Source organism: Pseudomonas sp. PSPC3-2, assembly GCF_049897085.1.
GTDB lineage: Bacteria > Pseudomonadota > Gammaproteobacteria > Pseudomonadales > Pseudomonadaceae > Aquipseudomonas > Aquipseudomonas paraveronii.
Genome location: NZ_JAFCVO010000002.1, coordinates 226203 through 282845, shown reverse-complemented (window position 1 = coordinate 282845; position 56643 = coordinate 226203). Strand labels below are relative to the sequence as shown.

Here is a 56643-nt window from a genome sequence, read left to right as displayed (position 1 = left end):
GAAACAGCTATGAACATAATAATTAACACAATAGGTGCATCATGTCGGTCCCACTGCGTACCGTTCAGCTCAACGAAGCCAACGCCTTTCTGAAGAAACACCCTGAGGTCCTGTACGTCGATCTGCTGATTGCAGACATGAACGGCGTGGTGCGCGGCAAGCGCATCGAACGCACGGCGCTGCACAAGGTGTATGAAAAAGGCATCAACCTCCCGGCGTCCTTGTTCGCCCTGGACATCAACGGCTCGACCGTGGAAAGCACCGGCCTGGGCCTGGATATCGGCGACTCCGACCGCATCTGCTACCCGATCCCCGACACCCTGTGCATCGAGCCCTGGCAGAAGCGCCCCACCGCGCAACTGCTGATGACCATGCATGAACTCGAAGGCCAGCCGTTCTTCGCTGACCCGCGCGAAGTGCTGCGCCAGGTGGTGAGTAAGTTCGACGACCTGGGCCTGACCATTTGCGCCGCGTTCGAGCTGGAGTTCTACCTGATCGACCAGGACAACGTGAACGGCCGCCCGCAAGCACCGCGCTCGCCAATCTCGGGCAAGCGCCCGCATTCGACCCAGGTCTACCTGATTGATGACCTCGACGAATACGTCGACTGCCTGCAAGACATCCTTGAAGGCGCGAAAGAGCAGGGCATCCCCGCTGACGCCATCGTCAAGGAAAGTGCCCCGGCGCAGTTCGAAGTCAACCTGCACCACGTCAGCGACCCGATCAAAGCCTGCGACTACGCGGTGTTGCTCAAGCGCCTGGTGAAAAACATCGCCTACGACCACGAGATGGACACCACCTTTATGGCCAAGCCCTATCCGGGCCAGGCGGGTAATGGTTTGCACGTGCACATCTCGATCCTCGACAAAACGGGCACTAACATCTTTGCCAGCGAAGACCCCGAGACCAACGACGCCCTGCGTCACGCTATCGGCGGCGTGCTGGAAACCCTGCCGGCGCAGATGGCGTTCCTCTGCCCGAACGTCAACTCCTACCGCCGCTTCGGCGCGCAGTTCTATGTGCCGAACTCGCCGAGCTGGGGCATCGACAACCGCACCGTCGCCGTGCGCGTGCCGACCGGTTCGTCAGATGCCGTGCGCATCGAGCACCGGGTGGCAGGCGCCGACGCCAACCCTTATCTGCTGATGGCCTCGGTACTCGCCGGTATACACCACGGCCTGACCAACAAGATCGAGCCGGGGGCGCCGGTCGAAGGCAACTCCTACGAGCAGAACGAACAGAGCCTGCCCAACAACCTGCGCGACGCCCTGCGTGAGCTGGACGACAGCGAGGTCATGGCCCGGTACATCGACCCGCTGTACATCGACGTGTTTGTGGCGTGCAAGGAAAGCGAGCTGGCCGAGTTCGAGAACTCGATCTCCGACCTTGAGTACAACTGGTACCTGCACACGGTCTGACGGCCCTCCCACTTTTTGCGTTGAGCACACCCTATGACCAAGCATCGCAATGACTGGGAGCAGTACTTCCAGTCCCTGAACCTCGAAGGCCGGGCCTTTATCGACGGCGAGTACCGTTGGGCCGCCAGCGGCGAGACCTTTGACAGCATCAGCCCGGTGGACGGGCGTTTTCTGGCCAAGGTCGCCAGCACCGATGAGGCCGACGCCGACGCGGCGGTGCTCGCCGCGCGCCGGGCGTTTGAGTCTGGGACCTGGCGACTGCAAGCCCCGGCGGCGCGCAAGCGCGTGCTGATCCGCTTCGCCGATCTGATCCTCGAGCACCAGGAAGAGCTGGCACTCCTGGAAACCCTGGACATGGGCAAGCCGATCGGCGACTCCATGGCCATCGACGTGCCCGCCACGGCTAACGCGATCCGCTGGAACGCCGAGGCCATCGACAAGCTCTACGACGAAGTGGCGCCCACGCCCCACGACCAGTTGGGCCTGATCACACGCGAACCCTGCGGCGTGGTCGCGGCCATCGTGCCGTGGAACTTCCCGATGATCATGGCCAGTTGGAAGTTCGCTCCGGCCCTGGCGGCGGGTAACTCGTTCATCCTCAAGCCTTCGGAAAAGTCGCCGCTGACCGCCATTCGCCTGGCCCAGTTGGCACTCGAAGCCGGCATTCCCCCGGGCGTATTCAACGTACTGCCGGGTTACGGCCACACCGTCGGCAAGGCGCTGGCCCTGCACATGGATGTGGACGTGCTGGCCTTTACCGGCTCCACCGGCGTGGCCAAGCAACTGCTGGTGTATTCCGGCCAGAGCAATATGAAACGGGTATGGCTGGAGGCGGGTGGCAAGAGCCCCAACGTGGTATTCGCCGATGCCCCGGACCTGCGCGCTGCCGCCGAAGCGGCGGCGGCCGGGATTGCCTTCAACCAGGGCGAGGTCTGCGTGGCTGGTTCGCGGCTGCTGGTGCAGCGTTCGATCCGCGAGCCCTTCATTGCGCTGCTGCTGGAGGCGCTCCAGGCCTGGAAACCAGGGCACCCCCTGGACCCGGCGACCAAGGTCGGCGCGGTGGTCGATCAGCGGCAACTGGACAACGTGCTGCGCTACATCGAGATCGGCAAGGAGCAGGGCGCCCAACTGCTGGTTGGCGGCCGGCGCACCCTGCAAGACACCGGTGGCCAGTACGTGGAGCCGACGATTTTCGACGGCGTGACCAATGCCATGACCATTGCCCGCGAAGAAATCTTCGGCCCAGTGTTGTCGCTGATCAGCTTCGACACCGAAGAAGAAGCGCTGGCGATCGCCAACGACAGCATCTTCGGTCTGGCGGCTGCGGTGTGGACCGCCAACCTCAGTCGCGCCCATCGCTTTGCTCGGGGTCTGCGCGCCGGCAGCGTGTGGGTCAACCAGTACGACGGTGGCGACATGACCGCGCCGTTCGGCGGGTTTAAACAGTCGGGCAATGGCCGCGACAAGTCGCTGCACGCCTTCGACAAGTACACCGAGCTCAAAGCCACCTGGGTGAAGCTCTAAGCCCAACTAACAACGGCGATTGCCAGCCCGCGCTGGCCAATCGCCAGGGAGTCCTAACCATGCAACCCCATGTAAACAGCTACTACGCCGCAACCCGCAACCACACCGGCGACTTCCCTGTGCTTGAAGAGTCGGTCGAGTGCGATGTCTGTGTCATTGGCGCCGGCTACACCGGCCTGTCGTCGGCGCTGTTCCTGGCTGAAGCCGGCTACAGCGTCACCGTGCTCGAAGCGGCCAAGGTCGGCTTTGGTGCCAGCGGGCGCAACGGCGGGCAACTGGTCAACTCCTACAGCCGTGACGTGGATGTTATCGAGCAGCGCTACGGCGAAAAGAGCGCCGAAATCCTCGGCAGCATGATGTTCGAAGGCGCCGAGATCATTCGCCAGCGCATCCAGCACTATGACATCCAATGCGACTACCGCCCGGGCGGGATCTTCGCCGCGCTGAACAAAAAGCAACTCAAAGGCCTGGTCGAACAGAAAAACAGTTGGGAGCGCTATGGCAACCGCAACCTGCAACTGCTCGACGCCAAGGACATCGCCAGCGAAGTGGGCTGTGAAAATTACATCGGCGGCCTGCTGGACAAGCAGGGTGGCCACGTCCATCCGCTGAACCTGGCCCTGGGCGAAGCCAGCGCCATTATTGGCCTGGGCGGCAAGATCTTCGAACAATCGGCGGCCGTGGACATCACCTACGGCGAACCCAACGTGGTGCGCACGGCCAAGGGTGTGGTTCGCGCCAAGTACCTGCTGATCGCCGGCAACGCCTACCTGCAGCAAGATCTCGACCCAAGGGTGACCCGCAAAAGCATGCCCTGCGGCTCGCAGATCGTGGTCACTGAGCCGCTGTCGGAGAAAGTCGCGCGCAGCCTGATTACCCACAATTACTGCGTCGAAGACTGCAACTACCTGCTCGACTATTACCGCCTGACCGCTGACAACCGCCTGCTATACGGCGGTGGCGTGGTCTATGGCGCCCGCGAGCCGGACGACATCGAACAACTGATCCGACCGAAGATCCTCAAGACCTTCCCGCAGTTGAAAGACGTCAAGATCGACTACCGCTGGACCGGCAACTTCCTGCTGACCATGTCGCGTATGCCGCAATTTGGCCGTATCGAAAAGAACGCCTACTACATGCAGGGCTATAGCGGCCACGGTGTCACCTGTTCGCATTTGGCGGGCAAGCTGATCAGCGAAGTGATCCGCGGTGACGCCGAACGCTTCGACGCCTTCGCCTCCCTGCCACACATGCCGATGTTCGGCGGCCGCACTTTCCAGGCCCCGCTGACGGCCATGGGCGCCGCCTACTACGCCCTGCGCGACCGATTCGGTATTTGACCGGTCAGGTACATAAGCGCTGCGAGCCCCGGTCCATGCCGTCTTAGGCAGTGGCTGCGGGCTTGCTTTTTTTCTTGCGCTCGGGCGTATTCAGCGCGGCTACAGCTCTACCCACAAACGTGATTTAATAGCCGCCTTTCAGGTATCTGGGCCAGGCAGTCGGCGAACTTCGCAACATTGCCTGCCCGCACCCGCCTCGGCTCCTGCAGAGCTATCGCAACCGATAAACGCCGCTTCAGTCACCCTTATATAAGGCAGCTATGGACACGGGCACCCGACTCAAACTCGTTCGCGAAAGCTACAAACTCTCCCAGCGCGAGCTGGCCCGGCGTAGCGGCGTGACCAACGCCACCATTTCCCTGATCGAACAGAATCGCGTCAGTCCCTCCGTCAGCTCCCTGAAAAAGCTGCTGGAAAGCATCCCCATGTCCCTGGCGGACTTCTTCACCTTTGACCAGCCACCACGCGAACACCAATACGTCTTCCGCGCCAACGAACAGCCTGACCTGGGCCGCGATGGCCTGCGCCTGCTGCTGGTTGGCGCACCGATCCCCAGTCGCCAGATGCGCTTTTTGCGCGAGCAATATGCCCCGGGCGCCAGCTCTGGCGAAGAGCCGATCGTGCATGTCGAAGGGGAGGAGTGCGGCCTTGTCACCCGTGGCACCGTCGAACTCACTGTCGATGGCCAGGTCAGCATCTTGAACCCTGGGGATGGGTATTACTTCCCCACCACCTTGCCCCACAGGTTTCGCAATATCGGGCAGGATGAGGCGGAAATCATCAGCGCGAATACGCCGGCGAACTTCTAGGTCGGGGGGCGGCGTAAAGCGCCGGAACTGCTCGGGGGGGAGCAAGGCGCTGTTTACAAAAAAGCTCCCGTAGCGGCCCCCAAAATAGGAAAAGCCTCGTGGCTTTTTGGCACCGTGCTACCATCGACGCCATGACTCGTTGCAACATAATGTTGCAGTGAACACCAATACTCTGCCTTTCGCGGACTCATGACTCCCCCATTCGACTCGCAATCCGACTTGCCCATGATCCTGGTAGTGGACGATGAGCTACGTTCGCGCGAATCGTTGCGCCGGGTACTCGATCAGGAATTCCAGGTGCTGCTGGCCGAGTCAGCCGCGCAAGCACGTGAACTTCTTGAACAGCATGTGGTGGCGGTGATCCTCTGCGACCAGCGCATGCCCCATGTCAGTGGTATCGAATTTCTCAAGGAAGTGCGCGAGCGCTGGCCGGGGGTGGTGCGCATCGTGCTATCGGGCTACACCGACTCGGAAGACATCATTGCGGGCGTCAATCAGGCCGGCATCTATCAGTACCTGCTCAAACCCTGGCTGCCTGAAAACCTGCTCAACACTGTGCGCAATGCGGTAGAGAGCCAATCGTTGCAAAACCATATGCAGCGACTGGACCTGGAACTGCGCGCCGGCACGCCAGCGCTGCGCCGCCGCAGCCGGGAAACGCTGGAGCGGGTGCGCGACACCTTCGATTTCTCGCGCATCGTGCGCAGCCCCGGGGGGCCGCTGGATGCCGTCTGTGAGTTGGCCGCACGGGTCGCCCGCTATGATTTGTCGGTGCTGCTGTTGGGCGAATCGGGCACGGGCAAAGAGTTGCTGGCCCGCGCCATCCATTACGCCAGCCCACGCGCGGGCAATGCCTTCGTCATGGAGAACTGCGCCGCGCTGCCCGACACCTTGCTGGAGTCCGAGCTGTTCGGGCACAAGCGCGGTGCCTTCACCGGCGCGCATCAGGATCACATCGGGCTGTTCCAGCGTGCCAATGGCGGCACCTTGCTGCTCGACGAAATCGGCGACACCTCGCCGGCCTTTCAGGTCAAGTTGTTGCGCGTCTTGCAAGAAGGCGAGCTACGCCCGGTCGGCGCCTCCAGCACGGTACGGGTCGATGTGCGGGTGATTGCGGCGACCCATCGCGATCTGGAACAGGATGTCGCCACTGGACGTTTTCGCAGCGACCTGTATTACCGGCTGTCCACGGTCAGCCTGGGTTTGCCGCCGTTGCGCGAGCGAACCGCCGACCTGATGCCCATCGCCAAAAAGCTGCTCGACGATGCCCGCCTGGAGCTGGACCTGCCAGACCTGCACTTTGCCGATGACGCCCTGGCGAGCCTGATCGGTTACCCATGGCCCGGTAATATTCGCGAGTTGCGCAACGAAATCTACCGCGCTGCCGCGTTGTCGGAAGGCGCGCAAATCGCTGCGCATTCGTTTTCCTGGCGCGTCATGCAAGGCCAGGGCCAGGGGCGCAACACCAACGACATACGCCTCTCGCCACCCACGGGCACGTTGCAAGAACAACTGGACGCTATCGAAGCGACCATACTCAAGGAATCGCTGCTGCGTCACCGCTGGAACAAAACCCATGCTGCCCGTGAACTGGGCTTGTCGCGCGTGGGCCTGCGCCAGAAATTGCGCCGTCTTGGCCTGGAGGAGGCCCGATGAATAGCCCATTCAGAGTGCTGTGGTTGCAATCGGGCGGTTGCGGCGGCTGCAACATGTCCTTGCTGTGCGCCGACACCCAGGACTTTTCCGCGATGTGGCGCAGTGCGGGGATCGAGTTGCTTTGGCATCCGTCGCTGTCCCTTGAAAGCGGTGATCAGGTGCTGGATATCCTCGATGACTGCCTGCAAGGTCGCACCCGCCTCGATGCCTTGTGCATAGAAGGCTCATTGCTGCGCGGTCCGAACGGCACCGGGCGTTTTCACATGCTGGCCGGGACCGATGCGCCGATGATCGACTGGGTGCGCAAGCTCGCCGCGGTGGCCCAATACACCTTGGGTATCGGCACCTGCGCTGCTTACGGCGGCATCACCGCTGCGGGCAGCAACCCGACCGACGCCTGCGGCCTGCAATTTGACGGTGAGCATCGCGGCGGCCTGCTGGGCGCCGATTATCGCTCGTTGCGCGGCTTGCCGGTGATCAACGTGGCCGGTTGCCCAACGCACCCTGGCTGGGTGACCGACACCTTGATGGCGCTGGCCGCCGGGTTGTTCGAGGCGGCCGATCTGGACATCCTCGGGCGTCCGCGTTTCTACGCCGACCAACTGGTGCATCAGGGCTGCACGCGCAACGAGTTCTACGAATACAAAGCCAGTGCGGAAAAACCCTCGGACCTGGGCTGCATGATGGAAAACCTCGGCTGCAAAGGCACCCAGGCTCACGGCGACTGCAATACCCGCCTGTGGAATGGCGAAGGCTCTTGCACCCGTGGTGGATTTGCCTGCATCAACTGCACCGCCCCGGGCTTCGAAGAGCCTGGCCACGCTTTTCAGCGCACGCCGAAACTGGCGGGCATTCCCATCGGGCTGCCCATCGACATGCCCAAGGCATGGTTCGTCGCTCTGTCGGCGCTGTCCAAATCAGCCACCCCCAAGCGCGTCAAGCAGAATGCGACTTCCGATCACCCGCTGATCGCGCCGTCGGTACGCACCCCACGCCGTTAGGAGTTTGCATGTCACGTTTGGTGGTCGGCCCGTTCAATCGGGTTGAAGGCGATCTGGAAGTACAACTGGAAGTGGAAGAGGGTCGTGTGCGGTCGGCGCGGGTCAACGCCACCATGTACCGTGGCTTCGAGCAAATCCTGCTGCAACACGCGCCGCTCGATGCCCTGACCTACGCGCCACGCATCTGCGGCATCTGCTCGGTGTCGCAATCGATCGCCGCCGCCCGCGCCTTGGCCGGGCTGGCCGGCGTACAGCCGCCGGACAACGGTCTGCTGGCACTCAACCTGATGGCCGCCACCGAAAACCTTGCCGATCACCTGAGCCATTTCTACCTGTTTTTCATGCCGGATTTCGTGCGCCCGGTGTACGCCGACCGACCTTGGTATCCAGAGGCGGTGGCGCGCTTTACCCCGCTGCAGGGCAGCCAGCAGCGCCTGGCGATTTCCGCGCGCAAACGCTGGCTGGATTTGATTGGCACACTCGGCGGCAAGTGGCCGCACACCGGCTCGATCCAACCGGGTGGTTCGACGCGCGCCATTGATGCTGCCGAGCGCCTGCGCCTGCTGACCCGCGTTCGCGAGTTTCGGCAGTTTCTTGAAGCCGAGCTGTTCGCCGCGCCGCTGGAGCGCATCAACGCGTTCACCAGCGAGGACCAACTCTGGGCCTGGCATGCCGAAGCGCCGGGGCAGGGCGATTTTCGGCAGTTTCTGCACATCGCCCTGGATACCGGGCTTGAGCATCTAGGGCCGGGGCCGGGGCTGTATCTGTCCTACGGGGCGTATCCGCGAGCCGATGGCTCGAGCGTGTTCCCGCGCGGCCTGTGGGATGGCGTCACCCAGTGTGCGCAACCGCTGGATCTGGACGCCATCCGTGAAGACAGTGCGCATGCCTGGCTCGACGACGCTGGCGGCCCGCGCCACCCGGCCGATGGGCAAACCCAGCCGTTGCTGGAAAAAACCGACGCGTATACCTGGAACAAAGCCCCTCGCCTGGCCGGCGCGGTGCTCGAAACCGGCGCCATTGCGCGTCAGTTGATTGCCGGCCAACCGCTGCTGCGCGATGCCGTGGCGCGCTGTTCGGCAACCGTTTATACCCGCCTGCTCGCGCGTTTGTTGGAACTGGCGCAGGTGGTGCCGCTGATGGAAAGCTGGCTGATCGCTCTGCGCCCCGGCGAGCCGTATTACCGCGCCGCCGCACTGCCCGACAAAGGCCGCGCGGTCGGCCTGACCGAGGCGGCCCGTGGCGCGCTGGGGCATTGGCTGGAAGTGGAACACGGGAAAATCTCGCGTTACCAGATCATCGCCCCGACCACCTGGAACTTCTCGCCACGCGATACCCAAGGCCAACCCGGTGCATTGGAACAAGCCTTGCAGGGTGCTCCAGTGTTACCCGGCGAAAAAAGCCCGGTAGCGGTGCAACATATTGTTCGCTCTTTTGACCCGTGCATGGTTTGCACGGTGCATTGAAAAGGAAATCCCATGGAACGCCTGACCATTTCCCTGGACCGTGGCCTCGCTGAGGATCTGGACGCACTGATTCGCGATCAGGGTTACCACAACCGTTCCGAGGCCATGCGCGACATTTTGCGGCGGCATATCGAACAGGCGCGTCTGGAGCAGGGCCAGGCGCCGCATTGCGTGGCCAACCTGAGCTTCGTTTACGATCACCATTCACGCACCCTTACCGAACGGGTGATGGACCTGCAACACGCGCATCATCACCTGACCATTGCCAGCCAGCATGTGCATCTGGATCACGACAACTGCCTGGAAAGCCTGATGCTCAAAGGCTCGTCCGATGAAGTGCGCGATTTCGCCCATCGTGTGTGCGCCGAGCGCGGCGTGCGTCATGGCTCGCTGAACCTGATCCCGGTGGAGCCGGATGCGACCCACGAGCAGGCCCACAGTCACCTGCATCTGCACCCTAAAAGCTGACGACCATGGCCCGTAAACCGCCACCCGGCAGCCTCGACGAAGACGCCTGGATCGAAGTCATCGCCAGGATGGACGAGGTCTATTCCAAGCTGGTGCAAGACGAAATCGCCCTGGAAGAGAAGAACGTCGAACTGGAGCAGTCGCAACAGTTCATCGCCGGGCTGCTGTCGTCGATGTCCGACGTGTTGCTGGCCTGCGACCCCGAAGGGCGCATTGAAGAGAGCAACAGCGCGCTGCGCACGCTGGTTGGCCTCGATGAGCAGTCATTGTCCGGTAGCCCGGCCTATGCATTGTTGGCCGACCCGCACAGTGAAACCCAATTGCGCCAGACCCTCGCCAGCTTGCGCCATCCCAACGCCAGCGCCTCGCTGGAGGTCAACTTCAGGGATGCAAGCGGCGCGCCGGTGCCCGTGGACGTCAGTTGCACCGTGCGCAGCGCTGGCAACGGGCGCTTTATCGGGCATGTGCTGGTGGGGCGACCGCTGGGCGAACTCAAGCACGCGTATCGCCAACTGCACGAGGCCCACGAAGCGCTCAAGCGCACCCAACAACAACTGTTGCACGCGGAAAAAATGGCCTCGCTGGGGCGCCTGGTGGCCGGTGTCGCCCACGAACTGAACAACCCGATCAGCTTTGTGCTGGCCAACGCGCATGTACTCGACAGCTATGGCAAGCGCCTGCAGCAGTACTTACAAGCGGTCCACGACGGCGAGTCGCAAACCGGCCTTCAAGCCTTGCGCCGACAACTGCGCATCGATCCTCTGCTGAGCGATTTGCCGTCGTTGATCGAGGGCAGCATGGAAGGCGCGCAACGCACTGCCGATATCGTCAGTGCCCTGAAGCGCTTCTCGGCCGTGGACCGTGAAGCACTGGGCGAGGTCGACCTCAATGACGTCATTGAGCGCGCCATCCACTGGGTTTGTCGCGGCGTCGCGCCTGATCTGCAGGTGCATTGGCAGGCCGTTGACACGCCAGCGGTGCGCGGTAACGCCGGGCAACTGCTGCAAGTGCTGATGAACCTGATGCAGAACGCCTACGATGCTGCGCAAGCGGCCAACCAGGCCTTGCCGACGGTCTGGATCGATGTGACCCAGGCGCCGGGGTGGGTAACGCTGCGTTTGCGCGACAATGGGGCGGGCATCGCAGAAAAACACCTGAGCCAGGTGTTCGATCCGTTCTTCAGCACCAAGCCCGTGGGCAAGGGCACGGGCCTGGGGCTATCGATCAGCTACGGCATCATTGAGCGCTGCGGCGGTCGGATGGTGGCCGCCAATCACCCCGAGGGTGGTGCGCAGTTCACCGTGACACTGCCCGAAGCCGGGCCCGCCTGAGCCGATAAGCCGACACACAGGCTGGAAGCTCACTGTCCACTTATCTGTTCGGGTGGACAGTCATTGTCCAGTCGCATGTGCTGCGAGCGTCAGGCGGTCGATCAGCTACGCGCTTGTCTCTTCAAAAACCGCCTACGCGGCACCCGGCATGCAAACTGGCACAAGGCTTGTATGAAGTTTTTTAGTTTCTTCATACTTGAACCCATCGTTCTGGAGTTCGCATGCCCTTGCATCCTGTTTCACCGGCTCCTGCGCCTATGACGTTCAAGCGTCGCGTCCTGGCGATTTTCGCCGGCCTGATCGCTGCCAACCTGCTGGCCTGGGCCTGGGCTTTCACGGCCTTCCATGACTACCCGTTGCTGCTGGGCACCGCTTTTCTGGCCTACAGTTTCGGCCTGCGCCATGCCGTGGATGCCGATCACATCGCCGCCATCGACAACGCGACCCGCAAGCTGATCCAGGAAGGCCGACAAACCGCGAGTGTCGGCCTGTTCTTCTCGCTCGGGCACAGCACCGTGGTGATCCTTGCCTCGCTCGGCATCGCCCTCACGGCCACGGCGTTCAAAAGTGAAATCGAAGCCTTTCACGGTATCGGCGGGCTGATTGGCACTTCGGTGTCTGCCGCGTTCCTGTTGCTGGTGGCGCTGATCAACCTGCTCATCCTGCGCTCGGTGTACCAGGCGTTTAACCGAGTACGCCGCGGCGAGCGAATCGGCGAACAAGAAATGAGCGCGATACTCACCGGCGGCGGCCCGATTGCTCGGCTATTGCGCCCGCTGTTCCGGCTGATCAGCCGTCCCTGGCACCTCTATCCGCTGGGCCTGCTGTTCGGCCTGGGTTTTGATACGGCCACTGAAATCGGCCTGCTGGGGATTGCGGCGGTGCAAGCCTCGCAGAGCCTGCCGATCTGGTCGATTCTGGTGTTCCCGGCGCTTTTCACGGCGGGCATGGCGCTGGTCGATACCGCCGACAGCGTGATGATGACCGGCGCTTACCACTGGGCACTGGTCAACCCGGCCCGCAAGCTCTATTACAACCTGACTATCACCTCCATGTCGGTGTTGGTGGCCTTGCTGGTGGGCGGGGTGGAGGTGCTCGGGCTGGTCGCTGCGCGTTGGGATCTGCACGGTGGCGTGTGGGACTTCATCACCGCGCTGACCGACAACTTCGGCATGATCGGCTACCTGATCGTCGGGATATTCATCCTGACCTGGACCGTTTCCGTGTTGTTCTACCGCTTCAAAGGCTACGACCGCCTGGACGTGACGCCCGCCTGAGCCTTCTCTTCCTTTCAATGGCTGGCGAGGTTCTCTCGCCAGTCACTTTCCCCGCCGGATACATAGTTTCCAGGCTGCATAAATAGTGGAAACAAACATTCCATTTCAGCTTTGTTACAGCGTGTATCGGTGCACTCGGTAAACAATAAAAAATTCTTTAAAAACATATGGATAAGTTAATTGGTAAGCAATTTATCCACGCCGCGGCGAAATGGCACAGGTCTTGTACTTACCAGATAACTGAACGTCATGGGTTATCCGCATGTTTCCAGCCGCCGTCGCAATCATGACCCAGGCTGCAGCCTCAACACCCCATAGAACTGATGGCCTTTGTAGCCGACGGCATGGCGCCTGATTCACCTGGTCAGGCACAGATTTCCAACACACCGAGTGCAGCCCCCGTTGAAGAACATTCGCGGGGAGGAGAAATAAAGTAATGGAAACGTTTTACGAGGTGATGCGCAGACAAGGCATCTCGCGCCGCAGCTTTCTCAAATTTTGTTCCTTGACCGCAACCTCGCTGGGCCTGGGCCCGGCATTCATGCCCAAAATCGCTTGGGCCATGGAGAACAAGCCGCGCACCCCCGTCCTCTGGCTGCATGGCCTGGAATGCACCTGCTGCTCGGAGTCATTCATCCGCTCCGCGCACCCGCTGGCCAAGGACGTGGTGCTGTCGATGATCTCCCTGGATTACGACGACACCTTGATGGCCGCCGCCGGGCATCAGGCCGAGGCGATCCTTGACGAGGTCATGACCAAGTACAAGGGTAACTACATCCTGGCCGTCGAAGGCAACCCGCCACTGAACCAGGACGGCATGAGTTGCATCATTGGTGGCAAGCCCTTCGTCGAGCAGTTGAAGCGTGTTGCACGCGATGCCAAGGCGATCATCTCCTGGGGTTCCTGCGCCAGTTGGGGCTGCGTACAGGCCGCCAAGCCCAACCCGACCCAGGCCGTACCGATTCATAAGGTCATCACCGACAAGCCGATCATCAAAGTGCCGGGCTGCCCGCCCATCGCCGAAGTCATGACCGGCGTGATCACCTACATGCTGACCTTCGACCGCATTCCTGAGCTGGACCGACAGGGCCGGCCGAAAATGTTCTACAGCCAGCGCATTCACGACAAGTGCTACCGCCGTCCGAACTTCGATGCCGGTCAGTTCGTCGAGTCCTGGGACGACGACGCCGCACGCAAGGGCTATTGCCTTTACAAAGTCGGCTGCAAAGGCCCGACCACCTACAACGCCTGCTCGACCGTGCGTTGGAACGGCGGCACCAGCTTTCCGATCCAGTCTGGCCATGGCTGCATCGGTTGCTCGGAGGAGGGGTTCTGGGACAAGGGCTCGTTCTATCAGCACCTGACCGGTATCAACCAGTTTGGTGTTGAAGCGAACGCCGATGAAATCGGCCTGGCTGCCGGCGTGACCGTAGGCGCAGCGATCACTGCCCACGCCGCCGTCACCGCCCTCAAACGCGCCAGTAACGGCAAGGCGCCCACTACCTCGCCCGACGCCCCAGCGACAAGACAGGAATAAGCACCAATGAGCACCTATTCGACTCAGGGTTTCGACCTCAACAACACAGGCCGTCGTATCGTTGTCGACCCTGTGACCCGTATCGAAGGCCACATGCGCGTCGAGGTTAACCTCGATGCCAACAACATTATCCGCAACGCCGTTTCCACCGGCACCATGTGGCGCGGCCTCGAAGTCATCCTCAAGGGCCGCGACCCGCGTGACGCCTGGGCATTCGTGGAGCGAATCTGCGGTGTCTGCACCGGTTGCCACGCGCTGGCCTCGGTGCGTTCGGTAGAGGACGCGCTGGGCATCCGCATCCCGCCGAACGCGCACTTGATTCGCGAGATGATGGCCAAGACGCTGCAAGTCCATGACCACGCCGTGCATTTCTATCACTTGCATGCACTGGACTGGGTGGACGTGGTGTCTGCGCTCAAGGCTGACCCTAAGCGCACCTCGGAACTGCAGCAGACTGTTTCGCCGGCTCACCCTTTGTCGTCGCCGGGTTATTTCCGCGACGTACAAAACCGCCTGAAGAAGTTCGTCGAAAGCGGGCAGCTCGGGCCGTTCATGAATGGCTATTGGGGCAACCCGGCGTACCAACTGCCGCCAGAAGCCAACCTGATGGCCGTGACCCATTACCTTGAAGCCCTCGACTTGCAGAAAGAGTGGGTGAAAATCCACACCATCTTCGGTGGCAAGAACCCGCACCCTAATTACCTGGTCGGCGGCGTGCCGTGCGCGATCAATATCGATGGCGATCTGGCCGCCGGTGCGCCGTTGAATATGGAACGCCTGAACTTCGTGCGTGCGCGCATCGATGAAGCGCTGACCTTTTGCCGCAACGTGTATGTGCCGGACGTGCTGGCCATTGGCACCATCTACAAGCAAAAAGGCTGGCTGCACGGTGGCGGTTTGTCGGCGACCAACGTGATGGACTACGGCACCTACGCCAAGGTCAATTACGACGACAGCACCAACCAATTGCCGGGCGGCGCAATCCTCAATGGCAACTGGGACGAAATCCTCCCCGTGGACCCTCGCGACCCCGAGCAAGTGCAGGAGTTCGTGACCCACTCCTGGTACAACTACCCGGACAACGACAAGGGCCTGCATCCGTGGGACGGCATCACCGAGCCGAACTACGAGCTGGGCGCGAAGACCAAGGGCACCCGTACCAACATCGAAGAAGTCGACGAAAGCGCCAAGTATTCGTGGGTCAAATCCCCGCGCTGGCGCGGCCATGCCATGGAAGTCGGGCCTTTGGCGCGTTACATCCTGGGCTATGCCCACGCCCTTAAAGGCAACCCGCATTGCCAACGGGTCAAGGAGCAACTGGAAGGTTCGCTGCGAGCCGTCAACCACGACTTGCCAAAAGCCCTGGGCCTGGCGGAAACCAACCTGAGTGCCAAACAACTGTTGCCAAGCACGATTGGCCGAACCCTGACCCGCGCCCTGGAAGCCGAGTACTGCGCAGAAATGATGGTCGACGACTGGAACGAGTTGATGACCAACATCCGCAACGGCGACCGCGCCACCGCCAACGTCGAAAAGTGGGACCCGTCCACCTGGCCTGCTGAAGCCAAAGGGGTCGGCATCGTTGCCGCGCCACGCGGCGCATTGGGCCACTGGATTCGGATCAAGGACGGCAAGATCGAGAACTACCAGTGCGTCGTGCCGAGCACCTGGAATGGCAGCCCGCGTGACGCCAAAGGCCAGATCGGGGCTTTCGAAGCCGCGCTGATGAACACGCCGGTGGCGATCCCCGATCAGCCTGTGGAAATCCTGCGCACGTTGCACTCCTTCGACCCGTGCATGGCCTGCGCCACCCACGTGATGAGCGAGGACGGCGCGGAGCTGAGCACAGTCAAGGTCAGTTGATCGCTTGTTCAACGCTGCAATTGGCAGGCGCTACGGCGCCTGCCCATCCAAAGGTGACGCTATGACCCAACCTACTCAAAGCCCCATCGACCAGCCGGAATACGTGTACGAGGCGCCCGTGCGCCTGTGGCACTGGATCAATGCCGCCTGCATTGTGGTGCTGGCCATCAGCGGCTACTTGATTGGCTCGCCGCTGGCGACCCAACCGGGTGAAGCCAGCGAGCATTTCGTGATGGGCTACATTCGCTTTGCGCATTTCAGCGCGGCCTATATTTTCACCATCGCCATGATCGGGCGCGCCTATTGGGCGCTGGTGGGCAATCACCACGCTCGCGAACTGTTCTCGGTGCCGCTGACCAGCAAGGCGTACTGGGCCGACATGAGCGCTTGGGTGCGCTACTACCTGTTTATCGGGCCTACTCCCAAACCGATGTTCGGCCACAACCCAATATCGCGTTTCGCGATGTTTTTCATCTTCTTGCTGACCTCACTGTTCATGATCCTGACCGGCTTCGCACTGTATGGCGAAGGCGCGCAAATGGGCTCATGGCAGGAACGCACCTTCGGTTGGGTACTGCCGCTGCTGGGGCAATCCAACAATGTGCATGTCCTGCATCACTTGGGCATGTGGGTGATTGTGCTATTCGTCATGTCCCACATCTATGCCGCCGTGCGCGAAGAAATCACCGGGCGCCTGAGCTTGGTTGGGTCAATGATTTCCGGCTACAAGACCTTTAAAAAATGACCACATTGGTAGAAACAGCCATGAGTCCTCTCCAACCGACACTGCCGCAGATCACTGTGCTGGGCATCGGCAATCTTTTGTGGGCCGACGAAGGCTTTGGCGTGCGTTGCGTCGAAGCCTTGCAACAACGTTATGAGTTCGCCGACAACGTGGCGCTGATCGATGGTGGCACTCAAGGCCTGTACTTGATCCAGCATGTTCAGCAAGCCGATTACCTGCTGATTTTCGACGCCGTGGACTACAACCTCACGCCTGGCGAACTGAAGTTCATCGCCGACGACGATGTCCCCAAATTCCTCGGCATCAAAAAGCTCAGCCTGCACCAGACCGGCTTTCAGGAAGTGCTGATGCTCGCGCAATTGACCGGACATTACCCGACACGGGTGCTGCTGATCGGTTGCCAGCCGGAAAACATGATGGACTACGGCGGCAGCTTGCGCGCCAGCGTCAGGGCCGCCATGGAAGGCGCGCTGGATGAGGCGCTGCGCGTGCTCGACAGTTGGGGCGCGGCGCCGCAAAAACGCGCTACGCCGCTCGCGGGCGAAGAGGCCGTGACACTGCCGCACCTTGAGCTGCAACGCTACGAAAACGAACGCCCGTCCGAACAGCAAGCCTGCCGGATCGGCGACGAACGCATCCTCGCCAGGCGCGCCTGATATGTGCATCGGATTGCCCATGCAAGTGATCGACGCCGAGTTGGGCTTTGCCCGCTGCCGCGACCGCAACGGTGAAGAACGGCGCATCGACCTCTCACTGGTCGGCCCGTGTGCGGTTGGCGACTGGCTGTTGATCTTTCTCGACGCTGCACGTGAGCGCCTCGACGCCCAACGCGCAGGTGAAATCGACTCAACCCTGCGCCTGCTCGAAGAGGCCTTGTTCGGCACGGCTCCGCAGCCAGACAGCGCGCCGGGTTTCAGCTTGCCCTCGGCAATGAGCGCCGGGCAACTGGCCGCCTTGCTCGGCCACGCATCGCCAACCCTTGAGCCTGCTGCGCTCACCCCACTTCAACAGTCAGTCAAGGACCCCACATGAGCGACTCCGCTGTTTTCATGGCGCCCATTCCCGCGACGCCCGCCATCCCTGCCTTGATCAGCCGGCTGGTGGAGCAATTCGACGCGACCTGGATCGACGCCGACAACCTCGACGCCTGGCTTGCCGAAGGGGGCGACTGCCTGTTGCTGCTGTGCGGTGACCCGGTACGCCATCCCGAATGCCTGGACGTGGCCGTGGTTTTGCCGGAACTGCGTGTGGAAATTGCGCGCCGCCACCACGTGACCCTGCGCCTGGGCGTGGTCAGTCGCGCCGATGAAGACGCCGTCGCCGCGCGCTTTGCCGTGCGCCGCTGGCCGTCGCTGGTCTGGCTGCGTGATGCCGGTTACGTCACCACCTTCAGCGGCATGCTCGACTGGGACGAATACCTGCGCCTGGCGGAAAGTGCCGTGAGCCAAAGCAATGCGCGCATCCCATTGCTGGCCGGTGCCCCGGTCAGCGCCTCCGGAGGTTGCCAATGAACCACGATGCCAATAACCGCGATGCGCAAAGCCACGCCGTGGAGTTCGATCCGCTGAACTACATCCCCGTGGTAGATATCGGCCCCGGCTCGCAACCTGACGATGAGGACGTGCTCGAATACATCAGCATGCCTCAGGGCATGTATACCCATAGCATTCCGGTGCTGCCCGAACCTGAAGAGCTTGCGGCGCTGCCCGGCGCTCGGCAAGCATTGCAACAGCTGCTGCAATGCCTGCGCGACTGCAATAACGGCCTGACCACGCAAAGCGTCGACCTCAGTGGCCTGGAAATCGGCGACCGCAAGCTGCTCGACCAATTGCTAGGCGAAGGTGAAGTCAGCGCGATCATTGCCGCGCAGCCGTCGTTGCGCATCCAGGAATCGATCTTCGCCGGCGTTTGGCGCATCTACGGCCAGGGCTACGATCACGTCGAGGTGGGCGCGGCGCCCACACAACTGCGCGGCAATGCTCGCGCTGCGGCCCGGCCAGCGGATTTCGACTTGTCGTCCCCGTTGCCGCTCGGCGTCATGAACGCCCCGGCGATCCTGACCGAAGTCCAAGACCGCAGCCAACACTGGCAACCCGGCGATCAGGTGCATGTCATCAACCTGACCTTACTGCCGTTGTCCGAACAAGACATCGCCTTCCTCGACACCTATCTGCCCGCCGGTCCCGTGCGCGCGTTGGCCCGTGGCTATGGCAATTGCCTGATCAGCGCCACCCGGATCCAGAACTGCTGGCGCATCACGTACTTCAACTCACAGGATGCGCAAATCCTCGACACCATCGAAATCACCGACCTGCCGGAAGTGATCTGCGCCGCCCCCGAAGACTTGGCCGACTCACTGGAGCGCTTCGAAGACGTTATCCAGTGGTTCGAAGGGCAGTGAGGCGAAAATGAACGAAAAAACCAGTTTCGAAGGCAGCTACGGCGGCGATAATGCTCGGATCAGCGACGCCACCCGCCTGGAATGCAAAATCTGCTGGTGGGTGTATGACCCGCGCGAAGGCGACCCGGTCTGGCAGATTGAGCCAGGCACGCCGTTCTCCGCATTGCCGGACCATTGGCGTTGCCCGAATTGCGATGGCGATGCTGAGCAGTTCATGGTGATCGATGAACCTGTCTGAGTGGCAAGACTGCCCGGCGCAACAGGCACGAACCCTGTGCGCGCACTTCCAGGGCATCGCCGATACACGCATGCGTGGGTTGCCGTTTCTCAATCAACAACTGGCGGTCGAGGCGGTAGGCTTTAGCGCGCAAATCGCTGGGGAAAACGCGGCAACCGGGGTGCTCGGCATTCTGATCACCCCTTGGTTCATGAACCTGATCTGGGTGCCGGAGAACACCGATACAATCCTGGCCCAGGGTGCGTCAGGGGAGCATCAATTTGGTGGCCAGTGCCTGAGCTTTATTGGCGCAGACGGTGAAGACATTGGTGGCTACGAGAGCTGTTCGCTGTTTTCACCGATGTTTGAATTCGCCGATCAGGACGCGGCCCGGCAAACCGCCGAGCAAGTGCTCGCGCTGTTGCAGGGGGCCCACCCTTTGCCACCCGAACAGCCACCGGAACGCCCGGCCATCAGCCGCCGTGGCTTGCTGTTCGGACGAGCGTCCGGGGACATGCAATGACCGCCACGGCAGCCTTGGCACGACTCGGCGGCTCATTGCGGGTGCGTCCCGGCCAACAGCCCGCCATTGTCGGCGGCCGCCCGGCGCTGGCCGCCACCTTGCTGCGCGGCCAGCCGCCACAGGCGGCCGCGCAACGCTTGCCCTTGCTCTATAGCCTGTGCGGGCAGGCACACCGTTTGACCGCAGAGCTGGCCGTCAACACCGCACTGCACGGTGAAACGCCCGTCGACCCAAACGCCCAGCGCATGCTGGAGGCCGAAACCCGCCGCGAGCATCTGCGGCGTATGCTGCTCGAATGGCCGCAGTTGTTGGGTAACCCGCCGGTGCGCCCCGATCTCAGCCAACTGCATGCCTGGGAGCACGCCCCGCAACAGGCGATGCAGGCCTGGCTGGGCGAGTCGGTGGTGCAATGGCTTGAGCAATGGGACGCCGAGCCGTTCAGCGCGCTCAATGACTGGAGCCAACGCCGCGCTCATTGGCTGGCGCAAGCCCTGACCGATAGCCGCGATGATGCCCACGCCCTGCAACTGCCGGTGCATGCCTTGTCACTGGCCGGCAACAGCCAAGCGCTGCACGCGGTGGCTGAACAATTGCGGCAGGCCAGCGATTTCGCGTTGCATCCGCTGGCCTTAGGTCTACCCTGTGAGACGGGCAGTTGGACCCGCGAGCGCGAGGCGGATCCACAACGCTACGCCAGCGTCTGGTTGCGCCTGGGTGCGCGTCTGGCCGAACTGGCGCGGCTCTCGCTGCCACAGCCCACTGGCTTGGCACTCGGCGCATTGGCGCTGGGGCCCAACGAGGCGTTGGCCTGGAGCGAAACCTCGCGCGGCCTGCTGCTGCACCGGGTCTGTCTGGAGCGGATGAATGCCAGTGTGTTGATCAGCGACTATCAGGTCATCGCGCCGACCGAATGGAACCTTCATCCCCAAGGCACGCTGGCCCAGGGCTTGGCGAAGCTGTCCGCCAGCGATCCGCGCACCCGACGTCGCGCTGAACTGTTGATGGCGGCCTTCGACCCGTGCATCGGCTTCACCCTCGAGCTTGAAGCAGCACCGAGCGAGGAGATTATTCATGCATGAAGTGAGTCTGGCGGGCGGCATTCTCAGCGCCGTCGAGGCGGCGGCCAGGCGCGATCCGTTTGTGCGGGTCAGCCGACTGCGCCTGGAAGCCGGCAAGCTGGCTGGCGTTGAAATCGAGGCGCTGCGTTTTGCCCTTGAAGCACTGGCGCCAGGCACCTTGCTGGGCGGTGCGCAAATCGATATTGAACAACCCCCGGGCCAGGCCTGGTGCCTGGATTGCGCCATTAGCGTGCCGCTGACCGAGCGTGGCGCCGGCTGCCCGCAGTGCGGCGGTTTCTGGCTGCAACCTACCGGCGGTACTGAACTGCGCATCCTCGACCTGCAGGTCGAGGATCATTAATCGTTTGATTTTGGAGGTACACCATGTGCGTCGTCTGCGGTTGCGGAACCGGGCATTCACACGACAAGACCGAAGCGCCAGCCACCGATAGCGATGTGCGCGTCGACGCTACCGGCGACCTGCATTACGGCGCGGGTGAGGCGCGGGTTTCAGTGCCCGGCATGAGCCAGGCCCGCACCATCCGCCTGGAGCAAGACATACTCGGCGAAAACGACCGGCACGCCGCGCGCAACCGGGAAAACTTCACCGCCCACGGCGTACTGGCCCTCAACTTGGTGTCCAGCCCCGGTTCCGGCAAGACCACGCTGCTGTGCAGCACCCTCATGGCCCTGCGCCAGCGCCGCGCCGACTTGCCGCTGGCGGTGATCGAGGGCGATCAGCAAACCCGTCATGACGCCGAGCGCATCCGCGAAACCGGCGTGCCCGCGATCCAGATCAACACCGGCAAAGGCTGCCACCTCGACGCCCGGATGATCACCGAAGCCTACAGCCGCCTGCCGCTGCATGACGCGCTGCATGCAGCCGGTCACGCGCATCAGTCGCCTGTGCATAGCCACGTTGATCAGCAGCCTCACGCCCACGTTCATACTCAACAGCATCAACACAGCCACCGCGCCCATGACGCCAGCGAACCGGCCGGCATTCTGTTCATCGAGAACGTCGGCAATCTGGTCTGCCCCGCGCTATGGGATTTGGGCGAGGCGGGCAAAGTGGCGATCCTGTCGGTGACCGAGGGCGAAGACAAACCCCTCAAGTACCCGGACATGTTCGCCGCCGCGCGCCTGATGATCCTCAACAAGATCGACCTGTTGCCGCACCTGGATTTCGACGTGCAGCGCTGCCTGGACTACGCGCGGCAGGTCAACCCGCAGATCCAGATCATCCAGCTCAGCGCCCGCGACGGTACCGGGCTGGATGCCTGGCTCGACTGGTTGCTGGCCGGTGCCCCCGAGGTTGACCGACGCGCCGCGCGCATCGCCGAGCTGGAAGCTGAACTGGCCCGCCTCAAAGGTCAGACGGAGGCCCCGCATGCGTAGCGAAAAACTGCCCGGCGCGCAGGTCTGGCCGCCGGTGCTGGCCTGTGGCGCGTGGCTGAAGAACACCGCCTGCCTGGTGCAGGGCGATCAGGTGCTGTGGTCGCCGCTGCACGGTGACTTGGGCGACCCGCAAAGCTGCCTGGACCTGACGGCGTCGCTGGACGCTCTGTTGGCGTGCGCTGAAATCACGCCGCAGGCCATCGCCCACGACCTGCACCCGGATTTCTATAGCTCGCAACTGGCGGTGACGCTGGCGGAACAACTCAACGTGCCCGCCGTGGCGGTGCAGCATCACCACGCGCACATTGCCGCGTTGATGGCCGAACATGGCCTCGACGGCCCGGTACTCGGGCTGGCGCTGGATGGCGTCGGCCTTGGCAGCGATGGCGCGGCCTGGGGCGGCGAGTTGCTCTGGGTGGCCAGCGATGCCTGGCGCCGGCTCGGCTATCTATTGCCACTGCCGCTGCCCGGTGGCGATGTGGCCGCCCGCGAACCCTGGCGCTTGGCCGCTGCGGCGTTGCACCTGCTGGGGCGCGAGGATGAAATCCTCAGCCGTCTCGGGCCGCTGGTCGGCCAACAAAGCGCCAACACGGTCGCGCAGATGCTCGCGCGCACTCTCAACTGCCCGCCGAGTAGCGGTGCCGGACGCTGGTTCGATGCCGCTGCCGGGATTCTCGGCATCAGCGTGCGTCAACAATTTGAGGCCGAAGCGGCCATTGCCCTGGAGCGCCTGGCCGCTGAATACCTGGCAACCCATGCCGAGCCCGCCATCGACGGCCTGTGGCAGATCCGTCCTGACGGCGTGCTCGATCTGCTACCGCTGCTGACCCGTCTGTTCGAGCTCGCCGACGGCGCACGCAGCGCGGAGGGCGCGGCGCTGTTTCACCTGACGCTGGCCGCCGCGCTCGCCGACTGGATCGAGCGCCAATCCACCACGCTGCCGGTGCTGCTCGGGGGCGGTTGCTTTGCCAATCGCCTGCTCAGTGCCCGGCTCACGCAACGATTGACCGCCAAGGGCTTAGCGGTTTTCAGCGCGCAGGCCGTGTCTTGCGGCGATGCTGGGCTGGCCCTGGGTCAAGCCTGGGTTGCCGCGCACTGGCGCGACCCGCAGCGCCAACCCGCCTTGCCATTGGAGGAGTCTCAAGCATGTGCCTAGCCATTCCCGCACGCGTCATCGAGTTACGCGACGGCGGTAACGCCCTCGTCGACTTGGGGGGTATCCGCAAGGAAATCTCCCTCGCGCTGGTGCCGCAAGCCAAGCTCGACGACTACGTGATCGTCCACGTCGGGTACGCCCTTGGTTTGATCGACCCGCAAGAAGCCCTGCGGACCCTGGAAATGTTCGAAGAGCTGGACCGCCTGCAACCGGAAGCCCTATGAAGTACATCGATGAATACCGCGACGGCGAACTGGCGCAACGCATTGCCGAGCGTATCCGCAACGAAGTCCAGCCTGAACGCCAATACCGCTTCATGGAGTTCTGTGGCGGCCACACCCATGCGATATCGCGTTACGGCGTGAGCGATTTGCTGCCCGCCAATGTGCGCATGATCCATGGCCCCGGCTGCCCGGTGTGCGTCTTGCCGATTGGGCGTATCGACCTGGCGGTGAAGCTGGCGCTGGAGGACGGAGCGATCCTCTGCAGCTACGGCGATACCCTGCGCGTGCCGGCGTCCGGTGGCCTCTCGCTGCTGCGCGCCAAGGCACAAGGCGCGGATATCCGCATGATCTACTCGCCCAGCGATGCGCTGAAAATCGCCGAGGCCAACCCCGAGCGTGAAGTGGTGTTCCTGGCCATTGGTTTCGAAACCACCACGCCGCCGACCGCGCTGGTGATCCGCGACGCCGCCGCTCGCGGCCTGAAAAACTTCAGCGTCTTGTGCTGCCATGTACTGACCCCGGCGGCCATCGAGCATATTCTTGCCGCTCCCGGGCAAGATGCGGCGGCGGTAGAACTGGACGGCTTTGTCGGCCCGGCGCATGTGAGCATCATCATTGGCTCCGAACCCTACGCCGAGTTCGCCCGCCAATACCGCAAGCCGGTGGTGATTGCCGGTTTCGAGCCGCTGGATGTCATACAGGCGATTTTGATGCTGGTGCGTCAGGTCAACGAAGGGCGTGCCGAGGTCGAAAACGAATTCGTCCGCGCCGTGGGCCGCAATGGCAACAGCGCCGCCCTGACATTGATGGACGAAATCTTCGAACTGCGTGAGAGCTTTGAATGGCGCGGGCTTGGCGAGGTGCCGTTCAGCGCCTTGCGCATTCGCGCGGAATTCGCCGCCTTCGATGCAGAAAAACGCTTCGACCTGCATTACCGCGCCGTGGCCGATAACAAAGCCTGCGAATGCGGGCCGATCCTGCGCGGCCAGAAAAAGCCCACGGACTGCCGCCTGTTCGGCAGCGTATGCACCCCGGAAAACCCCATGGGTTCGTGCATGGTCTCCAACGAAGGCGCCTGCGCCGCTCACTATGCCTACGGGCGCTATAAAGACATCGAGGTTGTTGCAGTATGACCGGCCGCTCTCCCGTAAAACGCGGTTATGTACGCCCCCTCAATTTTCGCGACGGCGTGGTCGATATGGGCCACGGTGCTGGCGGTCGTGCGTCGGCGCAACTGATTGAAGAGCTGTTCGTTGCTGCGTTCGACAACCCGTGGTTGCGCCAGGGCAACGATGGCGCCGCCTTCAGCGTCGAACTCAAACCCGGCGAACGCATGGTCATGGCCACCGACGCGCACGTGGTGTCGCCGCTGTTTTTCCCCGGTGGCGACATTGGCAGTTTGTCCGTGCATGGCACCCTCAACGACGTCGCCATGGGCGGCGCACGGCCGCTTTATCTCTCAGCCAGCTTCATCATCGAGGAAGGCTTTGCCCTGGCCGACCTCAAGCGCATCGTCGAATCGATGGGCCGCGCCTCCCGTGATGCCGGGGTGCCGATCATCACCGGCGACACCAAAGTCGTGGAACGCGGCAGTGGCGACGGCGTATTCATCAGCACCACCGGCATTGGCATTATCCCCAATGGGGTCGACACCGGCGGGCATCGCGCACGTCCCGGCGATGCGATCCTGGTGTCCGGCAGCATCGGCGAACACGGCGTGGCGATCATGTCCAAGCGAGAGGGGCTTGAGTTCGAAACCGAAATCCTCTCAGACAGTGCGGCACTGCATGGCTTAGTGGCGCAGATGCTCGCGGTCGCTCCCGACCTGCGCGTACTGCGCGACCCGACCCGAGGCGGTTTGGCGACCACGCTGAACGAAATTGCCGGTCAATCCGGCGTCGGCATGCTGTTGGACGAAGCGGCGATTATTGTTCAGCCACAGGTCGAAGCCGCTTGCGAACTGTTGGGCCTGGACCCGCTGTACATCGCCAACGAGGGCAAGCTCATCGCAATCTGCGCCGAAGAAGACGCCCAGCCGCTGCTCGACTGCATGCGCCGCAACCCTTTGGGCGAACATGCGGTACGTATCGGCACGGTGCTTGAAGACGCGCACGGTTTTGTGCAGATGCAGACCCGATTCGGCGGGCGTAGGGTGGTGGACTGGTTGTCGGGTGAACAATTGCCGAGAATTTGCTGAGCCCTTGAGACCTTGAGTCAGCAACGAACGGCGGCAACTGGAGGATGCCGCCATGCGGTGCAAGGCAGAACCTTGGGTTGATCTCGAGGACGATACCTGCGATGCGTGAGAGGTTGATGGGGCGCGTCATGCCAGAGGAGGCCGTTGGTGGCCACTAACCCCCCCCTAAATTGTTTACCTCTCAAGTACGACGAGGCTCGCCCTCGGCAATTTCGCGCATCAGACTCAGGTAACGACGCGCTCCCAGCCCCAGAGGTCGGTTCTTTACCCAAATGATGTCGACCCATAACCGCATCTGACTTGGCATGTTGTCAAACACCACCTCCGTCAATGCGCCCGAAGTGAGTAGCGGTTGTACCAGCGGCTGTGGAAGATAAGCCCAGCCCAATCCTTGCTGCACCAGATCCAGCGTTGCCAGATAACTGTCGCTGAGCCAAATCCGCCGCGACAGCACAACACGTGGGTCAGAGTCTGTAGGTCCTCCAGTCGCAACTATGATCTGCCGAACGTCCACCAGTTGCTCTTCACCTAAAGGGCTTTTCTTGCCGGCGGCCGCAGGATGATCTGGAGAGGCAACTGCGACTAACAACTGGCTCCCCGCTTCAAGAAACGTCTCCCGCTCGTCAAGCCCTGGTCGTTCAAATCCAAGTGCCAATTGCACACGTCCTTCATGGAGCATGCGAATCGCCTCCGGATGGGACGCGGAGCGAATCTCGATTTCAAGCGTGGGAAACTCTTTGGCGATAATGGACAGCGGACGATTCCACACGCCTGTTTGTAGCTCCGGCGCCATCGCAAGGACCAAGCGCCCCTCCAACCCCTGATGAAGCTGGAGAGCATGCGCGTCCAGCAGGTTTAACTGGCTCGCGACCTGCCTTGCCTGGGGCTCAAGTGCTTTGGCGGCTGCGGTCGGAATGGCTTTGCGGGTTGATCGGTCAAAAAGCAACAGATCCAGCTCTGCTTCAAGCTGTGACACCGCCATGTTGATAGCGGAGGGAACCCGGCCTAACTTTCGGGCTGCGGCGGAAAAGGAGCCGCTGTCCACGACCGTAAGGAAAATTTTAAGTGACTCGCTGGTAAACGCCATCGTGGTTGTCAGATTTTCTGATAATGATCGTCTTTATTTATCAGATTAATTAGCCTAATTTCCACTCCTATTACAAATTAAGTACGTGGGGAACACCATGTTAAATACCGACTTGATGGGGCATGTGGCACTGGTCAGTGGTGCTGGAAGTGAAGCTGGCATTGGTATGGCGATCGCTCGCAGGCTAGGTGCATCTGGGGCGAAGTTGATCGTCACCGCCAGCAGCAGCCGCATCGCGGATCGGGTTAAAGAGCTACGCCTCGAAGGGTTTGAAGTTGAAGGTCGGCCAGCTGACCTCACCGATGAAAGCCAGGTGCGTGAATTCGGCCTCTGGGCAGAGTCAGTCTGGGGGCGGGTCGATATCCTGGTGAGTAACGCCGGTATGGCCATGCAAGGAAACCCTGAGGTTTTCTCGGAATTGGCAACTATGGAGCTGCATGAGTGGAATCTTTCACTGGCAAGAAACTTAACCACGGCTTTTCTTCTAACCCGAGCCGTTTTGCCAGGTATGCGGACGCGAAGTTACGGGCGCATTGTCAATATTAGTTCCACCACGGGCACCCGGGGGAGCAATCCGGGCGAAGCCGCTTATAGCGCCGCTAAGGCCGCGATGGTCGGTATGAACATGGGACTTGCACTTGAAGTCGCCAAGCAGGGGGTTACTGTAAACAGCGTGGCTCCCGGATGGATCACCACCGGTTCAACCACGCCCGTTGAAGCAGAGGCGGGGCGCTTCACCCCAATAGGGCGGGCGGGCAGCCCCCGCGAAGTGGCGGCGGCGGTTGCATTCCTGGCGTCGCCTGACGCCAGTTACATCACGGGTGAAGTCCTTGTGGTGGATGGCGGGAACTGTCTGGTCGAGAACAAAGCACCTCAAGCCTGATTTTAAATCACCTCGGTTTATCCTCTAAAGATGAGGGAGTTCAGCGGGATAAATTAATAATCCAAAGTAAGGTTTTCTGCGTTAACTGCAATATACCCGGGTATGAGTTAATCCACGCTAAAAATATTGATGGCGAGCGCCTGAGCTATAAGTTGTTGGGGCGCTGTTTCCTGCTATACGCAAACCGATAGGGGAATAAATGTGGCGATGGATTGTTTTCTATCTGGCTGGCGACGACTTTTAATCAATGTAATAGTTAATATAGGGTTTTGATCATGTCGAGAAGTGGAATTTCTGAATCAGCAATTGCTGCTTTTACTGCCTCCGAGCGTGCCCGTTTTATAGAAAACAACCCAACGTCAATGGCGCTGGCCCAGCGTGCCAAGGCGAATCTGTTCAACGGTGTTCCCATGCACTGGATGAGCGATTGGTCGATGCCGTCGCCGCTCTTCGTCCAGCGCGCCAAAGGCGCACGCTTCACCGATGTTGACGATCATGAGTACATTGACTTTTGCCTGGGCGACACCGGCACGATGTTTGGCCATTCACCCGATCCTATTGCCCGCGCCGTAGCCGAGCAGGCAAATAATGGCTTGACCACGATGCTGCCTGGCGAAGACGCGGTGCTCTGCGGCGAGTTGCTGGCTCAGCGATTTGGGCTGCCTTATTGGCAGGTCACCGCCAATGCTACTGACGCCAATCGTTATGTTCTGCGCTGGGCGCGAGCTATCACCCAACGCAATGTGTTGCTGGTGTTCGACGGCTGCTATCACGGCACGGTGGATGACGTGATGGTGCGGTACCGCGACGGCAAAACAGTGCATCGTTCGGGTCTTGTGGGCCAAGCCTACGACTTGACCCAATACAGTCGATCTATCCCCTTCAACTATGTCGCCGCACTGGAAGCTGCGTTAGCCCAGGGCGATGTGTGCGCGCTGATGTGCGAGCCGGCGATGACGAACATAGGCATGGTCCTGCCCGATCCGGGATTCATGCAAAAGTGCCGAGAGTTGACCCATAAATATGGCAGCCTGCTGATCATTGATGAGACCCACACTATTTCTACCGGCATCGGTGGATGCACTCGCCAATGGGATTTGAAACCCGACTTTTTCGTGGTGGGTAAACCCATCGCAGGTGGCGTGCCTTGCGCTGTGTTTGGCGTGACCGAGCACGTTGCGTTGGCCATGCAGCACGCGCAGGAGACCATCAGCGAAGAGAGCGACGGGCATGGCCACAGCGGTATGGGAACGACGCTGTCCGCCAACGCATTGGCGATGCGTTGCATGCGCGTCAGTCTTGAAGAGGTCATGACAGAGGCTGCCTACCAGCACATGCTGCCCCTGGCCTCAAGACTGGCGCAGGGATTTCGAGCGTTGTTCAAGCGGCACCAACTGAACTGGTCTGTCACCGAGTTGGGGGCTCGTTGTGAGTTTCAATTCTGTGCCACCTCGCCCAGAACCGGTGCGCAAGCCGAGGCGGCTTTTCATGACAGCCTTCAAATGGCGCTGCACCTGTATCTAATCAACCGCGGAATCCTGATCACGCCTTTTCACAACATGACCCTGTGCTGTCCACAGACAAGTGATGCCGATATCGACAGGCTAATCGGTGAGTTGGATAGCGCGCTGACCACACTGCTTGCCATCCCTGGAGCTCGGGTTATCCCTTCATAACCGGATGTGTGACGCTCCCGTTTTTCTCAAATACTGCCAAGTCGCTTGAATGAGCGCTAAGAGGTTTGACATGCAATTTGCTGATAAAAAAGAGGCCGAAGATTATCTGGCCGCCCACCCTGAAGTACTGAGCATCGAGTTGTTCCTTATCGACGCAAATGGTGTGCCACGGGGCAAACTGTTGCATCGCGACGAGTTACTGGCGATCTACGAGAATGGTCGGCCACTGCCGAGTTCCATTCTCGCCTTGACCGTGCAGGGTGAAGACGTCGACGAGACAGGCTTGGTCTGGGATGTCGCTGACGCCGACTGCTGGACCTACCCTTTACCGGGAAGCCTGACCTTGCAACCTTGGCGCACCCATCCCACCGGCCAAGTGCAGGTGAGCATGCACCCGACCCAAGGTATTCCTGCCGCACCGTCCGACCCGCGACATGTACTGGTGAACACCATCGAGCGGCTGAAAGCCGATGGATTCCATCCGGTAATGGCCGTTGAGTTGGAGTTTTACCTGCTGGACCAACAGCGCGACGTCAACGGTCGGCCGCAGCCTGCGTTGCAGACCAATGGTGTACGCCCTCATGCACCGCAGGTGTATGGCGTATACGAACTGGAGCAGCTTCAACCTTTTCTTGATGACCTCTACGCAGCGTGCGCGCTACAGGGTTTACCGGTACGAACGGCGATCTCCGAGTACGCTCCGGGCCAGGTCGAGTTGACGCTGGAGCATCGTTTCGACGCGCTCCAAGCCATCGATGAAGGCGTCCGTTACAAACGCTTGGTCAAAGGCGTGGCTAACAAGCATGGGCTGCAAGCGTGCTTCATGGCCAAGCCATTCAGCGATCAGGCCGGTAGCGGTATGCATTTGCACGTCAGCCTGGCCGACGAGCAGGGTCACAACTTGTATGCGAGCGAAGACCCACAGGGCACGCCGCTGTTGCGTCACTCCATTGGCGGGATGATGGCGACCTTGTTTGACTCGCTGGCGATATTTTGCCCCCATGCCAACTCATATCGCCGGTTCCAGACCGGTAGTTACGCACCGCTGGCCAAAAGCTGGGGCGTCAATAATCGAACGGTGTCGTTCCGCGTGCCCGGCGGCCCTGCGATAAGTCGGCACATCGAACACCGCATTTGCGGTGCCGATGCCAACCCCTATCTCGCCGCCGCCGCATTACTTGCGGGCATTCACCACGGCATCACTCATCAAAGCGATCCTGGCGCGGCGATTGTGGGCAATGGCTATGAACAGGCGACCGATTTTCTACCCACCGACTGGCTGACAGCGTTGCAGGCACTGGAGCGTTCCACCTGGGCACGCGAGGCGCTGGGCGCCGAATTCCTAAAGGTGTTCCTGGCGATCAAATGGCGCGAGTTCCGTCAATTCAATGCTGAAGTCGGAGAGCAGGACTGGCGCTGGTACCTCACCCACGCATGAGTGTTGGCCCGTCAGCATGCCTTGAGATGGACCGCTGAGGCACCGACTCCCGCTCGGCCGCCGTCGAAGCCAATAGGGTTGCGGACAATATACGGGTGGAAATCGCGCTGCAGGCGGCAGTCAAGACCCTAATTACATTACCTGACGGTGTGGCGGCTGATGCTTGCGCTCGGTTACCAGTTAACGAGAGATAAATTATGAAGAGCGCGCTCAAGTTTTATATCACGCAGATTAGTTGCCTCCAGCGACGAAACATCACCGCAAACCGGCCAGGCGAAATTGTTTGTCTGGTATTTGAACGCTGTCGAGCTGCTGGTCCACCTTTACTTGATGGGATTGGAATACTAAAAGGCCGCATGATTAGACCCGGCTGCCCGACGACGCCTAAAGACTCTCAGGGTCGCCAAAAAACATCTGAATCCGCGACCGCAACCAACGCTCACCCGGATCATTGTCCTGCGAGCCTCGCCATGCCATGTGCAACTCGAACGAGCGCACCGGCAGTGGGGGTTCCTCCGCGCGCAAGCCGCCCGCTGCCGTCAGGGCCTCGGCGGCATAGTCCGGCACGATGGCGACGATGTCGGTCCCCGCAAGCAGGGTGCCCAGGCCGTTGAACTGCGGCACGGCCAACACCACGTGGCGTTTGCGGTCGAGCTTTTCGAGTTCTTCGTCGATAAACCCACTCAAGTCCCCGGCGAACGACACCAACGCGTGAGGGCGGGCGCAGAAGTCGTCCAGGCTGAGGGCGCCGGGCACGCTGTCGGCGCGCAGCAGCTTCGGCAGGCTGCGACGCAGCACCTTACGCTTGGCGTTGGCCGGCAGGTCGGCGGTGTAGCTGACGCCGATGGAAATTTCGCCGGAGGCCAGCAGGCCCGGCATCAGAATGTAATTGACGCGGCGCACCACCAGCACAATGCCAGGGGCTTCGGCGCGCAGGCGTTTGAGCAATTGGGGGAGCAGGGCGAACTCGACGTCGTCCGACAGGCCGATGCGGAACACGGCGGTGCTGGTGGCTGGGTCGAATTCGGCGGCGCGGCTGACGGCGGTGGAAATCGAGTCCAGGGCCGGGGACAGCAGGGCGAAAATTTCTACGGCGCGGGCCGACGGCTCCATGCTGCGACCGGTGCGCACAAACAGCGGGTCATCGAAGAGACCGCGCAGGCGCGACAGCGCCGCGCTGATGGCCGGCTGGCCGAGGAACAATTTCTCGGCGGCACGGGTCACACTACGCTCATGCATCAAGGTTTCGAATACGATCAAGAGGTTAAGGTCGACACGACGCAGGTCGTTACGGTTCATCTTGTGTCCTGGATGAGTCTTTAAACTTGACGAGAGCGGCCACACAGGAACCCTGCGGGCTCCGTCTCGGAGCATGACCGGCATGAATCTTACGGGGAAAGGCTGGTACTCTGCACCGGCTAATTGAGTTTTCCTACGATAGTTGAGGTCTATTCCTCAGTCGCGGAATCAATGACAGACATGTCGACTATTAATGGCGACCTGTGGTCTTACCGGGAAAGCCCAGATAGAGTTCAGGGCAATAGAGGTTACTTTGACGAGGTTTGCGATGTCCCGCACGATCCGTTTTCACAAGTTTGGTCCGGCTGAGGTGCTCAAGTGCGAAGAGCATGCAGCCGCGCAGCCCGCACCGGGCGAAGTGCAGGTGCGTGTCGAGGCAATTGGCATCAGTTGGTACGACATTTTGTGGCGCCAGAACCTGGCGTCTTCCCACGCACGTTTGCCGTCCGGCCTTGGCCATGAGATGGCCGGGGTCGTTGTGGCCCTGGGCGACGGCGTGGATGACTTGGCAGTGGGCGATAAAGTCGCCAGCTTTCCCGCCGAGAGCCCCAATGATTACCCGGTGTATGGCGAACAGATCGTCTTGCCCCGTTCGGCGTTGACCCGTTATCCGGATGTCTTGAGCCCGATCGAAGCCAGCGTGCATTACACGCCACTGTTGATTGCGTATTTTGCGTATGTGGACTTGGCGCGGGTCAAACCCGGCCAGTTTGCCTTGGTGACCGACGCCAGCCACTGCGCCGGTCCATCCTTTGTACAACTGGGCAAGGCCTTGGGCGTGCGGGTGATCGCGGCGACCAAGGACAGCGCGGAGCGCGAGTACCTGCTGTCCCTTGGGGCGGAAAAGGTCATCGTCACCGAAGAGCAGGACCTGCTCATGCAAATTAACAAGTTCACCGACAACCGCGGCGTCGACGTGGTGTTCGATGGCCTGGGCGGCCCACAGATGTCGTTACTCGGCGATGTGTTGGCTCCGCGTGGCAGCCTGGTGCTGTATGGCTTGCAAGGTGGCAACCAGACGCCATTCCCGGCCTGTGCAGCGTTCCAGAAGAATATTCAGTTCTTTGTGCATTGCATCGGCAACTTCACCGGCAAACCGGAACTGGGCATCGTCCAGGACCAAGTGGCATTACAACGCGCGTTGCGCGATATCAACCAACTGACCGCCGATGGTGTGCTGATCCCGCTGAAAACCAGAGTGTTTCCATTCAGCCAGTTCGTCGAAGCGCACCGCTACATGGACGAATGCCCGTGCCGTGAGCGCGTCGCATTGCAGGTTGAGGCTGTTTGAGCTGTAGGAGTATTCGCAAATGAATACTCGGGCGTCTGAATGGATGGGGCAAATGCGCCATTTGTCAGGGCTTAACCCACGCAGGGTTTAAGCCCCCGTTTGGGCGCTAGGCCCCGCAAAATACGAGGTTTGCCCCCGATGCCGCGCTGAATTCCAGCGCGGCATCTGTGTGTGCGCGCAATTAACGGCTCGCCCAATTGCCATCTGAACTGGTTTCTTGCGGCGTTCTGTATCTGTTAATCATTATGCCATTGCCGATAATCGAGCCTTCACTGTCATCTCAAGGATTGAGCAATGATTGAATGTCTGATTTTTCGGCCTGATACGTATGAACTTAAATTATCGCGATGCATACCTGGGCGGCAGGGTGATGGCGTTGGGGTAGGTAATTCCAATTTATTGAAGTTGAATTCTTTAAGTTGGATCTTTCCTTTATGTCGGATGCGTCCTTAGTTTCTTGCTCAAGTCAGTGTAGGACGTTGTCGGAACGTTCCTAGGGTTGCCGGTGTGCCCTGGCGCAGGGGTCTCAAGGAGAGGCGGCGCGAAGGGTACACAATTGGCGTTCCCTGTCGATTTGTTACAGCGTGCTAAGGTTTATTTATCGTCACCCTTGAGCGGTGAACGACATTTCTACGCATCTAATGGGTCGAGCAAATAATCTCGGCAGTTACTTGAAACTGATATTTCAACTCAGGTAGTAGAACTATGAGCGCAACTCACGAACAAGCCATGAACTATGTTTACCAGCAAGTTCTGCAACGTTTGGTCGGGCACTTTACGCGCGCCGAACGTACCGCACTTCAATTATTGATCCAGCGAATTGTCGTCGCTGCCGGCGGCATGGAACAAGTAGGCGATTACAAAGTGTTGGTTGCCCATGGGGGCGGCGAGGTCAGCAGCTACACCCTGGCGCTGCTGCGTGCGGCGCAACTGACCATCGCCGGCCGTGCGCCCAGGACCTTTCACCTGCGCGTGGCGACTTTACGACATGTCGGCATGACCCAGGCCACGCTGGACAGCCTCCAGCGCGGCTATAGCACACTGTTTTTCCATGACGACCCGCGGGTTGAGTTGCTGATGGTGGAAAACCAGGAAGTGCAGCCGTTCAACCACCTGCGCGCGACCTCAAGTGCAGGCAGAGAGGTCAGTCAGCGCAATGTGTTGATGGTGGGGCACCTGACCTCCGGGGATATTCGTGCGACGCTGTGTACCGATACCTACCTGTCCCTGGGGGATTTCTACCAGCGTGTCAGCTCTTGGAGCGGTGGTGTGCATGCGCTGGTCAGCGGTGACTCGCCACGCAAGCAGAGCCAGTACCTGGCGTGGTTGAAAAGCGCGGCCCAAGCGGCCGGCATCAGCACTCCGCCCGGCAAACCGGCGTCGCTCACCGGGTTGTTCGCACGTATGGAGGAATGGAGTAACGGCTGTTATCAAAGCCTCTATGGCGAGCAATACGTTGCACATGAGAGCCCTGGCCGAGGAGGGCATCGCCATTTGGCCTACATCGGCATCGCCGACCTGTTTAACAACGTAGATGTTGCTTCGACCCCTCTGCTCACTGATTTCCTGAGCTATGTACCCGACCCATTTGGTTTTCAGTTCAGCCATCCTGCCTACCCCAGCCCGTTACTCATGGCTCACCTGCGGGGGTTGCAGGCCGAGTGCCTGCGCGAGCTGTCCTACGAGGACGGCGTGGCGGGTTTTATACGCCAGGCGATGGACTGCATGTGCCGCCAGCAAATTCCTGAACATCTGATCGCAGAGGCGGGCAGTGAGGACGGGCGCGCACTGTCGACTACCTACGCCCAAGCGTTCTTTGGCTTGGAGGAGGCCCCGTTGACCTGTCTGCTGTTTTCGCCCTTCATCCATCATGGTGAGCGGTTGGAGGGTTACCTGCGTGAATGCCATCCCGGCATGCTGGTGGCGCTCCCCGAGTTGCACAAGGCGCTCCAGGGCAAGCCGGCTGCCGAGATGCTGCACCAGTGGGCCATCGACACCAGCGGCTTGCCGCTGTCGTTGCTCCAGCACCTCTACCGCAAGCGCCCGCTGGAGGTTGAGCGTGGCGCCGACGCGCGCAAGCGCCGCGCCGCACGCCTGCTGACCAACGCCGAGGCGCGTGCGTTTCAGTTGTTCGGGCGCTAGTCGGGTGCGCCAGGATGTGTGTCCAGGTGGGCAGCCATGAACCTGCGAGGTGAACGGCAGGCGGATTTCGCCTATCAGGCGGTGTACCGTTACATGATCAACCTGATCAACGAAGTCAGCCTGGACATGCCCGTCAAACTGCCCTCTTTGCGCCAGCTTTCGACGCGCTTGAACGTGTCGATCTCGACGATTCAATACGCGTACTCGCTGCTGGAAAAGGAAGGACGGGTGTATTCGGTAGCCAAATCGGGCTATTTCGCCTGGCCCGTGGCAGCCAATCCGCAGATGGCGGCAGGTGCCGATCTGCTGGAGCGCTTGTACACGGCGGCGCGGCGGCCCGGAATGGTCGTACTCAGCGGTGATGAGCCGGCGCTGCTGGGTGCGCTCGACGGCGCATTGCTGATGCTCGAACGCCAACTGGTGCGCCGGCACCCACGTCAGTTGCAACCCTGGTCGCAGCCTTGCGGCGTGTGGGAGCTGCGCACGGCATTGGCGGCGCGTTACACCTCATCGCCGACCCGCTGCTGGCAGGCCGACGACGTCTATATCGGTGCTGATCTGCGCGGCGTATTGGAAATTCTCATTGATGTGCTGGGGCTCCGGGGCGCCACGGTGCTGGTCGAGTCTCCCTGCGACTGGCTAATACTGCGCCTATTGCAGGCTGTCGGCGTGCGCGTCATTGAGTTGCCCTGGCAGGTCGACGGCCGCCTGGACTTGGCGAGGTTCGAGCACCTGCTGCGCCATGAATCCGTTCACCTGGTGTTGCTGTCATCGCTGGTAGGCATGCCTTCGGGCAGCGCCATGCTCAACCATGAGCGCCTGCGGGTGGCGCAGTTGCTGGAAGAATATGGCTGCTGGCTGCTGGAGAATGACACCTTTGGCGAGTTGGGCTTTGCGCAGAACCATACGGCGCTGCGCAACCTGGTCAGCCCGGAACGGCTGATCGTGTTCTCGTCGTTCGAAAAAATACTCGGCCCGGAAGCGCCGTTCGGTTACGTGCTGTCACGCCACCTGAGCAGTGAACTGCAGCGCCAGTTCCTGCTGCGTTCATTTCGACTGTCGTCGATCCGCCAGCGCGCGATTGCCCACCTGTATCAAAGCGGGCGACTGGATCAATACCTGCAGACACTGCGCCAGCGCCTGCGCGAGCAGGCCGAAGCCATGAGCCAGCGCCTGGATCAGCGCCTGGCAGGGCGGGTGACTTACCGTATGCCGCTGGCCGGGGCGAGTTTCTGGCTGCACTCGTCGGCACCGGTGGACATGCGTCAGGTGTTCCAGCGCATGCTGGCGCAGCAGGTGGTGATTGCTCCGGGGGAGTTGTTCAGCCTCAGTGGCCTGCATCATCAGCAGCTACGGCTGAGCCACGTGTTCAACGGGCACCCGAACCTGGACGCCGCATTGGATGCGCTGGCGCAGGCCTTGCTGCAGGCGCAGACCTCCTAGCGTGTGAAAAATCTCTTGCTGTCGTGGGATCGATAACATCGCGCGGTAGTCCAACTCTCAGTAAACTGTCATTTTTTCCGAATCCTTCTTTCCGAGGTTTATGCATGACAATCAGTCCTTTTGCGGGCAAACCGGCGCCAGCCCAGTTGCTGGTCGATATCCCGCGACTGGTCACGGCCTATTACACCGGCCAGCCTGATGCAGCAATCTCCACCCAGCGCGTCGCCTTTGGGACGTCCGGGCACCGTGGCAGCTCGTTCGAACTGAGCTTCAACGAATGGCATGTGCTTGCCATCAGCCAGGCCATTTGCCTGTACCGCGAAGCCCAAGGCATCGATGGGCCGTTGTTTGTCGGCCTCGATACCCATGCGTTGTCGACGCCCGCAGGGGCCAGCGCGCTGGAAGTGCTGGCGGCCAATGGTGTGCATGTGATGCTCGCCGAGGGCGATGAATACACGCCAACCCCGGCCATTTCCCACGCCATCATCTGCTATAACCGCGGTCGCACCAGCGGCCTGGCCGACGGCATTGTCATCACGCCGTCGCACAACCCGCCACAAAGCGGTGGCTACAAGTACAACCCGCCTAACGGCGGCCCGGCCGATACCCACGTCACCAAGTGGATCGAGGCCAAGGCCAACGAACTGCTGGCCAATCGACTGGCCGGGGTTAAACGCATTACCCACGCGCAGGCGCTCAAGGCCGATACCACGCATCGCCATGATTACCTCAACCGCTACGTGGCCGACCTGGTCAATGTGATCGACATGGACGCGATTCGCAGCGCCGACCTGCGCCTGGGCGTCGATCCACTGGGCGGAGCGGGGGTGCGCTACTGGTCGGCGATTGCCGAGCACTATCGTTTGAACCTGGACGTGGTCAACACCGAAGTCGATCCTACTTTCCGTTTCATGAGCGTCGACTGGGATGGTCAGATTCGCATGGACCCATCGTCCAGCTACGCGATGCAAGGGTTGATCGGTCTCAAGGAGCGTTTTGACGTGGCCTTCGCCTGCGACCCGGACCACGATCGCCACGGCATCGTCACCCCGTCCGGCGGCCTGTTGGCGCCGAACAATTACCTGGCGGTGTCCATCGACTACCTGTTCCAGAACCGTCCCGACTGGCGCGCCGATGCGGCTGTGGGCAAGACCGTGGTCAGCAGCGGCTTGATTGATCGCGTCGCGGCGCGCATTGGGCGGCGCCTGTACGAAGTGCCGGTCGGCTTCAAGTGGTTTGCCGACGGCCTGTTCGACGGTTCGCTGGGTTTTGGCGGTGAAGAAAGCGCCGGCGCCTCGTTCCTGCGCAAGGACGGCACCGTGTGGAGTACCGACAAGGACGGTTTGATCCCGGCGTTGCTCGCGGCAGAAATGACCTCGCGCAAAGGCCAGGACCCAAGCCAGATCTACCGTGGCCTGACCGACGCCTTGGGCGAACCGTTCGCCATTCGCGTCGACGCCAAGGCCACTCCGGCGCAGAAGGCGCTGTTGGGCAAGCTGTCGCCGGAGCAGGTGACGTCCACCGAACTGGCCGGGGAGCGCATCCAGCAGATCCTCAGCCATGCGCCGGGTAATAACCAGGCGATCGGCGGCTTGAAAGTCATGACCGAAAACGGCTGGTTCGCCGCGCGGCCATCGGGCACCGAGGATATCTACAAGATCTACGCCGAGAGCTTCATCGGTGCAGATCACCTCAAGCAGTTGGTAGAAGAAGCGCAGGTATTGGTAGACGGTGCCATCAGCGCTAACTGACACACCTGCGTCAATGTAGGAGCGGGTAAGCCCGCTCCTACATTTCGCCTCGAGATCAGGCCAGGTCGACCAGCACGATCTCGCTGTCTTCTATCGCGGTGACGTGCAACAGCTGTTCATCTTCTATCGCGACACCGTCTCGAGCGTGTGCGCGCAGGCCATTGACCTCAATCACTCCCGTCGCGGGCACGAGATAAGCACGACGCCCGCTGTCCAGGCGGTATTCGGCACTTTCCCCGGCTTTCAGATTGGCGGCCACCAGGCGCGCATCCGCCCGAATGCGCAGGCTCTCGCTGTCACCGGCCTTGCCACTGGCCAGTGTCACAAAGCCCTCGCGGTCACCTTTCGGAAACGGCTTGGCGCCCCACGACGGCGGCAGGCCGGCCTCGTTGGGGATGATCCAGATCTGGAAAATCTTGGTGGGGGTGGCTTCCAGGTTGTATTCGCTGTGGGCAATCCCGGTGCCGGCGCTCATGACCTGCACGTCACCCGCCTCGGTGCGGCCCTTGTTACCGAGGTTGTCGGCGTGGCTGATGGCGCCTTCGCGCACATACGTGATGATTTCCATGTCGCGGTGCGGGTGCTGGGGGAAACCGGTGCCGGGCGCGATGATGTCATCGTTCCAGACCCGCAGGTTGCCCCAGTGCATGCGCTTGGGGTCGTGGTACTCGGCGAATGAAAAGTGATGATGGGCGTCAAGCCAGCCATGATGGGCGCCGCCCAGGGCGGTGAAAGGTCGTAATTCGAGCATGATCGTCTCCCGTTGATGGCGCTTATCATCTAACAGCGCATGATCGATAAAAAGCGTAAAAAGTGCCTTATTCCTATCGATTTAATGGATTTGTTTCGGGCGCTTTGACTTTCACTTCATCGCCTAACTGCATGACGGCAAAGCAATTGGCTGGAACTGCGTGGCGATTCCGGCGACCATGGCGCACTCGTCAACACCCAGCTCATCGCAGGAGTCCGCGTGCCGCAACAACAGCCTGATCTGCCCCCTGAATTGCGCCCCCTGGCTGAAATGCCGTGGTTGAAGCGGCTCGCCGCCCGATTGTTCGGGCATGGTCTGACCCGCTTGCGCGCGCAGCACCGGTTCTCCTGGCTGCATGGGCAGGCCGATGGTTTTCGCAGTGGGCACGAGGCGGGCGTTGAGTACGGCTATCGCGAGGGCAAGGCCGACGGCATCGAGGAAGGCCGGCAAGTTTTGCTGATTCGCGACTTCCGCCCGCAAGAACACCGTGCGCCGGGGGTGGATGACAGCCTGTTCGATGATTGGCGGCTGCCCCTCACGGCCGATCTGAAAAAGCGTATCAAAGCCGATGTGGCGCGCTTGCTGCCGGCTCACGCGCAGCCCAGCGCCGCGCAATGGAAGATGATCTTCAGCGACACGCCGTCCACTTCAGTGATCGCCGGTGCCGGTGCGGGCAAATCCACCTCGCTGGTGTTGCGTATCCTGCTGCTCACCCATTACCTGGGCTTCGAGCTGAGCTCGATGACCGTGGTGACGTTCACCCGTGAGTCGCGCAAGGACTTCATCCACAAGCTCATGGAAATACTTAGCTTGTGGGGGCAACCCATTGATATAAAACAAGCCCAGGCTGTAGTGCGGACCTTTCACTCGCGTATCCTGCCGATGGTGCGCAGCCTGCCGGGCTTCGAACGGTTGCAGGCGTTCGAGAACCTCAGCGCGGGCTTCGAGGACGCGGACAGCAACCCGTTCGACCTGCGCCTCAATGAGGCACAGCGCCAGCAGATGAACGCCTGCTACCACCGACTGCACGGCCAGCATGCGCGCTTTCGCGAACTAATTGCACCGCTGGCGCGCCATGGCTTGCAGCTCAAGGAGCTGGAGCGTGATCACCCGGACGTGCAGAAACGCATGGCGGTAACGGAACTGGCCGCCAAGCGCGATGAAGAACTGTGTGACGTGATTGAAGACCTGTGGTTTCGCGCGGGTGCCTGGCCCATCAAGGGGATTGAGCCAAGTCGCCAGACCGTAGAGATCAATGGCGCGCAGTTTCATTGCCATGGCTATATTCCCGAGCTGGATGCCTGGGTCGTGCTGGGCTTCGATTCACGGGAAAACGCCCAGGTCAGCCGCCCCAATGCCAAGCTGTCGGTACGTGCGGAGTGGTCGGTAAAGCGCACCTTATTTCAAGCATTCTGTCGTAAGCCTTTGATATGGTTAGATAGCTATGAGTCATCTAAGCGTCTTTTGAGCAGCCTGGCCGGTGACGCCAGCGCAGGGCCGGGGTTCGATTACAAGGTCAAAGGCGAGCTGGCGTCGGCGCCGTTGCTGGACTGCTTTGTCATGGCTGCAGGCTTCATCGAGAATCTCGGTCTGGATGTGCCCGGCGCTGTGGGCCAGATGAGCTTCGCCAAGGACGATCCGGACCGTTACTTCTTCGAGGCCCTGAGCATTTTCTGGAAAGCCCTGGAAGACCATCTGCTCGACCAGTCGCCGCCGATCATGACCTACAACCGCATGTTCTCGTTGTTTGGCGAAAACACCCCGGAAAACCTCAAGTTGCTCAGCGACCCCCTGTTGCGGCCGTTGTCACACCTGATGATCGATGAGTTCCAGGACGTCTCACCGCAGATCGTGTCCTGGCTGCGCGCCAGCCTGCGTGAAATCCGCAGCCGTGGACCGGCCATGCATGTCGGACGCGGCGCTCAGCGTTCGTCACTGTTATGCGTGGGGGATGATTGGCAGTCGATCTATGGCTGGCGCGGCAGTTCACCGAAGTATTTCATGGAGTTCAACAAGGAATTTCCGTCACCGAGTACCACCCGCGTCATGCTCGGCGAGAACTACCGCAGCCATCAGCACATCATCGATGCCGCCGAACACATTGTGCGCGCCGCGCCAGCGATCCCCGGCAAGAAGGCCAAGGCCTGCGGCGCACCCAAGGCGTTGGTGCCCGTTACGGTGTTGGAGCGCGACGATGCGGCGCTGGGTCGTCGACTGCAGGAACACTATGAAAAGGGCGATTCGGTGTTAATGCTTTATCGAAAAAGAAGTGATAAGTTATTGATTAAAGAGCATATTCAGTCCGTTATTAATGTTGATTCTAGCTTGCCGCCGGCAGCGCGCAGGCTGAAACAACTGACCTATCACAGCGCCAAAGGCCTGCAGGCGGATGCGGTTTTCCTGCTTGGGGATTGCCAGCATGTCACCCGTTCGCCTTACAAGAACCAGGTGTACCGGATGGCGGGCCTGGGCAAGGCTGGCGACACTGAACCGTATGACAACGCGCAAAAAGACGAAGTGCTGCGCCTGGCCTATGTCGGCATTACCCGCGCCATAAGCCATTGCTACTGGTATGTGGAAAAGCCCGAGGGCCAGGCTGTGAATGTACCGAAGGCATCGGAACGGGTAGACGCCAAGAAAGCGTTTTTTGACGATCAGCGCTAAGCCTCGTCTGGCACAGGCCCAGTGTGGGGGCGGGCTTGCCCGCGATAGCGGCGCATCAGTCGAAAAAACAGGCGACTGATACCCCTATAGTGAGCGAGCCTGCCTGCTTTGCGCGCTCAAGCCCTCAACAAATGCGGCGGCACAAAACACTCCAGCTCCGCTTCCACCGCCTCGATGATGCGCTCTACATCGGCGGCATTCATCACCGTGGCACAGGGGATGCCGGCGATGGCGATCAGCGTCTCGCCACTGGCGCGGTCGAACAGACGCGCGACCATACTACCGGGGGCATCCATACTCCCTTCGAAGCCCATGGGGTGAAAATGCCAGCGCATTAGTTGACAGGCGTTGGGGAATGTCACTTTGTTCATGTTGCCCACCTTGTTCATTGAGCGCTTCCTTTAGCTCGCGGCAGGGGCCAGGACCGTTACAGATCATGGCGAGTGAGAGTCTAAAAATAGCATCCGTTTGCGCACGTCTGCGGAGTTTTTTCGTTCCGTTCGGCAGTTCTTTTCCTATAGGTTGACGTGGGTCATATCCTCGTCGCGGCCGGGCAAAAGGCCACTAGTCAGAGGTTCCGACGAACCATTGAAGGCCGCCGCTGGCCGCTGCCTGTATCGGTAAGCCGATTGATTCGGCGCTGATGGGGGCAGCAGGTCGCTCCAACATTTGTGTGTGTACGCGCACAAGACAACCCCTGACATCCGGCCTTAGTATCCAGCCTATCGAAACGAGGTAGGGGAACCCGGCATGCCGGCATGGCGCACGATAAGTTTATGGATGGACCAGTTGGACGACCCGCTTGTGGCGCGGCCTAGCTTGGAGCACGAGCTGGACGTCAACGTGGCCATCATCGGCGCTGGTTACACCGGCCTGTGGACGGCCTATTACCTCAAGCGCCAGGCGCCTGAGCTGAACATTGCGATCATCGAGGCGCAAACCGCCGGTTTCGGCGCGTCCGGGCGTAACGGCGGCTGGTTGATGGGCAACCTGCTGGGTGAAGACCGTTTGCTCGCCGACCTGGCGCCCGAGCAACGGCGTGCTTCGTTTGACCTGCTGCACGGTATTCCCGACGAAGTGGCCCAGGTGCTGGCCCGCGAGCGCATTGATTGCGACTACCGCAAGGGCGGCGCCCTCTACTGCGCCGCGCGTTACCCCGAGCAGGAAAGCAGCCTGCGTCTTTACCTGGACACGCTCTATGCCCAAGGCCTCACCGAGGCCGACTACCGCTGGCTCAGCCCGCAACAACTGGCCGAGCAGTTGCGTATCGCCAAGCCTTATGGCGCGGTCTATGCGCCGCATGTGGCGACGATCAACCCGGCCAAGTTGGTCCGCGGCCTGGCGCGGGTGGTGGAACGCATGGGGGTCGCGATCTACGAAAACTCGCCCGTGACCCATTGGCAGTCCGGCAGCCTACGCACTGCAAAGGCCGGCGTGCGCGCCGCTTGGGTGGTGCCGGCCGTCGAGGGCTACGCAACGACCTTGGCGCCGTTGGGCCGCTACCAACTGCCGGTGCAAAGCCTGATCGTCGCCACCGAGCCATTGCCCGCCAGCACTTGGGACGAAATCGGCCTGAGGCATGGCCAGGCCTTCGGCGAAAGCAGTCGCCAGGTCACCTATGGCCAGCGCTCGGCCGACAACCGCCTGGTGTTCGGTGCCCGTGGCGGTTATCAGTTTGCCGGCAAATTACGCGAGGACTTCGATTTGACCGACAGCGAAGTGGAGTTGCGTCGCTATTTGTTCGGCGAACTGTTCCCACAGTTGAAGAACGTGCGGATTACGCACTCCTGGGGCGGCAACCTCGGTATGTCGCGCCAGTTCCGACCGCACATGCTCTGCGATCACACCACTGGCATCGCGCTGTCCGGCGGCTACGGCGGGGAGGGCGTCGGTGCAAGCAACCTGGGCGGTCGCACCCTGGCCGACCTGATCCTGGGCCTGGATACGCCGTTGACCCATCAGCCCTGGGTCATCCGCGAACGCGGCCTGGAGGCGCTCAAGGCCTGGGAGCCGGAACCGTGCCGATGGCTGGGTTACAACGCGATCATTCGCAGTTTTGTGCATGAAGACCAGGTATTGGCCAACCCCGATACCGCGCCCTGGCGCCGCAAACTGGCGATCGGCGTGGCCGGTTTCATGGAAAGTTTCATGCGCTGAGCCGCTCCAGCCACACCGGCGACCTGGCCAATCCAGATCCCCAAGGAATGCGCGCACCGCGAATCGCGCGGCCCGCCTACGGATTTTCCAGATCATGCCCCAACGACTGGATAAACAACGAGAACAACTCCGGCTGCGAGGAAATATCCAGCTTGGCGTACAGGTGCCGGCGATGCACTTTTACCGTGTCCGGCGAGATGCTCAGGCGCTCGGCCATGGCCTTGGAGGAGAACCCGCGCAATACCAAACGGGCGACCTCCAGCTCGCGGTCCGAGAGCACGCCGCAGCCGAAATGGCTCAGCGCATCGCGAATCTGGCTGGCCATCGCCTGCGCCGCCGGTACACGCTGGGTGCTTTGCTGCCAGTGCTGCTGCATCAACGGCAGCACCCACGCCGCCAACGTGGTCATCAGCCCGGTTTCCTCAGCGCTGAAACGCCGCTGCATGCCCAGTGACAGCGACAACGTGCCCGCGCCGGGCAACTGCAGGATCAATTGCACCTCGTCTTCCAGCACGTTGTCCTGAAAGTAGTTGAGGAAGTATTCGCTCTGGCGAAAATGGTCCGGCGCGACTTCCTCCAGGCGGTACACGCCGCTGGCATACCCTTCGCGACAAGCCTGGAAAAACGGGTCGAGCACGTACAGGCCGTTGAGGTACACCAGCATCGACGCCGGTTTGCTGCTGGGCTGGGCGTCGTATTCCTCAAGGGCCTGGGGCAGGCCATCGAGCGGGTAGAAAATCGCCAGGGCGTTATCGAACGGCAGGCATTGGTGCAGCAACAGCACCAGCTGTTTCCAGAATCGCTCGGTGCCGATCTGTGACAGGGTGCGCCCCAGCCCCGCGTGCATGCCGACTTCCCGGAACAGGCTCATGTCACAGTCTCCCGTCATCAAAAGATCGGCCAAGGGTTCGGTTTTTAGCGGGTGTCGTCAAGGGGAGTACGCCAATAGGGGAATTGGCTGACAACACCTCTGGCTTTAACGTCGCCATCATTGAGTGGGAAACATATCCCACGACTTTCAGACTTTTCGTTTCTGCCTCACACCAAAAACAACGACAGAGGATAACGATATGAGTGCTTCCCCCGCGCCAGACGGCGTGCTCAAGCCCACCCTGAGCGTCTTCGATGTGGTGGCCATTACCGTTTCGGCGGTGACGCCTGCAAGCTCGGTGTTCGTGATCGCCCCGTTCGCCATTCAACAGGCGGGCAGCGGCGTGTTCCTGGCTTTTGTCATGGCCGCCTTGCTCGCGCTGATGTTCGCCTTTTGCTACGCCGAATTGGGCCGCGCCCACAACAGCGCCGGCGGAGAATACGTGTATGCCAAGCGGGTGTTCGGCGGCATGGCGGGTTATGCGACGTTCCTGACGGTGCTGGTGATGTTGCTGTTTATCCCGCCGGTACTGGCGACGGGCGCGGCGACCTACTTGAATAACGCCCTGGGCACTAAGTTCGACTCACAAACCGTCGCCCTGGTCATTGTGGTGTGCAGTTACGCCCTGGGCATCCTCAACATCAAGCTCAATGCCTGGATCACCGGCACCTGCCTGCTATTGGAAGTGGCGGCCTTGCTGGTGATCGTGTTCCTCGGCTTCGGCCATCCGGTGCAGCCGGTCAGCGTGTTGTTTGAGCCGCAGATCGTCGAAAACGGTATGTTGCACCTGGCGCCTTGGGCCCTGGTGATTGGCGCGGTCGGCATTGGCCTGTTTTCCTTCAATGGCTACGGGCCGGCGGTGCTGCTGGCCGAAGACATGAAATGCGGCGGCAAGGGCGTACACAAAGCGGTGTTGTGGTCCCTGGGGCTGGTGGTGGTGATTGAACTGGTGCCAATCACGGCGCTGCTGATTGGCGCGCCATCGCTGAGTGCGATGATCAGCAGCCCCGACCCCATCGGCTACCTGCTGACCAGCCACGGCAACGAAACCTTGTCACGCCTGGTCAGTGCCGGGATTTTTCTCTCGGTGTTCAACGCCATCGTCGCCATCGTGATCCAGATCGGCCGCGTAGTGTTCAGCAGCGGCCGCGATGCCCTGTGGACGCCGACCATCAACACGCTGTTCACACGCATTCACCCGCGCTGGGATTCGCCCTGGTTGGCTACGCTGTTCCTGGCGATCCCTTCGGCGCTGCTGAGTTTCAGCTCGAATCTGGCGGACCTCACCTCGTTCAGCGTGCTGCTGATCATGCTGGTGTACCTGATCGTGGCGCTAAGCGCGCTGATGAGCCGGGTGCTGCTGCATGAGCGCGCGCATCCGTATCGCATGCCCTTATGGCCGCTGCCGGCATTGCTGGCGGTGCTGGGCGCCGGGTATCTGTTGATGACCTTGATCGCTGAGGCGTCGGTGCGCGACATCATGGTCATCATCGGCTTGTTGGCGCTGTCGGTGATTCTGTATTGCATCAGTGGCCGGTCGAGTCCGGCGTATCAGAAATTGTAAGGAGTGGTTATGCGCGCACGTCAATTGGGCATCACGTTGGGGTTGGGCACACCCGGCGCGTTGAATGCCATCACCGATGTTCCCGGGGTCCGGGTCGGCCACAGCACGCTCAAGACCCGCGTCGACAGTAAACAGGTGTGCACCGGCGTCACGGTGATCCAGCCGCGTGCCGGCGAGGCGCGGCACCAGCCGTGCTTTGCCGGGTATCACGTGCTCAACGGCAATGGCGATGCCACGGGCCTGGAGTGGATCCGCGAAGCGGGGCTGTTGACCACGCCACTGGCGATCACCAACACCCACAGCATCGGCATTGTGCGCGACACCCTGATTGCCCTGGAGCGCGAGCGCCTGGCGGATCCGGCCGTGTACTGGTGCATGCCGGTGGTGATGGAAACCTACGACGGCCTGCTGAACGATATCTGGGGCCAGCACGTCAAGCCTGCGCATGTGCGCCAAGCGCTGGAGCACGCCGAGAGCGGCCCGGTGCAGGAAGGTGCGGTGGGCGGCGGCACCGGGATGATCTGCCATGAATTCAAGGGCGGGATCGGCACCGCGTCGCGTCGATTGCCGGCGGAGCAGGGCGGCTGGACGGTCGGGGTGCTGGTGCAGGCCAACCATGGTAAGCGCCAGGAATTGCGGGTCGACGGCTACCCGGTGGGCCGGCACTTGATGGAGATCGCGTCGCCGTTCGCCGAGCGGGGCACGCCGGGCATGGGCTCGATCGTGGTGATCCTGGCCACCGACGCGCCCTTGTTGCCCCATCAATGCCAACGCCTGGCGCAGCGCGCGTCCATCGGGATTGCGCGCACCGGCGGCGGCACCGAGGATTCCAGCGGTGACCTATTCCTGGCCTTCGCCACCGGTAATCAGGCGCTGCCCCCGGCGGATTACGGGCGCAAGGACCTGGCGTTCAGCACCGCGTTACAGATGGTCAATAACGATCATATTTCCCCGTTGTTCCTCGCGGCGGCGGAGGCGGTGGAGGAGGCGATCATCAATGCCATGCTGGCCGGTGAAAGCATGACCACCGATGACGGGGTGCAGGTGCCGGGTTTGGACGGCGAGACACTGTTGCAGGCATTGCGCCAGGCGGGCTGGAACAGTTGCCGATAATTCTGTGTATTTATAAAGGTGGTGGCTCTTTAATGTTGCCAATGACACCGTAACAATATATTGGATCCATTTAAATAAGTGCGCCGCTCAAGTTGAGCGGCTTTACCGCTATTTAATATTTAAATAACAGCGCGCTGCTTTTTGTAGGACAAAAGCAACTAGCCCCCTGCAAACATTGCACACGACTTGCTTAAGTTGCCGATGGGTCGGTTTTACTGCGCAAATAGAGGTAGACGAAAGATTTCAAGTTGTGTCAGTTTCGTGACGCCTTCAAAAGAAGCGAGTGATAGGACGATCTCGCCAGCGAGGTTCCTATCGACCCAAGACTGATGCACTTGCACACAAGGAAGTACGTTTATGTCAAAAGTAAAAGACCAGGCTATTGTATCTGCCGCGCAAGCCAGCACTGCGTATACGCAAATTGATAGTTTCAGTCATTTGTACGACCGTGGCGGCAACCTCACGATCAATGGCAAACCCTCTTATTCCGTTGACCAGGCAGCCACCCAACTGCTGCGCGACGGCGCCGCGTACCGGGACGTTGACGGCAACGGCAAGATCGACCTGACCTACACCTTCCTGACCTCGGCCTCCTCGAGCACGCTGAACAAGCATGGCATCTCGGGCTTTAGCCAGTTCAACAGCCAGCAGAAAGCCCAGGCCGCACTGGCCATGCAATCCTGGTCGGATGTCGCCAACGTCGCCTTCACCGAGAAGGCCAGCGGCGGTGATGCGCATATGACCTTCGGCAACTACAGCGGCGGCCAGGACGGCGCGGCGGCCTTCGCCTATCTGCCCGGCACCGGCGCGGGCTATGACGGCACCTCGTGGTACCTGACCAACAGCAGCTACACGCCCAACAAGACCCCGGACCTGAACAACTACGGCCGGCAGACCCTGACCCACGAGATCGGCCATACCCTGGGCCTGGCTCACCCTGGCGACTACAACGCCGGGAATGGCAACCCTACCTACAACGACGCGACCTATGGACAGGACACGCGCGGCTACAGCCTCATGAGTTATTGGAGTGAGAGCAACACCAACCAGAACTTCAGCAAGGGCGGGGTCGAAGCCTATGCCTCCGGGCCGTTGATCGACGATATTGCGGCGATCCAGAAGCTCTACGGCGCCAACTACGCCACCCGCGCGGGTGACACCACCTACGGTTTCAACTCCAACACCGGGCGTGATTTCCTCAGCGCTACTTCCAACGCCGACAAGCTGGTGTTTTCCGTCTGGGACGGCGGTGGCAATGACACCCTGGACTTCTCCGGTTTCACCCAGAACCAGAAAATCAACCTCAATGAGACCTCGTTCTCCGACGTTGGCGGCCTGGTGGGCAACGTGTCCATCGCCAAGGGTGTCACCGTGGAAAACGCCTTCGGCGGCGCGGGCAACGATCTGATCATCGGCAACAATGCCGCCAACCTGATCAAGGGCGGCGCCGGCAACGACCTCATCTACGGCGCTGGCGGGGCGGACCAGCTGTGGGGCGGCGCCGGCAACGACACCTTTGTGTTCGGTGCCAGTTCCGATTCCAAGCCAGGGGCGGCGGACAAGATCTTCGACTTCACCAGCGGCTCCGACAAGATCGACCTGAGCGGCATCACCCAAGGCGCGGGCCTGAGCTTCGTCAACGCGTTCACCGGGCATGCCGGCGACGCGGTATTGAGCTATGCCTCGGGCACCAACCTGGGTACCTTGGCCGTGGACTTCTCCGGGCACGGCGTGGCGGATTTCCTCGTCACCACCGTGGGCCAGGCAGCGATCAGCGACATCGTGGCCTGATGCACGCGCGCGGTGCTTCGGCGCCGCGCTTCCAGGAGGGAGCATATACATGCCGCGTTTTTCTCATTTGATCGCCTGTGTCCTACAGGTGTTGTTCGTGTCGGCAGGAGCCCACGCAATGGCTAGCAGTCTTGTTTTACCCACCGCCGCCCAGTTGGCCGGACATTGGCAACTGCACCGAGAGGGTCAGGTCTGCGCCCTGGATTTGCTGGAGCAGGCCAACGCCTTGGGTGGCGACGTGGCATGTGTTGAGCAGTGGCTGGGGGACAAACCCCTGACGTGGTCACCGACGCCGGACGGGATCTGGTTGATGAATGCCGAAGGCTCAGGGATTACCCACTTGAATCGCCAGCGCGACGGTGAATACCAGGCACGCACGCCATCCGGCGTTCTCGTGATATTGCAACGAATACCTTAGTTTCCAGTTATAACGCTATAACTCGAGTTTACTAGTTGGCCACCGCTTATTTAGGGGCTGGGGCAACTATTGCCGGTCATTGGGTTCAAGGAAGATCAAACACTATGGCGAAGCCCCAAGTCGTCGCGCCGTTATTCAAGGCGTTGGGTGAATATAAAAGTATTTTGATCAGCGTTGGCTGTTTCACGGCATTGATTAACCTGCTGATGCTGGTGCCGTCCATTTATATGTTGCAAGTGTATGACCGCGTGTTGTCCTCCCAGAATGAAACCACACTGGTGATGTTGACACTGATGGTCGTAGGCTTCTTCGCCTTTATTGGCTGCCTGGAAGTGATCCGCAGTTTTATCGTGATCCGCATCGGTAGCCAGTTGGAGCGACGCTTCAACTTGCGCGTATATAAAGCCGCCTTCGAACGCAATCTGCAGCGCGGCCAGGGGCATGCCGGGCAATCCCTCGCTGATTTGACCCATATCCGCCAGTTCATCACCGGACCGGCGCTGTTCGCGTTTTTCGATGCGCCGTGGTTTCCGATCTATCTGTTGGTGATTTTCCTGTTCAACGTGTGGCTGGGCGTGCTGGCCACGGCGGGGGCCTTGTTGCTGATCGGCCTGGCTTGCCTGAATGAATACCTGACCAAGAAGCCCCTGGGTGAGGCCGGCGGTTACTCCCAGCAATCCAGCCAATTGGCCACCAGCCATTTGCACAACGCCGAAACCATCCAGGCCATGGGCATGCTCGGCGCATTGCGCAAGCGCTGGTTTGCCGTGCATTCACAGTTTTTGGGTTTGCAGAACACGGCCAGCGACACCGGTTCGGCGATCACCTCACTGAGCAAATCCCTGCGCCTGTGCCTGCAATCGTTGGTGCTCGGCCTGGGTGCGTTTTTGGTGATCAAAGGCGAGATGACCGCCGGGATGATGATCGCCGGTTCCATCCTGATGGGCCGGGTGCTCAGCCCGATCGACCAGTTGATTGCGGTGTGGAAGCAGTGGAGTTCGGCCAAGCTGGCCTATCAGCGGCTTGACGAGTTACTGCGCGAGTTCCCCCCGGAAGTCGCGCAGATGGCATTGCCCGCGCCCAAGGGCCAGGTGGGTTTCGAGCAGGTCAGCGCCGGCCCGCCGGGTCGACGCCTGGCGACGCTGCATCAGGTCAGCTTCAACCTGGGCGCCGGCGAAGTGCTGGGGGTGCTTGGCGCGTCGGGCTCCGGCAAGTCCACCCTGGCCCGTGTGCTGGTGGGCGTGTGGCCAACCCTGGCCGGCACCGTGCGCCTGGATGGCGCGGATATCCACCGCTGGGACCGTGACGATCTCGGCCCGCACATTGGCTATCTGCCCCAGGACATCGAACTGTTCAGTGGCAGCATTGCCGACAACATCGCGCGCTTTCGCGATGCCGACCCGCAACAGGTGGTCCAGGCGGCACAACAGGCTGGCGTACATGAATTGATTTTGCGCCTGCCCCAAGGCTACGACACGGTGCTGGGCGACAACGGCGGCGGCCTGTCCGGCGGCCAGAAGCAACGGGTCGCCCTGGCGCGTGCGCTGTATGGCGGGCCGCGGCTGATCGTGCTGGATGAACCCAATTCCAACCTCGACACCGTCGGTGAAGCCGCGCTGGCCAGCGCCATCGTGCAGATGAAGGCCCAGGGCAGCAGCGTGATTCTTGTCACCCACCGCTCTTCGGCCCTGGCCCAGGCCGACAAGTTGCTGGTGCTCAACGAAGGCCACCTGCAGGCGTTTGGGCCGAGCCAGGACGTGCTGCGCGCGTTGTCCGGCCAGCAAGAGACGCCGAAGGAAAAAACCGGCGTCAGTTTCAGTCGTCAGTATCAAGCCGGAAGGAATCCAGGCGCATGAGCATGCTTACTGTTGAAAAACGCGACGCTGGTTTCTTTGTGCGCATGGGCTGGTGGCTGACGGTGCTCGGCGCCGGTGGGTTCTTCCTCTGGGCCAGCCTGGCGCCGCTGGACCAGGGCATTCCGGTACAGGGCACCGTGGTGGTCTCGGGCAAGCGCAAGGCGGTGCAGACCTTCAGCCCCGGTGTGGTCAGCCGGATTCTTGTGCGTGAAGGTGAGACGGTCAAACAGGGCCAGCCGCTGTTTCGTCTCGACCAGACCCAGAACCAGGCTGATGTGCAATCGCTGCAAGCGCAGTACCGCATGGCCTGGGCCAGTGTGGCGCGTTGGCAGAGCGAACGCGACAATCTCTCCGTCATCGTTTTTCCCGCCGAGCTCAGCGCCACTCCCGACTCCGCGCTGGCCTTGGTGTTAGAAGGCCAACGCCAACTGTTCAGCAGCCGCCGCGAAGCCTTGGCCCGTGAACAGGCGGGGATTCGCGCGAATATCGACGGCGCCAGGGCGCAGCTTAATGGCATGCGCCGCGCGCGCAGCGACCTGACCGCCCAGGCCCAATCCCTGCGCGACCAACTGAGCAATCTGCAGCCCTTGGCCGACAATGGCTACATCCCACGCAACCGCTTGATGGAGTACCAGCGCCAGTTGTCCCAGGTGCAACAGGACCTGGCGCAAAACACTGGCGAAAGCGGACGCGTGGAGCAGGGCATCCTCGAATCGCGGCTCAAACTGCAGCAGCACAGCGAGGAATACCAGAAGGAAGTGCGCAGCCAACTGGCCGACGCGCAACTGCGCAGCCTGACACTGGAGCAGCAACTCACGTCCGCCGGGTTCGACCTGCAACACAGCGAAATCAACGCGCCGGCCGATGGCATTGCGGTCAACCTTGGCGTGCACACCGAAGGGGCGGTGGTGCGCGCCGGGGAAACCTTGCTGGAAATTGTGCCCCAGGGCACGCGGTTGGAAGTCGAGGGGCATTTGCCGGTCCACCTGGTGGACAAGGTAGGCACCCATCTGCCGGTCGATATTCTGTTCACCGCCTTCAATCAGAGCCGTACCCCGCGTGTGCCGGGGGAGGTCAGCCTGATTTCCGCCGACCAACTGCTCGACGAAAAAACCGGCGCGCCGTACTACGTGCTGCGTACCACCGTCAGCGAGGCCGCGCTGGAAACACTCCACGGCCTGGTGATCAAGCCAGGCATGCCCGCTGAGATGTTCGTGCGCACCGGCGAGCGCTCGTTGCTCAATTACCTGTTCAAGCCGCTGCTCGACCGCGCCGGCTCTGCGTTGACCGAGGAATGAACATGAAACCGCTGTTCATTGCCTTGCTGTTGACCTGTGCGCCTGCCCAGGCCGCCATGGGCCCGTTCGATGTGTACGAACAGGCCCTGCGCAACGATCCAGTGTTCCTCGGCGCGATCAAGGCGCGCGACGCCGGCCTGGAAAACCGCACCATCGGCCGCGCCGGGCTGCTGCCGCGGCTGTCCTACAACTACAACAAAGGGCGCAACAATTCCCAAGCGCACCTGCCTGACGGACGTGGCGGCAGCTATCGCGACGAGCGCAATTACAACAGCTACGGTTCAACCTTCAGCCTGCAGCAACCGCTGTTCGACTACGAAGCCTATGCCAACTACCGCAAGGGCGTGGCCCAGGCGCTGTTTGCCGATGAAAGTTTTCGCGACAAGAGCCAGGCGCTGTTGGTGCGGGTGCTGAGCTATTACACCCAAGCGTTGTTCGCCCAAGACCAAATCGAGATCGCCCGCGCCAAGAAAAAGGCCTTCGAGCAGCAGTTTCAGCAGAACCAGCACCTGTTCCAGCAGGGCGAGGGCACACGCACCGACATTCTTGAAGCCGAATCACGCTATGAGCTGGCCACCGCCGAAGAAATCCAGGCGCTGGATGAACAGGACGCCTCGTTAAGAGAGTTGGGCGCGTTGATCGGCGTGCAGAGTGTCAACATCAACGACCTCGCGCCGCTCAATCAGCGCTTCGCCGCCTTTAGCCTGACGCCGGCCAACTACGACACCTGGCACGAGTTGGCGATCAGCAACAACCCGACGCTGGCCTCGCAACGCCAGGCTTTGGAAGTGGCGCGTTATGAAGTGGAGCGCAACCGCGCCGGGCACCTGCCGAAGATCACCGCGTATGCCAGTTCGCGCCAGCAGGAGTCCGACAGCGGCAACACCTACAACCAGCGCTACGACACCAACACCATTGGCGTCGAAGTCAGCCTGCCGCTGTATGCCGGTGGCGCTGTCTCTGCCTCCACGCGCCAGGCCAGTCGCGCCATGGAGCAGGCCGAATACGAGCTGGAAGGCAAGACCCGTGAAACCCTGATCGAACTGCGTCGCCAGTTCAGCGCCTGCCTGTCGGGCGTCAGCAAGCTACGCGCGTACCAGAAAGCCCTGGCCTCGGCCGAGGCGTTGGTGGTGTCGACCCGGCAAAGCATCCTCGGCGGCGAGCGGGTCAACCTTGATGTGCTCAACGCCGAGCAGCAGCTCTACAGCACCCGGCGCGACCTGGCCCAGGCGCGTTACGACTACCTGATGGCCTGGACCAAACTGCACTACTACGCCGGCAACCTGCGCGATACCGACCTGGCGCAAGTCGATGAGGCATTTGGGCCGGTGCGCAACCAGCCGTAGCGCCACCTGGGGCGTCATTGCGCTTTCTCGACAAGTCCAACAACAGAGAGGCACTACCGATGGGTATCTTTGATTATAAAAACCTCGGCACCGAGGGTTCCAAGGCGCTGTTCACCGATGCGATGGCGATCACGCTGTATACCTACCACAACCTGGATAACGGCTTTGCCGTGGGTTATCAGCACAACGGCTTGGGCGTTGGCTTGCCGGCGACGCTGGTCGGTGCATTGCTTGGCGGTTCCGACTCCCAAGGCGTGATTCCCGGTATCCCGTGGAATCCCGACTCGGAAAAAGCCGCCCTGGAAGCGGTACAACACGCCGGATGGACGCCGATCAGCGCGAGCACCCTGGGTTACGGTGGCAAGGTCGACGCCCGAGGCACGTTTTTTGGCGAAAAGGCTGGCTATACCACCGCGCAGGTCGAGGTGCTGGGCAAGTACGATGACGCGGGCCGTTTGCTCGAAATCGGCATCGGCTTTCGCGGCACGTCGGGGCCGCGGGAAAGCCTGATCAGCGATTCCATCGGTGATCTGGTCAGCGATCTGCTCGCCGCCCTGGGCCCCAAGGATTACGCGAAGAACTACGCCGGCGAAGCCTTTGGCGGTTTGCTCAAAACGCTTGCCGACTATGCCGGCGCCCATGGCCTGAGCGGTTCCGACGTGGTGGTCAGCGGCCACAGCCTGGGCGGGCTGGCGGTCAACAGCATGGCGGAGTTGAGCGGCCAGCAATGGTCGGGGTTCTACACGGACGCCAACTATGTGGCCTACGCGTCGCCGACCCAGAGCGCTGGAGACAAGGTGCTGAATATCGGCTATGAAAACGACCCGGTATTCCGTGCGCTGGACGGTTCATCCTTCAACCTGTCGTCCTTGGGCGTGCATGACAAACCCCACGAATCGACCACCGACAACATCGTCAGCTTCAACGATCACTACGCCTCGACGCTGTGGAACGTGCTGCCGTTTTCCATTGCCAACCTGCCGACCTGGGTGTCACACCTGCCCAGCGGCTATGGCGATGGCCTGGCCCGGGTTCTCGGATCCGGGTTCTACGAGCAGATGAGCCGGGACTCTACGGTGATCGTCGCCAACCTGTCCGATCCGGCGCGGGCCACTACCTGGGTGCAGGACCTCAACCGCAATGCCGAGCCGCACAAGGGCAACACCTTCATCATCGGCAGCGACGGCAATGACCTGATCCAGGGCGGTAAGGGCGCGGACTTCATCGAAGGCGGCAAAGGCAACGACACCCTCCGCGACAACAGTGGCCATAACACCTTTCTGTTCGGCGGGCAGTTTGGTCAGGATCGGGTGATCGGCTATCAGTCAACCGACAAACTGGTGTTCACGGATGTGCAGGACAGCCTGGATTATCGCGAGCACACCAAGGTAGTGGGTGGCGATACGGTAATCAGTTTTGGCGCGGATTCGGTGACGCTGGTGGGCGTGAGCAATTGGTCGGGGGAGGGTGTCGTGATCGGTTGAAACCGCGTTGGCACGCGGTTCAAAGGGTGGGAGCCGGCGGGCTCCCACATGTTTGATCGGGGGCGGCAGTGAGGGATCAGTCTTCCTTGCGAACCGTGGCCACATCGCCGGCTCTGACGCGGATGTGCTTGCCGGCGATGTCGGTGAATTCATAAAAACCGTCGGCGGTATTGGTCTTCGGTATGTCTTTGGTTAAATACTGCGTGCCATTTTGCAATGTCACTACGGTTTGCGTCGCGCAACCGGCCAATACCAGAAAAGTGAGTGCAACCAGTGGCAGCCCCAAATTCTTCATGCTCATAACCCTTACCTTAACCCTGAAAAGTCCCGCTACCTGCGGCTGCGGGCCATAAATGTTACGCGATCAACTCCCCCATCTGATCACTTTTATGCAAAAAGTTGCGTGCGCCATTTATCTATTACCGATTGCAACAACGCGTCTACGACGGCAATCTGTATGCATAACCAGTATTTGATCGCTGCGGACCATGGCCGACCCCCTCGAAGACCCCCTGTATTACCTGCATAACTTCCGCCAGGTGCTCGATTGGCTGGGGCAACGCTATGCCGATTTGCTCGATGCTGACGAAGTGCATTTCATTCAGCAATTTGACAGGTTGCCGCAGGCGTCCCAGGCATTGCTGGTGCGCATGGTGATGCGCAAGGGCGTGCATTTTCGGGCGGGTAAGCTCAATTATCTGGAGATCGGCT

The 56643-nt window shown here is 61.2% G+C and carries 50 protein-coding genes (1 of these 50 cut by a window edge); 44 read left to right on the top strand and 6 right to left on the bottom strand.

The genetic code is table 11. The features are described from left to right. The first annotated feature begins 41 nt into the window (after window positions 1-41). From ACP7CJ_RS06180 to hypE, 26 genes are all read left to right on the top strand, one after another. Window positions 42-1418, top strand: coding sequence for a glutamine synthetase family protein (locus ACP7CJ_RS06180; protein WP_426099844.1), 1377 nt, complete (start codon window positions 42-44; stop codon window positions 1416-1418). 33 nt (window positions 1419-1451) lie between these two features. Next, window positions 1452-2942: an aldehyde dehydrogenase gene (locus ACP7CJ_RS06175; RefSeq protein WP_426099843.1), complete on the top strand. Its 1491-nt coding sequence runs from the start codon at window positions 1452-1454 to the stop codon at window positions 2940-2942. 59 nt (window positions 2943-3001) lie between these two features. Next, window positions 3002-4282, top strand: a complete 1281-nt coding sequence (locus ACP7CJ_RS06170) for an NAD(P)/FAD-dependent oxidoreductase (RefSeq protein ID WP_247405779.1) — start codon at window positions 3002-3004, stop codon at window positions 4280-4282. A 260-nt stretch (window positions 4283-4542) separates the two neighbouring features. Further along, window positions 4543-5091 (top strand): cupin domain-containing protein, encoded by a 549-nt coding sequence (locus ACP7CJ_RS06165; protein WP_010563061.1) that lies wholly within the window; start codon window positions 4543-4545, stop codon window positions 5089-5091. Window positions 5092-5280: 189 nt separating this feature from the next. After that, window positions 5281-6747 carry a sigma-54-dependent transcriptional regulator gene (locus ACP7CJ_RS06160; RefSeq protein ID WP_276193108.1) on the top strand — a complete coding sequence of 489 codons (1467 nt, stop codon included), beginning with the start codon at window positions 5281-5283 and terminating at the stop codon, window positions 6745-6747. Further along, on the top strand, window positions 6744-7748 hold the full coding sequence (locus ACP7CJ_RS06155) for a HupU protein (protein ID WP_276193107.1): 1005 nt from the start codon (window positions 6744-6746) through the stop codon (window positions 7746-7748). Before ACP7CJ_RS06160 ends, ACP7CJ_RS06155 begins: the two co-directional genes overlap by 4 nt. Window positions 7749-7756: 8 nt before the next feature. After that, window positions 7757-9214, top strand: coding sequence for a nickel-dependent hydrogenase large subunit (locus ACP7CJ_RS06150; RefSeq protein ID WP_426099842.1), 1458 nt, complete (start codon window positions 7757-7759; stop codon window positions 9212-9214). Window positions 9215-9226: 12 nt separating this feature from the next. Then, window positions 9227-9682 (top strand): nickel-responsive transcriptional regulator NikR, encoded by a 456-nt coding sequence (nikR, locus tag ACP7CJ_RS06145; protein ID WP_426099841.1) that lies wholly within the window; start codon window positions 9227-9229, stop codon window positions 9680-9682. Between the two features lie 5 nt (window positions 9683-9687). After that, window positions 9688-11013: a PAS domain-containing sensor histidine kinase gene (locus ACP7CJ_RS06140; protein ID WP_276193104.1), complete on the top strand. Its 1326-nt coding sequence runs from the start codon at window positions 9688-9690 to the stop codon at window positions 11011-11013. A 221-nt stretch (window positions 11014-11234) separates the two neighbouring features. After that, a complete protein-coding gene (locus ACP7CJ_RS06135) occupies window positions 11235-12290 on the top strand; it encodes a HoxN/HupN/NixA family nickel/cobalt transporter (protein WP_426099840.1) in 1056 nt (351 codons plus the stop codon). Window positions 12291-12726: 436 nt separating this feature from the next. Continuing rightward, window positions 12727-13827 carry a hydrogenase small subunit gene (locus ACP7CJ_RS06130; RefSeq protein WP_426099839.1) on the top strand — a complete coding sequence of 367 codons (1101 nt, stop codon included), beginning with the start codon at window positions 12727-12729 and terminating at the stop codon, window positions 13825-13827. A 6-nt stretch (window positions 13828-13833) separates the two neighbouring features. Continuing rightward, window positions 13834-15690: a nickel-dependent hydrogenase large subunit gene (locus ACP7CJ_RS06125; RefSeq protein WP_247404769.1), complete on the top strand. Its 1857-nt coding sequence runs from the start codon at window positions 13834-13836 to the stop codon at window positions 15688-15690. A 61-nt stretch (window positions 15691-15751) separates the two neighbouring features. Next, window positions 15752-16435 carry a Ni/Fe-hydrogenase, b-type cytochrome subunit gene (cybH, locus tag ACP7CJ_RS06120; RefSeq protein WP_426099838.1) on the top strand — a complete coding sequence of 228 codons (684 nt, stop codon included), beginning with the start codon at window positions 15752-15754 and terminating at the stop codon, window positions 16433-16435. Window positions 16436-16455: 20 nt separating this feature from the next. Further along, a complete protein-coding gene (locus ACP7CJ_RS06115) occupies window positions 16456-17091 on the top strand; it encodes a HyaD/HybD family hydrogenase maturation endopeptidase (RefSeq protein WP_276193102.1) in 636 nt (211 codons plus the stop codon). 1 nt (window position 17092) lies between these two features. Beyond that, entirely contained in the window at window positions 17093-17467 is a 375-nt protein-coding gene (locus ACP7CJ_RS06110) for a HypC/HybG/HupF family hydrogenase formation chaperone (RefSeq protein WP_426099837.1), read from the top strand. Further along, complete coding sequence (locus ACP7CJ_RS06105) at window positions 17464-17946, top strand: hydrogenase (RefSeq protein ID WP_426099836.1); 483 nt, start codon at window positions 17464-17466, stop codon at window positions 17944-17946. Before ACP7CJ_RS06110 ends, ACP7CJ_RS06105 begins: the two co-directional genes overlap by 4 nt. After that, a complete protein-coding gene (locus tag ACP7CJ_RS06100; protein ID WP_426099835.1) occupies window positions 17943-18836 on the top strand; it encodes a hydrogenase expression/formation protein in 894 nt (297 codons plus the stop codon). Before ACP7CJ_RS06105 ends, ACP7CJ_RS06100 begins: the two co-directional genes overlap by 4 nt. 7 nt (window positions 18837-18843) lie before the next feature. After that, window positions 18844-19074, top strand: a complete 231-nt coding sequence (locus ACP7CJ_RS06095) for a rubredoxin (protein WP_247408575.1) — start codon at window positions 18844-18846, stop codon at window positions 19072-19074. Then, window positions 19061-19576, top strand: coding sequence for a [NiFe]-hydrogenase assembly chaperone HybE (gene hybE / locus ACP7CJ_RS06090; RefSeq protein WP_426099834.1), 516 nt, complete (start codon window positions 19061-19063; stop codon window positions 19574-19576). Before ACP7CJ_RS06095 ends, hybE begins: the two co-directional genes overlap by 14 nt. Further along, window positions 19573-20655, top strand: a complete 1083-nt coding sequence (locus ACP7CJ_RS06085) for a HoxV (RefSeq protein WP_426099833.1) — start codon at window positions 19573-19575, stop codon at window positions 20653-20655. The genes hybE and ACP7CJ_RS06085 overlap by 4 nt, the downstream gene beginning before the upstream one ends. Continuing rightward, a complete protein-coding gene (locus ACP7CJ_RS06080) occupies window positions 20648-20995 on the top strand; it encodes a hydrogenase maturation nickel metallochaperone HypA (RefSeq protein ID WP_426099832.1) in 348 nt (115 codons plus the stop codon). The genes ACP7CJ_RS06085 and ACP7CJ_RS06080 overlap by 8 nt, the downstream gene beginning before the upstream one ends. Window positions 20996-21018: 23 nt before the next feature. After that, the gene (hypB, locus tag ACP7CJ_RS06075; RefSeq protein WP_426099831.1) at window positions 21019-22032 is read left to right on the top strand and encodes a hydrogenase nickel incorporation protein HypB; all 1014 of its coding nucleotides are present in this window, start codon (window positions 21019-21021) and stop codon (window positions 22030-22032) included. Then, a complete protein-coding gene (locus tag ACP7CJ_RS06070; RefSeq protein WP_426099830.1) occupies window positions 22025-23188 on the top strand; it encodes a carbamoyltransferase HypF in 1164 nt (387 codons plus the stop codon). Before hypB ends, ACP7CJ_RS06070 begins: the two co-directional genes overlap by 8 nt. Then, window positions 23179-23412, top strand: a complete 234-nt coding sequence (locus ACP7CJ_RS06065) for a HypC/HybG/HupF family hydrogenase formation chaperone (RefSeq protein WP_276193094.1) — start codon at window positions 23179-23181, stop codon at window positions 23410-23412. Before ACP7CJ_RS06070 ends, ACP7CJ_RS06065 begins: the two co-directional genes overlap by 10 nt. Next, window positions 23409-24545 (top strand): hydrogenase formation protein HypD, encoded by a 1137-nt coding sequence (gene hypD, locus ACP7CJ_RS06060; RefSeq protein WP_276193093.1) that lies wholly within the window; start codon window positions 23409-23411, stop codon window positions 24543-24545. The genes ACP7CJ_RS06065 and hypD overlap by 4 nt, the downstream gene beginning before the upstream one ends. Beyond that, window positions 24542-25609: a hydrogenase expression/formation protein HypE gene (gene hypE / locus ACP7CJ_RS06055; RefSeq protein ID WP_426099829.1), complete on the top strand. Its 1068-nt coding sequence runs from the start codon at window positions 24542-24544 to the stop codon at window positions 25607-25609. Before hypD ends, hypE begins: the two co-directional genes overlap by 4 nt. A gap of 181 nt (window positions 25610-25790) precedes the next feature. Here the strand turns inward: hypE and ACP7CJ_RS06050 are convergent, their stop codons facing one another. Then, the gene (locus ACP7CJ_RS06050) at window positions 25791-26696 is read right to left on the bottom strand and encodes a LysR family transcriptional regulator (protein ID WP_276193091.1); all 906 of its coding nucleotides are present in this window, start codon (window positions 26694-26696) and stop codon (window positions 25791-25793) included. 97 nt (window positions 26697-26793) lie between these two features. On the opposite strand from ACP7CJ_RS06050, the gene ACP7CJ_RS06045 reads away from it, so the two are divergent. The 3 genes from ACP7CJ_RS06045 (at window position 26794) to ACP7CJ_RS06035 (ending at window position 30693) form a co-directional block, all read left to right on the top strand. Continuing rightward, window positions 26794-27579 carry an SDR family NAD(P)-dependent oxidoreductase gene (locus ACP7CJ_RS06045; protein WP_426099828.1) on the top strand — a complete coding sequence of 262 codons (786 nt, stop codon included), beginning with the start codon at window positions 26794-26796 and terminating at the stop codon, window positions 27577-27579. A 275-nt stretch (window positions 27580-27854) separates the two neighbouring features. Then, window positions 27855-29255 (top strand): aspartate aminotransferase family protein, encoded by a 1401-nt coding sequence (locus ACP7CJ_RS06040; RefSeq protein WP_426099827.1) that lies wholly within the window; start codon window positions 27855-27857, stop codon window positions 29253-29255. A 70-nt stretch (window positions 29256-29325) separates the two neighbouring features. Further along, complete coding sequence (locus tag ACP7CJ_RS06035; protein WP_426099826.1) at window positions 29326-30693, top strand: glutamine synthetase family protein; 1368 nt, start codon at window positions 29326-29328, stop codon at window positions 30691-30693. A gap of 384 nt (window positions 30694-31077) precedes the next feature. On the opposite strand, the gene ACP7CJ_RS06030 is transcribed toward ACP7CJ_RS06035, so the two are convergent. Continuing rightward, window positions 31078-31992 (bottom strand): LysR substrate-binding domain-containing protein, encoded by a 915-nt coding sequence (locus tag ACP7CJ_RS06030; RefSeq protein WP_024075600.1) that lies wholly within the window; start codon window positions 31990-31992, stop codon window positions 31078-31080. Window positions 31993-32260: 268 nt separating this feature from the next. On the opposite strand from ACP7CJ_RS06030, the gene ACP7CJ_RS06025 reads away from it, so the two are divergent. From ACP7CJ_RS06025 to pgm, 4 genes are all read left to right on the top strand, one after another. After that, complete coding sequence (locus tag ACP7CJ_RS06025; RefSeq protein WP_276193085.1) at window positions 32261-33283, top strand: zinc-dependent alcohol dehydrogenase family protein; 1023 nt, start codon at window positions 32261-32263, stop codon at window positions 33281-33283. Window positions 33284-33988: 705 nt separating this feature from the next. Next, window positions 33989-35425 (top strand): hypothetical protein, encoded by a 1437-nt coding sequence (locus ACP7CJ_RS06020; protein WP_276193084.1) that lies wholly within the window; start codon window positions 33989-33991, stop codon window positions 35423-35425. Between the two features lie 36 nt (window positions 35426-35461). Continuing rightward, a complete protein-coding gene (locus tag ACP7CJ_RS06015) occupies window positions 35462-36868 on the top strand; it encodes a PLP-dependent aminotransferase family protein (RefSeq protein ID WP_426099825.1) in 1407 nt (468 codons plus the stop codon). A 104-nt stretch (window positions 36869-36972) separates the two neighbouring features. Continuing rightward, window positions 36973-38619, top strand: coding sequence for a phosphoglucomutase (alpha-D-glucose-1,6-bisphosphate-dependent) (gene pgm / locus ACP7CJ_RS06010; RefSeq protein WP_276193082.1), 1647 nt, complete (start codon window positions 36973-36975; stop codon window positions 38617-38619). 55 nt (window positions 38620-38674) lie between these two features. On the opposite strand, the gene ACP7CJ_RS06005 is transcribed toward pgm, so the two are convergent. Then, a complete protein-coding gene (locus ACP7CJ_RS06005; RefSeq protein WP_426099824.1) occupies window positions 38675-39370 on the bottom strand; it encodes a pirin family protein in 696 nt (231 codons plus the stop codon). 219 nt (window positions 39371-39589) lie between these two features. Between ACP7CJ_RS06005 and ACP7CJ_RS06000 the strand changes: the two genes are divergently transcribed. Next, a complete protein-coding gene (locus tag ACP7CJ_RS06000) occupies window positions 39590-42034 on the top strand; it encodes a UvrD-helicase domain-containing protein (protein WP_426099823.1) in 2445 nt (814 codons plus the stop codon). A 116-nt stretch (window positions 42035-42150) separates the two neighbouring features. Here the strand turns inward: ACP7CJ_RS06000 and ACP7CJ_RS05995 are convergent, their stop codons facing one another. Beyond that, the gene (locus ACP7CJ_RS05995; protein WP_247403740.1) at window positions 42151-42423 is read right to left on the bottom strand and encodes a DUF1652 domain-containing protein; all 273 of its coding nucleotides are present in this window, start codon (window positions 42421-42423) and stop codon (window positions 42151-42153) included. Window positions 42424-42784: 361 nt separating this feature from the next. On the opposite strand from ACP7CJ_RS05995, the gene ACP7CJ_RS05990 reads away from it, so the two are divergent. Beyond that, window positions 42785-44191, top strand: a complete 1407-nt coding sequence (locus tag ACP7CJ_RS05990) for an NAD(P)/FAD-dependent oxidoreductase (RefSeq protein ID WP_426099822.1) — start codon at window positions 42785-42787, stop codon at window positions 44189-44191. A gap of 76 nt (window positions 44192-44267) precedes the next feature. Here the strand turns inward: ACP7CJ_RS05990 and ACP7CJ_RS05985 are convergent, their stop codons facing one another. Further along, window positions 44268-45062, bottom strand: coding sequence for a response regulator transcription factor (locus ACP7CJ_RS05985; RefSeq protein WP_426099821.1), 795 nt, complete (start codon window positions 45060-45062; stop codon window positions 44268-44270). Window positions 45063-45261: 199 nt separating this feature from the next. Between ACP7CJ_RS05985 and ACP7CJ_RS05980 the strand changes: the two genes are divergently transcribed. From ACP7CJ_RS05980 to ACP7CJ_RS05945, 8 genes are all read left to right on the top strand, one after another. Further along, window positions 45262-46626: an APC family permease gene (locus tag ACP7CJ_RS05980; protein WP_276193075.1), complete on the top strand. Its 1365-nt coding sequence runs from the start codon at window positions 45262-45264 to the stop codon at window positions 46624-46626. A 9-nt stretch (window positions 46627-46635) separates the two neighbouring features. Beyond that, the gene (locus ACP7CJ_RS05975; RefSeq protein ID WP_276193074.1) at window positions 46636-47739 is read left to right on the top strand and encodes a P1 family peptidase; all 1104 of its coding nucleotides are present in this window, start codon (window positions 46636-46638) and stop codon (window positions 47737-47739) included. 357 nt (window positions 47740-48096) lie between these two features. Further along, window positions 48097-49530 carry a serralysin family metalloprotease gene (locus ACP7CJ_RS05970; protein WP_426099820.1) on the top strand — a complete coding sequence of 478 codons (1434 nt, stop codon included), beginning with the start codon at window positions 48097-48099 and terminating at the stop codon, window positions 49528-49530. A 49-nt stretch (window positions 49531-49579) separates the two neighbouring features. Continuing rightward, window positions 49580-49948 carry a protease inhibitor Inh/omp19 family protein gene (locus ACP7CJ_RS05965; RefSeq protein WP_276193072.1) on the top strand — a complete coding sequence of 123 codons (369 nt, stop codon included), beginning with the start codon at window positions 49580-49582 and terminating at the stop codon, window positions 49946-49948. A 104-nt stretch (window positions 49949-50052) separates the two neighbouring features. Next, the gene (locus ACP7CJ_RS05960; RefSeq protein ID WP_426099819.1) at window positions 50053-51804 is read left to right on the top strand and encodes a type I secretion system permease/ATPase; all 1752 of its coding nucleotides are present in this window, start codon (window positions 50053-50055) and stop codon (window positions 51802-51804) included. After that, window positions 51801-53102 carry an HlyD family type I secretion periplasmic adaptor subunit gene (locus tag ACP7CJ_RS05955; protein ID WP_426099818.1) on the top strand — a complete coding sequence of 434 codons (1302 nt, stop codon included), beginning with the start codon at window positions 51801-51803 and terminating at the stop codon, window positions 53100-53102. Before ACP7CJ_RS05960 ends, ACP7CJ_RS05955 begins: the two co-directional genes overlap by 4 nt. A 2-nt stretch (window positions 53103-53104) precedes the next feature. Then, window positions 53105-54448 (top strand): TolC family outer membrane protein, encoded by a 1344-nt coding sequence (locus tag ACP7CJ_RS05950; RefSeq protein WP_426099817.1) that lies wholly within the window; start codon window positions 53105-53107, stop codon window positions 54446-54448. A gap of 59 nt (window positions 54449-54507) precedes the next feature. Next, complete coding sequence (locus ACP7CJ_RS05945) at window positions 54508-55932, top strand: polyurethane esterase (RefSeq protein ID WP_426099816.1); 1425 nt, start codon at window positions 54508-54510, stop codon at window positions 55930-55932. A gap of 76 nt (window positions 55933-56008) precedes the next feature. On the opposite strand, the gene ACP7CJ_RS05940 is transcribed toward ACP7CJ_RS05945, so the two are convergent. After that, complete coding sequence (locus tag ACP7CJ_RS05940; protein ID WP_276193066.1) at window positions 56009-56233, bottom strand: YgdI/YgdR family lipoprotein; 225 nt, start codon at window positions 56231-56233, stop codon at window positions 56009-56011. A gap of 187 nt (window positions 56234-56420) precedes the next feature. Here ACP7CJ_RS05940 and ACP7CJ_RS05935 point away from each other — a divergent pair, with 187 nt between their 5' ends. Further along, window positions 56421-56643: the start of a VRR-NUC domain-containing protein gene (locus ACP7CJ_RS05935; RefSeq protein WP_426099815.1), read on the top strand. The gene runs 1424 nt beyond the window's last position; 223 of the gene's 1647 nt are visible here — the first part of the coding sequence; the start codon lies at window positions 56421-56423; the stop codon falls past the right edge of the window.

What these genes read in the sequence shown, in the direction of transcription:
- ACP7CJ_RS06180 (WP_426099844.1), top strand. Translation starts at nt 42, where the DNA reads ATGTCGGTCCCACTGCGTACCGTTCAGCTCAACGAAGCCAACGCCTTT.
- ACP7CJ_RS06175 (WP_426099843.1), top strand. Translation starts at nt 1,452, where the DNA reads ATGACCAAGCATCGCAATGACTGGGAGCAGTACTTCCAGTCCCTGAAC.
- ACP7CJ_RS06170 (WP_247405779.1), top strand. Translation starts at nt 3,002, where the DNA reads ATGCAACCCCATGTAAACAGCTACTACGCCGCAACCCGCAACCACACC.
- ACP7CJ_RS06165 (WP_010563061.1), top strand. Translation starts at nt 4,543, where the DNA reads ATGGACACGGGCACCCGACTCAAACTCGTTCGCGAAAGCTACAAACTC.
- ACP7CJ_RS06160 (WP_276193108.1), top strand. Translation starts at nt 5,281, where the DNA reads ATGACTCCCCCATTCGACTCGCAATCCGACTTGCCCATGATCCTGGTA.
- ACP7CJ_RS06155 (WP_276193107.1), top strand. Translation starts at nt 6,744, where the DNA reads ATGAATAGCCCATTCAGAGTGCTGTGGTTGCAATCGGGCGGTTGCGGC.
- ACP7CJ_RS06150 (WP_426099842.1), top strand. Translation starts at nt 7,757, where the DNA reads ATGTCACGTTTGGTGGTCGGCCCGTTCAATCGGGTTGAAGGCGATCTG.
- nikR (WP_426099841.1), top strand. Translation starts at nt 9,227, where the DNA reads ATGGAACGCCTGACCATTTCCCTGGACCGTGGCCTCGCTGAGGATCTG.
- ACP7CJ_RS06140 (WP_276193104.1), top strand. Translation starts at nt 9,688, where the DNA reads ATGGCCCGTAAACCGCCACCCGGCAGCCTCGACGAAGACGCCTGGATC.
- ACP7CJ_RS06135 (WP_426099840.1), top strand. Translation starts at nt 11,235, where the DNA reads ATGCCCTTGCATCCTGTTTCACCGGCTCCTGCGCCTATGACGTTCAAG.
- ACP7CJ_RS06130 (WP_426099839.1), top strand. Translation starts at nt 12,727, where the DNA reads ATGGAAACGTTTTACGAGGTGATGCGCAGACAAGGCATCTCGCGCCGC.
- ACP7CJ_RS06125 (WP_247404769.1), top strand. Translation starts at nt 13,834, where the DNA reads ATGAGCACCTATTCGACTCAGGGTTTCGACCTCAACAACACAGGCCGT.
- cybH (WP_426099838.1), top strand. Translation starts at nt 15,752, where the DNA reads ATGACCCAACCTACTCAAAGCCCCATCGACCAGCCGGAATACGTGTAC.
- ACP7CJ_RS06115 (WP_276193102.1), top strand. Translation starts at nt 16,456, where the DNA reads ATGAGTCCTCTCCAACCGACACTGCCGCAGATCACTGTGCTGGGCATC.
- ACP7CJ_RS06110 (WP_426099837.1), top strand. Translation starts at nt 17,093, where the DNA reads ATGTGCATCGGATTGCCCATGCAAGTGATCGACGCCGAGTTGGGCTTT.
- ACP7CJ_RS06105 (WP_426099836.1), top strand. Translation starts at nt 17,464, where the DNA reads ATGAGCGACTCCGCTGTTTTCATGGCGCCCATTCCCGCGACGCCCGCC.
- ACP7CJ_RS06100 (WP_426099835.1), top strand. Translation starts at nt 17,943, where the DNA reads ATGAACCACGATGCCAATAACCGCGATGCGCAAAGCCACGCCGTGGAG.
- ACP7CJ_RS06095 (WP_247408575.1), top strand. Translation starts at nt 18,844, where the DNA reads ATGAACGAAAAAACCAGTTTCGAAGGCAGCTACGGCGGCGATAATGCT.
- hybE (WP_426099834.1), top strand. Translation starts at nt 19,061, where the DNA reads ATGAACCTGTCTGAGTGGCAAGACTGCCCGGCGCAACAGGCACGAACC.
- ACP7CJ_RS06085 (WP_426099833.1), top strand. Translation starts at nt 19,573, where the DNA reads ATGACCGCCACGGCAGCCTTGGCACGACTCGGCGGCTCATTGCGGGTG.
- ACP7CJ_RS06080 (WP_426099832.1), top strand. Translation starts at nt 20,648, where the DNA reads ATGCATGAAGTGAGTCTGGCGGGCGGCATTCTCAGCGCCGTCGAGGCG.
- hypB (WP_426099831.1), top strand. Translation starts at nt 21,019, where the DNA reads ATGTGCGTCGTCTGCGGTTGCGGAACCGGGCATTCACACGACAAGACC.
- ACP7CJ_RS06070 (WP_426099830.1), top strand. Translation starts at nt 22,025, where the DNA reads ATGCGTAGCGAAAAACTGCCCGGCGCGCAGGTCTGGCCGCCGGTGCTG.
- ACP7CJ_RS06065 (WP_276193094.1), top strand. Translation starts at nt 23,179, where the DNA reads ATGTGCCTAGCCATTCCCGCACGCGTCATCGAGTTACGCGACGGCGGT.
- hypD (WP_276193093.1), top strand. Translation starts at nt 23,409, where the DNA reads ATGAAGTACATCGATGAATACCGCGACGGCGAACTGGCGCAACGCATT.
- hypE (WP_426099829.1), top strand. Translation starts at nt 24,542, where the DNA reads ATGACCGGCCGCTCTCCCGTAAAACGCGGTTATGTACGCCCCCTCAAT.
- ACP7CJ_RS06050 (WP_276193091.1), bottom strand. Translation starts at nt 26,696, where the DNA reads ATGGCGTTTACCAGCGAGTCACTTAAAATTTTCCTTACGGTCGTGGAC.
- ACP7CJ_RS06045 (WP_426099828.1), top strand. Translation starts at nt 26,794, where the DNA reads ATGTTAAATACCGACTTGATGGGGCATGTGGCACTGGTCAGTGGTGCT.
- ACP7CJ_RS06040 (WP_426099827.1), top strand. Translation starts at nt 27,855, where the DNA reads ATGTCGAGAAGTGGAATTTCTGAATCAGCAATTGCTGCTTTTACTGCC.
- ACP7CJ_RS06035 (WP_426099826.1), top strand. Translation starts at nt 29,326, where the DNA reads ATGCAATTTGCTGATAAAAAAGAGGCCGAAGATTATCTGGCCGCCCAC.
- ACP7CJ_RS06030 (WP_024075600.1), bottom strand. Translation starts at nt 31,992, where the DNA reads ATGAACCGTAACGACCTGCGTCGTGTCGACCTTAACCTCTTGATCGTA.
- ACP7CJ_RS06025 (WP_276193085.1), top strand. Translation starts at nt 32,261, where the DNA reads ATGTCCCGCACGATCCGTTTTCACAAGTTTGGTCCGGCTGAGGTGCTC.
- ACP7CJ_RS06020 (WP_276193084.1), top strand. Translation starts at nt 33,989, where the DNA reads ATGAGCGCAACTCACGAACAAGCCATGAACTATGTTTACCAGCAAGTT.
- ACP7CJ_RS06015 (WP_426099825.1), top strand. Translation starts at nt 35,462, where the DNA reads ATGAACCTGCGAGGTGAACGGCAGGCGGATTTCGCCTATCAGGCGGTG.
- pgm (WP_276193082.1), top strand. Translation starts at nt 36,973, where the DNA reads ATGACAATCAGTCCTTTTGCGGGCAAACCGGCGCCAGCCCAGTTGCTG.
- ACP7CJ_RS06005 (WP_426099824.1), bottom strand. Translation starts at nt 39,370, where the DNA reads ATGCTCGAATTACGACCTTTCACCGCCCTGGGCGGCGCCCATCATGGC.
- ACP7CJ_RS05995 (WP_247403740.1), bottom strand. Translation starts at nt 42,423, where the DNA reads ATGAACAAGGTGGGCAACATGAACAAAGTGACATTCCCCAACGCCTGT.
- ACP7CJ_RS05990 (WP_426099822.1), top strand. Translation starts at nt 42,785, where the DNA reads ATGCCGGCATGGCGCACGATAAGTTTATGGATGGACCAGTTGGACGAC.
- ACP7CJ_RS05985 (WP_426099821.1), bottom strand. Translation starts at nt 45,062, where the DNA reads ATGAGCCTGTTCCGGGAAGTCGGCATGCACGCGGGGCTGGGGCGCACC.
- ACP7CJ_RS05980 (WP_276193075.1), top strand. Translation starts at nt 45,262, where the DNA reads ATGAGTGCTTCCCCCGCGCCAGACGGCGTGCTCAAGCCCACCCTGAGC.
- ACP7CJ_RS05975 (WP_276193074.1), top strand. Translation starts at nt 46,636, where the DNA reads ATGCGCGCACGTCAATTGGGCATCACGTTGGGGTTGGGCACACCCGGC.
- ACP7CJ_RS05970 (WP_426099820.1), top strand. Translation starts at nt 48,097, where the DNA reads ATGTCAAAAGTAAAAGACCAGGCTATTGTATCTGCCGCGCAAGCCAGC.
- ACP7CJ_RS05965 (WP_276193072.1), top strand. Translation starts at nt 49,580, where the DNA reads ATGCCGCGTTTTTCTCATTTGATCGCCTGTGTCCTACAGGTGTTGTTC.
- ACP7CJ_RS05960 (WP_426099819.1), top strand. Translation starts at nt 50,053, where the DNA reads ATGGCGAAGCCCCAAGTCGTCGCGCCGTTATTCAAGGCGTTGGGTGAA.
- ACP7CJ_RS05955 (WP_426099818.1), top strand. Translation starts at nt 51,801, where the DNA reads ATGAGCATGCTTACTGTTGAAAAACGCGACGCTGGTTTCTTTGTGCGC.
- ACP7CJ_RS05950 (WP_426099817.1), top strand. Translation starts at nt 53,105, where the DNA reads ATGAAACCGCTGTTCATTGCCTTGCTGTTGACCTGTGCGCCTGCCCAG.
- ACP7CJ_RS05945 (WP_426099816.1), top strand. Translation starts at nt 54,508, where the DNA reads ATGGGTATCTTTGATTATAAAAACCTCGGCACCGAGGGTTCCAAGGCG.
- ACP7CJ_RS05940 (WP_276193066.1), bottom strand. Translation starts at nt 56,233, where the DNA reads ATGAGCATGAAGAATTTGGGGCTGCCACTGGTTGCACTCACTTTTCTG.